We start from the raw sequence: 57,671 nt of genomic DNA, 5'->3' as shown, positions 1-57,671 counted from the left end.
ATAAAGGGATTTGATATATCTCTGATAGAGGATATACCGAGACTCATGACCATGGCGTATTCATATGCCAAGTTGTATATAGAGACGGAGAAGCTGCACATTGTTTCTAACCACAAGCTTCCATATATATGTTACATGGAGAGCGCAGACAGTCTGTGCGTGGAGATTCCGGTATGGTCCAAGAAGACCAAGACGGAGGAGATGCTGACTCTTGACAACATGAGTAAGAGAGATCTCTATGAGATAGCATACAGGGAGCCTGCCACCGGACATTACAACTGGACATGGCTCAAGGAGAAGCTTGAGCAGTGTGAATATATAGGACTGGATCAGTTTATATTTGCCAGATTCGACATAAAGGGCTTCAGGCTCATCAACAACGTTATGGGTCGTGAGGTGGCGAAGGATCTGTTCAGATATATATGTGACGCTATGACCAAGCAGGACTGGATATTGTACTCTGCAAAGTGTGAGAGTGACGATTTTGCCATGATTATAAAGTATATGCCGGAGGATGAGATAATGAACCGGCTATATACATTCTTTGAGGAGATAGGACAGCTTCCGTCGAACAGGAAGTATAAGATATTCTATAGCTGTGGTATCGTATTCTATGATGAATTCGAGAAACTCAGCATGTCAATGCGCATTGAGGACATGGCGCAGATGGCACACCTCCAGTGTATCAAGACCAATGTAAATGAGATAAAGATATACACATCGGAGATGAAGAAGGAATACATCATGGCACAGCAGTACAAGCTGGAGCTTCCGGATGCCATAGAGAATGAGGATCTCATGGTATATCTTCAGCCGAAGTACAATCCACAGAACGACACCCTGACCGGTGCTGAGGCTCTGATAAGATGGTTCTACAAGGGCGGAGATATTCTCTTGCCGAAGTATTTCGTGCCGCAGTTTGAGACTGACGGAACTATAGACATCATAGACAGATATGTGCTGAGACAGGTGTGCAAGAAGTTCAAGGAGTGGAAGGAGCTTGGCTACCCGCTCTACCCGATATCCTGTAACCTCTCGAGACACCAGATATCGAGACCGGATCTTATATATATACTGTGTGATATAGTCGATGAATACGGAGTGGATCACTCGCTTATAGACTTTGAGATAACTGAGAGTGCAGATTTCGCTGACGTGCAGTATCTGATAAAGGTGCTCAAGGATCTGAAGGCTGAGGGCTTCAAGATATCCATGGACGATTTTGGAACAGGATACTCCAGTATGGCACTTCTTAAGGATATGCCGCTGGATATAATCAAGATAGACAAGAGCTTTATTGACGGAATAGCCACCGGCGAGCCGAACAACAAGGACATGCTCATGACACAGGATATCCTTGCCATGTCAAGGCATCTGGGAATCAGAAGTCTTGCGGAGGGTGTTGAGACATTTGAGCAGAAGGAATACCTGAGAGAGTGGGGATGCCACTACATTCAGGGTTATTACTACAGCAAGCCTATACCTATCACGGGATATGAATATCTTCTCAAGAAGATAATGCTGGGACAGAGCTAGCCGGATAGTGATGCTATATAGCGACATATAGAGAATATACAGAAGAGTATAAGAGGATTGATATATGAATGTATCGATCCTCTTTTTCTATTTATATTGGACCTTAACAGGATGTAATCCCAATAATGTAATGTATATAATTTACAAGTCTTGTATATATAATCAACAACCTACTAAAAAAATAATTAAGAATCATTCCCAATAGGGGTTGACTTTGATCAAAAAATAGGTATAATAAGACATAGTTGATAAATAAACATCAACAAAGAAGACAGAATATATTTTAACAATCAATGATGGATATTGATTAGATTATTTAAAAGAGAAAAGGAGAATTAAGTTATGGCAAAGTTTGTATGTACAGTATGCGGTTATATCTATGAGGGAGAGCAGGCACCAGCAGAGTGTCCTATCTGTCACGCAGGAGCAGATAAGTTCAAGAAGGTAGAGGGAGAGCTCACACTTGCAGCAGAGCATGAGTTTGGCGTATATGCTGAGACAGTTAAGAACAATCCAGAGATCAGCGATGAGGACAAGAAGTATATCTACGAGCAGCTCAAGGCTAACTTCGAGGGAGAGTGCTCAGAGGTTGGAATGTATCTCTGCATGGCTCGTGTAGCACATCGCGAGGGCTATCCTGAGATCGGTCTCTACTGGGAGAAGGCAGCGTACGAGGAGGCTGAGCATGCAGCTAAGTTCGCAGAGATGCTTGGATCAGACCTTGAGCAGAACATGACAGCTTCAACAGAGAAGAATCTTGCATGGAGAGTTGACTGCGAGTTCGGTGCAACAGCAGGAAAGGTAGATCTTGCAAAGTGCGCTAAGAAGAACAATCTGGATGCGATCCATGATACAGTTCATGAGATGGCAAGAGACGAGGCAAGACACGGCAAGGCTCTCAAGGGACTTCTTGACAGATACTTCGGTAAGTAAGAAGAAGGTAAAGATTATTCATAAGGATAGTCAGTCTTACACATAAATCTAAAAAAGGTATATGCGGAAAGCAGTCAGGCTGCGATCCGTATATACCTTTTTTAGATTTATGTGTGCTATTTAATTGTTACTCATCTTTCTTGAGACTGAAGGAAGAGGAAGATGTAGTTGAGCTTGTTGTTGTATAAGGATTAGATGCGTGGGCATCCTGCTCTGAAGCTGCCGGCTGCTGTGAGTAGAACGGATCACTGTAAGACGTCTGCGGTGCCTGTGTCTGTTCTGCAGTGCCGTAGCTGCCACTGTTTGTAGTGCCGTACTGCTGTGTATAGCTGCCACTGTCTGTACTGCCATACTGCTGTGTATAGTTGCCGTTATTTGGGCTGCCTGTGCTGCCCGGAGTGTACACGCCGTTGAAATCGCCTGTACCGTCATAGTAACCTGTGCCTGCTGGCTGTGCAGATTCGCTGATGGTGTTCTTGCTTCTTGTTGCCTTCAGGATCATGATCACTGCTGCCAGTAGGAATACAGCTCCGAGGACAAGCTTGAATATGTAATCTGAAGAGTCAACCATCTCTATATAGTAAGGAAAAGCTTCTGCCTTTGCGGTCGCATAGTCCTCACTTGTAGGAGTGTATCCATAATATTGTGCGTATGCGTCGACATACTTGGTGATGTAGTCGTCAAGGAAGCCCTGCACCTTGTCGCTGTTCTTGCGGATGACTCCTGTTATGTAGATTGGTTCTGCATCGTCAGCAGATGAGATCGCGTCAAATTTGGCGTCATCACTCTTGGAGATCGATATTCCGATCCACTTGGATGTGTCTCTTTTTGAGCCGTCTTCATTCTTGTCGCAGATATCAACGAGATAGTAGTATCCGTCGGTCTTGGTGACCGTGTGATTGTACGTTGTAGTCTTCTCAATGTAAGCTCCGTATCCGTAGGTGAGTGTTCCCTCCACATACACTCCCGGTTTAACTTCCGATTCGTCACATGTAGTAACGTTTAGAAGCTTTCCGTGTAAACCGATAAATGTTCGTATACCCAGGAATAAAAGAACTATTCCGAATATACCGAAAACAACTGCTGATACGATGGGATTCCCCTTTTTTCTTGTTCTTGCCATAATGTTACCTCACTTTTTTTATTTGTTATGAATTATACATAACCACTTCAATACCTCACTTTTCTACAGTACAGGTAAAAAACTAATATTTCAAGTAAAAAAGGCAAAATCAAAAAAAATTAGACATTTTTTATGGTATACTCATTCATGGTGGTGATTTTATGGCAAAGAAAACAAAAAAGAATGAGAAAAAGTACATATATATAATTCCGGCAGTGCTGTGGATGATATTCATATTTTACATGTCGTCCAGAACAGGAGATGACTCGTCGGCGGTGAGCAACCCCATGACAGACTTTATAGTGGGTTTGTTCCAGAAGGTAAGAAATGATTCCGCGCCCATGGTTGACAGGATGACGGGAGTGGTGGAGATCATGGTCAGAAAGGGTGCACACATGACGGAATATGGAATCCTTCTGGCTCTGCTGGCCCTGGCGGTCAGAAAGGCCGGCGGAAGGATGACTTCGGCTGGCGTGTATATATGGTCAGTTGTGATAACATTTGTCTATGCGTGCTCCGATGAGATTCATCAGCTCTTTGTCGCTGACAGGGCAGGCAGGGGCACGGATGTGCTTATAGATATGTGCGGCGCATTGGCAGCTCTTCTTATTATATGGGGATCAAAGAGCACAAGGGGAAGGATAATAATGGGCTTTGTGATAGGGATAGTGCTGGTGGCAGCGGTTATGTTCCTTTTCCTGTGGCCTTTTTAGAGCGCATTTAGTATTGGCAGCCTTGAATTAGAGTGGGGCAGATGGTATATTAAAAAAGACTATGAGCATCACATTACCGATGCTGACTGGAGGATGCAGAATGACATTAGCAGATGTTAGAAAGAACATAGACCGGGTCGACAAGGAGATCAAGCAGCTCTTCAAGGAGAGAATGGTTCTTGCGGACAATGTTGCTCAGGTCAAGGCAGAGACCGAGGATGATATATATAAGCCAGACCGCGAGGAGGCCATCATATCCAATCTCACAGGGGATGTGGATGATAACATCAAGATGGAGTACACGGCGCTTATCAAGAGAATCATGGAGATAAGCAGAAAGTACCAGTATGGAAGGACTCTGGAGCTCAGGAACTGCCTAGATGTGGAGTATGATGTGAAGGAGCCTGACATAGATGCGGTGGCGATGATAAAGCCGGAGCTGTACATTTGTCAGGGATGCTCGAGGGACAAGGTCATTGCGGTGGACTCATACGATGAGGTGTATGAGCTCATAAAGACTGGCAAGGTAGACGCCGGAATGGGAATACTTGAGGACATAAGCTACGGAGTTTCGGATGCGCTTCACGAGGTGCTCACCAACAACAAGCTGTATATATACAGATGTAACATTGTAAATGAGAATGGACACAACAAGAAGGTTGTCACATTTGCAGACCACCTCATAGTGGAGGAGAACCACAACAGGCTGAAGGTGATGTTCGTATGTAAGAATAAGAGCGGAAGTCTCAGCAGCATACTGTCCATGATCTCTGATTACGGGGTGAACCTCACAGAGATACACTCGGCGCCAAACAGGCAGGAGCATTGGAATTACAGATTCTATGTGGAGCTGTCTGCCAATTTACTGAAGAAGGATATACAGGCTTTAGTGTTCCAGCTCATGAACGAGACGGAGGAGTTTACGATCCTCGGAAGCTATGCCTGTGACGAGGAACAGTTTTAGAGAAAAAATAATTTTTAAGGAGAAAATATCATGATAGACAAGTTAGTAAAGAATATCCAGAAGACAAATGCACCTATAGTAGTTGGACTTGATCCAATGCTCAACTATGTACCGGAGCATATCCAGAAAGCTGCATTTGCAGAGTATGGCGAGACACTTGAGGGCGCTGGTGAGGCTATATGGCAGTTCAACAAGGGAATAGTTGACGCTACATATGATCTTATACCTGCAGTTAAGCCACAGATAGCCATGTATGAGCAGTTCGGAATCGAGGGACTCAAGGCATTCAAGAAGACAGTTGACTATTGCAAGGAGAAGGGACTTGTCGTTATCGGAGATATAAAAAGAGGCGATATAGGTTCAACATCAACAGCATATGCGGTTGGTCATATCGGAAAGGTACAGGTGGGAAGCAAGACATATGCTGGATTTGATGAGGATTTCATCACAGTAAACCCGTATCTTGGAACAGACGGAATCAAGCCATTTGTGGATGTGTGCAAGGAGGAGAACAAGGGTATATTCGTTCTTGTCAAGACATCCAATCCATCATCAGGTGAGTTCCAGGACAGACTTGTGGATGGACGTCCACTCTATGAGATAGTCGGAGATATGGTTGACAAATGGGGCAGCGATGTTGTAGGTGAATCAGGATATTCAGCGGTTGGAGCTGTTGTCGGTGCCACATACCCTGAGATGGGCAAGGTGCTGAGAAAGGTTATGCCAAAGTCATTTATCCTTGTTCCGGGTTACGGAGCACAGGGGGGTAAGGCTGCAGACCTTGTACACTACTTCAATGAGGACAGACTCGGTGCGATCGTCAACTCATCAAGAGGAATCATAGCTGCTTACAAGCAGGACAAGTATGCACAGTTTGGTGCTGAGAACTATGCAGATGCCTCAAGACAGGCAGTAGTTGACATGATCGAGGATATCAACGGCGCACTTGATGCGTAATTAAGCCGGAATGTGTGCGGCGAGCCGGGCTTGTCCGCCGTACACTGATAATAGAATGATGATGGAGGAAGACTATGGGCAAACTTAAGATGACAGCAAAGGTGGTCAGCCAGGAGACTCTTGCCACTGATGTATACAGTCTGGTGCTTGAAGCTCCAGAGATAGCTTCACAGGCTATAGCAGGACAGTTCGTGTCTGTATATACTCACGATGGCAGCAAGATGCTCCCGAGACCTATCAGCCTCTGCGGAATAGACAGGGAGGCGGGAACACTCCGCCTTGTATACAGAGTGGTTGGATTTGGAACAAAGGAATTTTCACAGCTTGCGGCTGGAGATACGGTCGATATATTGGGGCCTCTCGGCAACGGCTTCATGAAGTCCGACAAGAAGGCGATCCTGATAGGCGGAGGTATAGGAATCCCACCTATGTTACAGCTTGCAAAAGAGCTTGACTGTGAGAAGTCAGTCGTGCTCGGCTACAGGGATGAGATATTCCTGAACGAGGAATTTGAGCCATACGCACAGGTGTATATGTCATCTGAGGATGGACAGCACGGTGTGAAGGGCAACGTAATAGATGCCATAAAGGAATACGGCGTGGACGGTGCTGTCATATATGCATGTGGCCCTACTCCTATGCTTCGGGGAATCAAGGCATACGCCATGGAGAATGGCATCGAGTGCCAGATATCCATGGAGGAGAAGATGGCGTGCGGCGTGGGCGCATGTCTTGCCTGCGTATGCAAGACAAAGGATATAGATGAGCACTCACAGGTGCACAACAGAAGGATCTGTAAGGATGGACCTGTATTCTACGCTGAGGAGGTGGAGCTGTAATGTCAGATAAGATCAATATGTCAGTGGATATAGCGGGTGTGACTCTCAAGAATCCAATAACAGTAGCTTCAGGAACATTTGGCTCAGGCATGGAGTACAGCGAGTTCGTGGATCTTTCACAGCTCGGTGCAGTAACCACCAAGGGCGTGGCAAATGTGCCATGGCCGGGCAATCCGACACCACGTATAGCTGAGACTTATGGCGGCATGATGAATGCCATAGGACTTCAGAATCCTGGAATCGATGTGTTCAAGAAGAGAGATATACCATTCCTCAGGGATTATGATACAAAGATCATCGTAAACGTGTGTGGAAAGTCCAAGGAGGACTATGTTGACTGCGTTGAGAAGCTTGGCGATTGTGATGTGGATCTGCTTGAGATCAACGTGTCATGTCCGAATGTAAAAGAGGGTGGGATAGCATTTGGCCAGCAGCCGGATGCGCTCTACGATATAACAAAGGCAGTCAAGGCAGCGGCAAAGCAGCCTATCATCATGAAGCTGAGTCCGAATGTCACAGACATAACAGAGATGGCCAGAGCTGCAGAGGCTGGTGGTGCTGATGCGGTATCACTCATCAATACACTGACAGGTATGAAGATAGATGTGAACAGAAGAACATTTGCAGTGGCAAATAAGACTGCAGGTGTGTCAGGCCCTGCGATCCATCCGATAGCAGTCAGAATGGTATACCAGGTGGCAAATGCGATAAAGCTTCCTATCATCGGAATGGGCGGTGTGGCTACCACGGAGGATGCCCTTGAGATGATCATGGTCGGTGCAAGTGCGGTGGCAGTTGGAACGGCGAACTTCCACAATCCTTATGCGACAGTGGAGATCATAAAGGGTATTGAGGAGTATATGAAGAAGAATTCCATCAGCGATATCCATGAGCTGATAGGCTGTGTAAAATAGAACGATATAAGTCTTCTGTAAGAGTTTTAAGGGGTGTTGGGTTATGGAAGATAACATAGATATTGAAAAATATGCACAAAAACTCCGCATGGAACTGGATGAGGCACTTGGCAGAAATGAGGAGCTCAGCGAGGAGATATCTGACCATGCAAGGATGCTGGAGAAGGCTCTCGACAATCTGGCAGGCGGCGTGGGTATATTTGAGCTTCACGGGAATAAGCCGGCTGTCAAGTACATGAGCAAAAGCTTTTACAAGCTGTTCAATGTGACCGAGGATCAGATGAGCGGATATGCCAGTGACTACGTGACGCTGGCCATTCCAGAGGATCGGTCTGTGCTTAAGAAGCAGATCCTGGAGACCATAACGAGTAACAAGACCACGGTGCGTGACATCCGCTTTACGGACGTTAATACCGGTGGATATTTCTGGATACAGGTCTGTCTTTCTGTCATGTCCATAAAAAAGGGTATCATCGCACTGTGTGCGGTGTTTATCGATGTGACAAGCAAGATGGAGGTGGAGCTGGAGAACAAGGCGCAGTCTGAGATGCTCAGGCTGATACTTCAGGGAAGCGGAGAATCCATAATCGTGTACGATGTCCCGACGGATACTCTGATAAATGAGAAGGTCGTGGATGGTGAGATGGTCACCACCATGAAATATGAGAATTTCTATAAGGGTATCGACACTAACAGAATAGTCTACGCTGACGACAGAGACGCCGTGACCGGCATGTTCAGAAAGATCCTTGATGCGGATGCGGATAGCTGTGACAGGCTGATGGGTGATCTGCGCCTTGATCTGGATGGCGGAGGCAAATGTGAGTGGTACAGAGTGCTCTTTGTTCCTCTCAGGGACTCCAAGAAAAAGGTTCGCAAGATATTCGGCAAATATTACTCCATAAACGATGAGAAGATAAGAAGTCAGGAGCTTCAGCTCAGGGCGGAGAGGGATTCTCTGACGGGACTTTACAATCATGTCACATTTCAGCACAAGATTACGGATATGCTAGAGTCTTTCCCGGGTGAACTGTGCGCTTTTTATATCATGGATATAGATGACTTTAAGCATATAAATGACGCATTTGGACATTATGCGGGAGATGATCTTCTGTGTGATGTTGCAGTGACGCTGGAGGAGGTTGCGTCGGCAGCCGGAGGATTCTCAGGACGACTGGGCGGCGATGAATTTGCACTGTTTATCCCGATAGTCGACAGAAGAGAGGACGTGTATAAGCTGGCTGAGAATATACAGACCAGACTCACCACGATCAATTGCAGTCTGCCGCATACTATGTCGATGGGAATAAGTATCCACAGGATAGAGGGTGGTATAGATTTTGACCTTCTATACAGTGAGTCGGATCAGGCGTTGTACGCAGCAAAGAGGGGCGGCAAGAACCGTTACTGTGACTATGCCGACTCAGCGGATATGCATTCATGTGATTCGCATCACAGCGGATATACATACAATGATGACGAAGGTCTTATGCTGGATGAGATATCTGATATAGCATATGTTGCTGACATGAAGACCCACGAGATGTATTTCCTCAACAAGGCGGCGAAGAGAAGTCTTGGAATTGCGGAGAACGACGATTCTTACAAGGGTAAAAAGTGCTTTGAGATAACCCAGGGCGGTGATGACCAGTGCCCATTTTGTTCTAATGAGATACTGGTTCCCGGACAGAGTTATGTATGGAATCACTACAACAGCAAGGCAAAGGGACTGTATGTGGTGAAGGATAAGATAGTTGACTGGCACGGAAGAAAGAGCCGGCTTGAGATTGCAGTTGACGTGTCTGACATAGATAAGACAACACAGGTTCTGGCGGACAGCTATGACATAGAGGATGCCCTTGTCAATTTCATGGCGAATATAACTTCAAAGCAGAGCAGTGAGGAGAAATATACCAGTCTGCTCGAGGTGATGGGAACTTTCTACAATTCCAAGAACGCCTGCCTTGTGGAGTATGGACAGGATGGCACAGGGGAGCTTTATTACTGGAAATCATCAGATGAGGAGTCGATAGAGGATGGTCTGAAGGCTCTTGTCACACAGAAAATGAGGGATGAACTGGAGAAGGAAGTCCTCAGGGACGAGGTTCTCATAGTGGACCGTTCCCATCCATTAAGGAATCCTGAAACAGAATTTGCACGGATGCTGAGTGACAGCAGGATATGGTCACTGTATGCGGTCCCGATCATAGTGGACGATGAACTGCTCGGCAGGGTATTTGTGTTCAATCCGGAGAAGCACAATGGAAACATAAGACTCATGAAGAACTTCGCTGCTTTTATCGGAAGTGAGATATATCAGAGACATCTGAAGGAGGACCAGCAGTTTGAGTTCACCCACGATAAGCAGACAAAATGCTTTAACAGGAACAGTTACATAGACTATATAAGAGGCAGAAAGAATCTGAGCAGTATTGGACTTGTGGCTGTGGATATCAATGAGATAAGGGGCATCGCGGAGATGTTCGGTCCGGATTATGCGGACGATGTGATCCTGCAGCTTGTCGGCAGGATAAGGAAGACGTTTCCGGACGAAAGGGTGTTCCGCATGGGTTATGACAGCTTTATCATCATATGCGAGAACATTGAGCAGTTGAAGTTTAACGTATATGCATCAAGACTGCGGGAAAACCTGCTCTACGGTGAGTTCACGGCATGTTGCGGGTATGTCTGGACAGATTATAACATTGACGTCCGCAGGATGGAGGATCATGCGGCAAATCTCCTGTATTCTGAGAAACAGCGTTGGTATGAACAGCAGGACTGTCATTCGGTGAAGTGGAATACGCTGAAAAAGGATATGGTGAAGAAGGAACTTGAGGAAGGACTGTTCTATGTCCTTTATCAGCCGAAGATGCTGTATCCGTCAGGAAAGATATGTGGGGCAGAGGCCCTTGTAAGATATTCCGGAAATGATGACTTAGCGGATGTTATCGACAGGCTTGAGAAGAGCAGGACTGTAAAATATGTGGATTTTTACGTGCTTGAGAATGTGTGCAGAGATCTGGCAAAATGGCATGAAGAGGGAATGCCATACATCCCGGTATCCTGTAACTTTTCCAGAATGTCGCTTATAGAGAGCAATGTGGCCAAGCAGATAGCAGCAGTGGTTGACAGGTACGGAATACCGCATGATGTGGTCGAGATAGAGATAACCGAATCGGTCAGCGAGCAGGAGCATGATACACTGGTGAACATATCAAACAATATACATGAGCTTGGATTCCGCATAGCGATGGACGATTTTGGAACAAAATACTCAAATGTCGCCATGCTTGCCCATATGGGATTTGACATTATCAAGTTCGACAAGAGCATGATAAATGACGTAACTGTCAATCCGGTGGATCGCACGGTTATGTGTCATCTCATAAACATGTGCAATGAACTGGGAATGTTCTGTATAGCTGAGGGTGTGGAGACCGAGGATCAGGCGGATGCGCTCAGCAGCATGGGACTGGCTTGTATACAGGGGTATCTGTGCAGAGCAGGCCGCTGGAGAAAGAAAAGTATGTGGAGATGTGCAGGGAAAGAGGCATATCACAGCCGTACACCAATAAATAATTGAATCTTTATATGGATTATGGTAGTATGTGTAGGAAAAAGGGCAAAAAAGCCTGAAAACAGGAGGATTCGCAGAGACATGGAACAGTACAAGAAGGAATTTATCGAATTCTTGGCTGTCCTGTTTTGAAGACTCTCCCAAACCTCGAAAAACGCCGTATTTACAAGGCTTACAGCACTTTTACAGAAATCGCAAAAGTATCGTAACTTATCGTAAAAGTGTGTAGTTTATCATAAAAAGTGTGTAGTAAAGTGTGTAGTACAAACGAATAGGAATCATTAGATGAGGATGATAAAAGTATAAGTCCATGTACTTGTAGAAATGCAGGTATGTGGGCTTTTTTTATTATCAAAAATTCAAATGGATTATGGAAGGAGAGTTAAGATTATGAGTAATGAAATTTCATTGTTTGAGAAGCTGGGAGGTACTTATACAGAGGTGGATGGTATTTTGTATCCGAATATCGGTATGGATGATACTGATACGAAATCCGATACGGCTTCGGTTGTAGCAGCCGCCGATATCGGAAAATACGGTCATCTGTGGATTTGTTATATGAAGGAAAACCACCCTGACAGGTATCGTCATCATATTAGGCTGGGTCAGCTTCTGATTAGGGCAAAGGAAGTAAATGAGGAGGCTTATGAGATGTTAGATAGGATTGTAGAGAAGTATCTGGTGAAGCATAAGCCAAAGGATGCACATTCCACTATGGAAATGTGGAAAATAAGAGAGCAGGCAAAACAGCTTGCGGAGGAGGTTATTTATGGAGAGATTGTTTACAAGTATCACTAATGCAGGAGCGACTGCAACACAAAACAAAAATATTATGCAGACCGGTTATTATGCCGGAGAAAGAGAGGATTTTATGAGAGAAAATTTATTTATGACTGAAACAACTATGGCACCTGTTAAAATTGCACTGGATCATGGCTGGAGTTCCATTAAGGGCGAGCATACTTTTATGGAGACTTCTATAGTTCCGGTGGATTATGAGCCTCTTACCAAGAACGGACTTTTGGAGTATAAAGGGAAAAAGTATATCGTAGGACAGGGCAGACTTGGAAAGCAGGCAACCAAGACAGAGAATGAGAACTATTTTCTGCTGACCCTTGCAGGGATTGCCAAGGAATTGCAGTATCAGGGTAAGACAGCGGCTTCTCATGTGGAATTATATGCAGGTGTGCCTCTGACCTTGTTTGGTGCGGAGCGTAAGGAGTTTCGTGATTATCTGTGGCATAAGGAGCGTATTTCTTTTACCTTTGAGGGAGTGCATTATTCTTTCTTCATGGATAAGGTAAAGATTTATGCCCAGTGTTATGCAGCTATTGCGAACCGTATGGGAGATATGGACAGACTCAGATGTGTGGACTTGGGCTCCTGGACCTTGGATATATTAAGCGTCCGTGACAGAATCCCTATGGATAAGGATGCCTGTACTTATGAGCTTGGACTGATTACCACCATTGAGCGTATCAAAAAGGAAGCCCTTCCCAAGTTAAAGTGTGAAATGCCGGAGGATGACATTGTTGATGTTATCCGTGGAAAGCAGTCCAATGTAAATGCTGACTTTATCCCTTTTATTGAGAAGGGCTTACAGCAGTATGCAGACGAGGTGGAAGCGAAGCTTCGGGAGATTAAGGTGGATTTAATGCATGAGAATATTGTGTATGTGGGCGGTGGCGCCTGTGTGATGAAGCGTTTTGGCAGAGCGCAGGGCAGAAACATCCAGTATGTAACGGATGTGAAAGCCAATGCCATCGGCTACCGTTATCTTGCAGAAAATCTGGGATAGGAGGCTTTTATGGGAAATGCAATATCTTTTCGGTTGAATCCGAAATGTGAAAGTGACAGAAAAATCCTTGCGTGGCTGGAGGCAAAATCCAGCCAGCCGGGATATCTGAATCAGACAGAGCTTATCAAGCAGGCATTGTTTTCTGCTATGGAAAGTGAGCAAAGGGGCATTCGGGAAAAGGAAACCACAGAATGGATGGAGCAGGCAATCAAAAGCATGGCAGAGGAATTTACCAAGGTGGTGCAGGAGTCCTCACAGAATATGGCTAACAATATGTTTGCCGGAGTTCTGGGAGCAATGGCTCAGCAGATGAATATGGGAGTTGTTCCTATGGCTACGTTGCCGATGTCTGGTGCAGTTCCTAATGGTATGACAGTTGCTGTACCGAATGTAATGCCTTCTGCTGTAGCAGCTAATGTGCCGGAGCCAACGGTTCCCGATAATGAACTTGCCGCAGATACTTCCAATGCTATGGATAGTGCCACAAAAGATATGCTTGGAAGTCTGTTTGATATGGATGATGAGTAAGAAAATGAAAAATCACAGTATGACGGACTGTCTTACAAAAAGGTGCCTTGTATGAGGAAATGACCTTATCTGTAAGACAGTTCTTTTTCTATGGGAAAAGCTGTGATACGAAATTCTTACGAAGCCAGCCAAGCCTTTGGCAAAAAATAAAGTCTGCTTGCAGGCTTTATTTTTATGTCCATAAGGCGAAAAAGCTAGGGCTTGGGGATGTCAAATCCCCAACAAGTTCCTGCCCGTGTATATACAGGGCGGAACTTGCTCTACCTTATGCGACGTATCCGGAGCCCATGCCGACTTAGGTCGGCACGCATCAGCGAAAGAAGGATTTCTTAAGGAAAATGATGCGGAGGCTATAGCAGGATTTCTTATGAGAAATGTGATTAGCAGATTTCTGTAAGACAGGTGTATGACACATTTCCATATATTCGGCGAGCGAATTATAACGAGCCGCAACAGACTGCTAAAGGAAATATCCGTGAGTGCAACGAGCGCATTGGTGAGCGACCTTAGGGGAGCGAGGCTATGCACGGGAGGGGAGATGCAGAATCTGCATCGGGGAAAATCTTCTGACGTATCCGGCAGTTTAATTATTCTATTGGAGTAGCAATTAAAAATTTATATTTTGTAGGTACGAGGGAGCAGGTATTTATTTACCTGCTTTTTTGTGTATCGGAATGGAGGAATTTATGAGAAATACAGATAAAAAGAAAGAGAATATGGTTCTGATGTCCATGCGTATTTCGGCAGAGGATAAGGAAGAGATTGAAGCGAAGGCAAGAAAGACCGGGCTTAGCACCTCGGAATATATCAGACGGTGTGCATTAGGAAGAAAGCTTCCTTGTTATGGTGATACCAGTCTGCTGAAGGAGTATTCCATGCAGCTGGGCAAGATTGGTTCCAACCTGAACCAGATAGCAAAGCACTTAAATGGTGGCGGAGATTTTTACAGCATTTATTATGAACTGAAGGAAGCCATAAGGGAGCTGTTGGATTTGAAATTTAAAATACTTCCTGCATTGGAGGATGTTGCCTGTGGAAAGAAGCGTAGGCGCAAAAGTGGAGAGGATGGTGAAGGTTAATGGCGATTTTGAAGCATATCTCAGTAAAGAACCGATTTTATTCTTCGGCGGTGGAGTATCTTACCTGCCAGTTTGATGAATATACCAACAAGCCTGTGTTGGATGAAAAAGGCAGAATACAAGAGCGTGAGAATTATCTGATTGTAGGTGTGAACTGTGATGTGGACAGCTTTGGTGCAGAATGTATCGAGGTCAATCGTCTGTATGGCAAGAATAATTCCGTAAAGGATGTAAAGGCGCATCACTATATCATCAGCTTTGAGCCAAATGATCCCATTACCATAGAGCAGGCGTTGGAATTTGGCAAGCAATGGCTTTCGGTATTCGCACCGGGGCATCAGGCAGTGGTGGCAGTTCATCCGGATGGTCACAATGGCAGTCAGAATATGCACGTTCACATGGTTATCAATTCTGTCAGAAAGTATGCCGGAAAGCAGAGCAGGTGGCATGAGAAACCCTGTGAATGGAAGCTGGGCTGTAAGCACAAAAGCACCGGGAAGATGATGTTCCATGCAAAAAAGTGGGTAATGGAGAAGTGTATCCGACTGGGTTTAGGACAGGTAGATTTGCTTGCTAAGAAGCACACGGACAACTACTGGGTGGAAAAGAATCTGATGAATCAGAATGCCAAGGACGGTGTTGGTGTCACTTCTAACAGAGAATTGATTCGGGATACCATAGACAAGCTGTTGCCTTTCGTGGATTCCTTTGAGCAAATGGTTGAATGTCTGCAATTTATGTATAACTGGAAGATTCGTGTTACGAATAAAACAGTGACATTTTCCACGTCGGGTATGAAGCAGGGTATTCGAGGAAATAAGCTGGGAGAAGGTTATGGCAAAGCTGACCTTGTAGAAAGAATTGCAAAGGTTGTGGCAGAGCGTAATGCGGAAAAAGAAGCCCGTCGCATTGCTGAGGAAGTAGCAAGGGTAAAAGCAGAGGCACTTGCCAGAGAAGAGGCTGCAAGGAAGGAGAAACAGCTACAGGAGGAGCAGAAGCAGAGAGAGCTTCTTGCGCGGAAAAGAAAACTGGCATTTGACAGAAATCGTATTTGTCAGGATTATTGTAGTGAAGAGCTTGCAAGAGAGGACTGGAATAAAGACTATGTGGATTATCTGCAATCACAGTTTATAAATGTAAATGATGCAGCCGGATTCATGGAAGGGGAGCTTACAGCACCGGTTATGACCAAAGATGAGTTTGAGCGACAGCAGGCAGTAGAACTGTATCATGAAAAAGCTGCCAGAGCAGTAGAACTTTGGGATATGGTGTTAAGCCAGCTTTCCAGTTCTACCCATAAGTGGAAGTGGGAGTATATGGATTATTTGGAAGATATCAAATACCAAGATACAGCAGATGTGACTTTGGAGATGGCAAAGGAAGATATTATGTCTTATGAGGAATTTGCGGAAGTGAAGGACGCAGAGAAAGCAATACAAGAGCAGATTTCTGAGACTGTAGAGGATTCTAAGATCGCAGCTATTCAGACTGCTTCAATAGACGAGCTACTGGCTATTGTAGTATCAGAGGAAGCAGATGTTGAAATTCCTGAGACAGAAGAAAAAGTATCAGAAGATACAGAGGTTTTTCCGGAAACGATTGATTATACTAAGCTGTCTATGGAAGAACGTGCTTCGCTTCTACCTGTGCCTACAGATGATTATACAGCAGAATATAATGCTTACTGTCAGCGTATGGGATATACGAGAGAGAAGATGAATAGTATCCGTTATAAGATGACTGTGTATGATGAATTTATGGCTGAATATCAGTATCGTAAGAAATACTATGGTGTAAGAGATGATTCGAGAAGTATCAGCGTACAGAAGAGTAGAGAAACAAGGTAGTAATTATTAAAACGTAATATTTGCTATATTGTTATGTTGTGGGCGAATTGTTGTAATTTACAGTTCGCCCTTTAATAAAAAATATAGAAAATATAAGTGGAATGAACCTCCTGAACATGGTAAAGTGTAGGTTGTACAAGTAGCGTAGTTGTATGTGTTATAAAGCTATTGATTGGTAGGTAAGATATGTTTGATAATTATGAAAGAAAATTGCATAAGTGTATTGCCAAATTTATAAAAAGAGCGAATAAAGACTATCCGGATTGGAGCGAAAGTCGCGACAATGGGGAATGGGAGATTGACTTAAATGAATTTGACGATATGTGTGATGTTATATTTGATATAATTAAGACCACGTCCTGTGATGAAGCTTCGAAGCAGATGCTTGATGATATTTTATTTGGGATTGCAAGGGATAACGAATGTAGCCGTATTGTAGCAATGTTATTAGATTATCCTGAGTGGTACGAATTATTATGCAAGAAAGTGTTGTCTACTGATTACATAAATGCAAAGTGGCAATTCGCAGAGAGTCTGAAGGATTGTAATGGTAAGGATGAAATAAGGGAGCTGATATTCGATTTTTTGCAGGTTGATAATGAGTATACACAGCGTCTTGCTTTGCAATCCTTAGCTTATATTTACCCGGACAAAGCCGAGGAGTATGCAATAGATTTTTGGTGGAGAGATAAATATAAGGATGATGCTTATGCATCAGAGTACCAAAAGATTGTGGTACTTCATGTGTTGCATATTATTCATTCGGCTGAACTTGAAAAATATTTGGATTTGGCGGATAAAAGTGAATATCGCTATTTGAAAGAAAATGCAGAGGAAATACGGAAAATAATGGAATAGGTGATGATATGGAGTTAGAGAATAACAATAATAAGCTGAACGTTGAAAATACAGATACCATAGATGGCTTGGCGTATGAACAGGAAACTTCAAGTTTGATACTTCTTCTTGCAGATGGAATGGACTGGTCAGATATGAATCGACATTTATTGTTGTTGCAGGAGAAACTCAATAATTATATTTGGTACATAGATTCCAAACAATATGAAGAAAAATATCCTGATGTAAAAAGAATAGAGTTGCGTGTAAGCTTTTTGTTTCAGGAACCGGAGGTATGTCATAAGCTTTTGGAAAGAGCAAAGCAGGTGTTTGTGGATGTGTTTGAAAATGTAGAGATGATTGTGGAGCAGGGACGGCCTTAGGGGGATTGATATGGGAAATTATATTAAGTTACAGCTGGAAAATATACTTACAGAAGGTCAAACCATTGCACCGGAGTATTGCGATAAGAAATATGTCATCTATTATAATCCCAAGGAAACCAGGCAGAAAGTACGCATAAATACAGATTATTATCAAAATGATAATGTAATGATGCTGTGTAAATCTTACGACAGGGGATTGTGTGATGCCATAGAGGAATATGAAAAGCTGAATTTAAAATACATTGAAAGTCAGGCATATGGTTCGTGGATGGATGGCGCCAGATAAGATACAGAAGGGAAAGCAAAATGTCAATATATATGATTCGAAGCAAATCCAGAGGACATCAGAGAAAATTTAAAAGACTGTTAAGATGGATGGATAAAATAGATCCATTTAAAAATGCAAATGATTTGCCCTTCAAAGATACAGAGGATTCATACGAGCATTTTCACGTACCATGCGGACCATGGCTTTCGAAACCTAAAACCTCTGGTAAGATTAAGACTGCATTTTGTAAGAAATGGCTTGAAAAGACCGAGGAAATTATCGGTAACAAGCCGAAGGATTTACCATTTTGTAAGGTAGTAGCAGCTATAACCTATCCGGATGTACGGGAATCCCAGATTATTATTTTCTATGATGAGGAGTATTATAATTCCTTTTGGGACAGGAAAGGACCTTATCAGATATGGACGAGAGTGGATGATAAGCGTTCCTTTGCGAAAGAAAGAGGAATCATGACAAAGTTGCCTGAGATTGGATATATAGAAGAACTCAATGATGAAGACTATTATACGAAATCGAATATATGGTTTTATGGAGAGTGGATATAATATGCAGATTTCAAAAACTGTTGTGAGGTGTGACAGATGAAGGACAATGAATGTAGAATCATTAAAATCGATAAGGATGCATTATATGAATTTATATATGAAAATTTTATAGCAAATCATGAAGAACTGATGGATATGGATGCTGTTGGAAATATGAACACATTTGCTATCAATTGGGAGACTGGAGAATTTATCTTCTGTGCACATAAGGACGAAAATGAACACGGGGATATTGTTCCGTTTCCGAAAGATATTGATGTGAATGAATTGCTAAAGGTGATTCCGGCAACGACAAATTCTATTCTGGAGCCGGGTGAAAATTATAGGGATTATTCCTTTGATGAGTTAAGGGAATTGCAGAAAAAGTAGGTGATTATTTGAGTATTGAAGATTTCAAATATTATTGGAGATTTAGCGATGAAAAATATGCAGTGTTATCTAAACAGGAACTATCTACAATAAGTGTTATATCCAAGGATGAAGTAGAGAAGGAATGGATTCGGATTTGTGAAAAGGAAATATTTCAAGAGAGTGCATACATAAACGATATAGTTCATCATAGCGCTCCAGTATTAATTAAAGATTGCCAGTGGGGAGAGAATGAAGATAAAACCAGAGAAGCTTTTGAAACATTTTTTAGTGAATTAAATGTGGACAAGATATTGATATATTATGACTGTGAAAATGGTTTACAATTGCCAATTAATCTTTTTTGTACAAAGTGGTCGGATTTTTGTTATCCATCTGATTTGGTTTTGATTTTGTTGCCGTCGGTGATGATTGTTTATTATGAGGATATAGTATATGGACCATACAGAATATAATTTGAATACTGTAGATTTTAACTATTTCTTGGCAGAATTGAGAAAAGGCAAAATTATGAATGAAACATCCTTCTATTTTGTTGATGAAATAAGTGAACCAGAACACTATATAGGTTGCCTTCCACAGTACGATAAACCCTACTGGGCTGGATTGTGTGATATTCCTAATGGAACGGAATTTTTAACAGCAGATGAATTAGTGAATGCAACAATTTATAGAGGAAAATCATTAAAAGAAAGATGGGATGATGTACGAATCATCTGCATGGGTGGAATTCCAGTAGATGATTACATGAAGTTGAGTGATTAATGATAGAAGCTTTAAAAGTGCTATAAATAGCCTAAAACGGAGGTAAATACAATGAAGGATACAGCGCCTACAATAGAGGAAATGAGAGAGGTTATACATACATTTGAAATGTTATCATTTAAAGAATTACAGGCACAGGGTATATTTGATGACAAAAGAAAAATGATAATTACAAAGCCTATGACCTATATCCTTATGTCTCATACAGACGACACCAATAAGGAAAAGATCTGGAAGTATTGTAAGAAGATAGCTTCTTTTAGTCATGCACCAATTAAATTAAAGGACTACCAGAGAATGTTACCTTTTTCAGAGGATGTGGAATCGTAGATGTGATTATGAAAGCATTGGAAGAAAATAGGTATCCGTTCTCTGATGGGAAGAATAAAGTGGAGCCGGTGGAAGGATATTATTACGCCATAGCGACTATATCACAATCCACATACCGAAGAGAGGAAATTCTTTCACTACTTCAAGTTATTACGGATTATTTTAAGAGTAATCAGCCGGATAAACTATCGCTGCTAAAAAGGAATATGGATGTGCTTAAGAAGGGCTATCCGGACCTTGGAGAGATTGTGTTTTAAAATTTGAACTGGAGAAAATACGTGGATAAAGGAGAAAATTGTGATGAAAGGTTTTGAAGACGCGTTTACTGATTTACAGGCGGAGTTTGTATCTCTATGTATGGAGTATACAAACGGAAATGTTGATAAAATATATATCTACATTTACCAAGATACATCACAGAAAATGTTTAATGCCATTTTCGTGAAAGGAAACGATGTTATACCCGCGGGGAATTTTGCTGATGATGAAGCTTCTGACGAGTTTTTATCAATTGGAACAAAAGATATTAATAAGCTGGTTGAATTGTGTGATAGTTATCAACAAAAATGTCCCAATGAATATAAGCTGGAATTTGATGTTGCTACGCATAAATTCGATGCATCCTATCGTTATGACAACTATACCAAGAGTGGAATATCACCTGTGTCAGAGCTGATGAGCTGGTATGGAGAAATTAAAAAAATGGTTTAATAGGATTGGTGGTTTTGAGTATGGTTGCAAAGAAAGGGAAAAGAAAAATAGAATATGAAGGAAATATATTCTATTGGTTTGTGCGTGCTGATGATAATGGAAGATTAAGAATTCACATTTTGTCAGAAGATAAGAAGATAAATCTGGAATATCCACCGTTTGATTCGGAAGTACCTGTGACACCATCCTATATTAGAAGGCTATTGGATAATTATTTCATGAAAAGTATAAGGTGAGACTCATATACGAAGGGAGAATCTTATGAATTACAATATTATTTTTCCTACAGCGTTTGACAGTATCAATCCTGATAATGATAATATGGATGTGCTTGTTCAAACTGAGAATGGGAAGCAATATACATTTGTTGTTGCTACTCCGGATAATGTGGCGTATCTTATGAAAAAAGATAATGTGCCATTCCTTAAACCCGGATCGCCGTTTATTTTTGTTGAAAAACTTACAGAGGCTAATGTCCGCATGCTGGTGGAGGCATTAATGGAGGAAGATGCACAACTTATCCGTATGTATGGAGAGGATGTTTACTTGACGGATACAGAGAGAATGTTTTAATTCTATGTTTATAACATAGATGATAGTGGGTGGACTTAACATGGCGATATGGCAGTTTCAATGCAATATTATACCGGCAAGATTAAATTTTGATAGATTAAGTCATGATGAAATGATTTCGTGGAAAGGGATACCTCAACCACCGCATAATCTTAAGTTTCTTGAACAGGAGGATAGTTGGTCAAAAGACATTATCCAGTATGGAAAATCGGATGAAACGTGTATAGAGTTCATATACATTGATAACATATTAGATGAAATAAGCTGTCGATTGGATTTGCGAAGTCTTACGAAAACCAACTTAATTTCAGTGATTGAATATGTACAAGAAATCGGTGCAATGTTTCTTGTGGGAGATAAGATTTACTCACCACGAATGGAAGAGATAATTGGGGTTATGAAAAAATCAAGAGCAAATCGGTTTTGCAAAAATCCAGTGGAGTACATTTTATCTCAAAATGAAAAATTAGAAATTTAGCAACACAATGCCGGGAGGGATCGATATGTATTTGAAACTGAATAATTATGAATATAAAATCACTGCTGCTAATGTAGGTTTTGAGATGTCAGAAGATAACAAATCATTAATCATGTTTCTGGATATAGACGGAAGCTATGAGGGTGAAGATTTGGATTATGAGCTTAGAACCATTAGATTGTATCATAATAATGGTTTTCATATCGGAGTAAAAGAACCAAATAAATTAATAGGAAAAAGCTTTGAATGGAATGAGGCTTATAATAACAAGGGCGAAGAGGCAGGAACTTTGTATGTGCTAGAGCACGAGGATGTCACATCAGGAAAAATTGATATTTTAGATGTTACGCAGGATTTGATTAAGGTAAAATGGTCCGGTCAGGCGAATGTGTTTTGGAATGAGGAATGTGGAGAAAACGTTTCTTTTGAAGCAGAAGTAGAAGCAAAAGTGCCATCTGTTCCAAAGGTAAAGGTGATAAATGGCTTTAAGAAGACAAAATTAAAAATAGATAAAAATACAGAAATCGAGCTGTTGAATTTTTCGGATATGGTAATGGAAGCAGAAAGGTGCAAGGAGTCATATCTGAAAAATGATTCGAATGCATGGTCTACTTTTGATAAAGCATTAAAGCTGAAGCTTACATATATGAAAAAGGAATATTACGGAGAGGCTGTATATCAGGGCTCGGGAACGAAATGTTATACGGTATTTGATGACCAGTGCCCTTTAAATGTGCAAATTACAAAGACTTCCATGTGGATTGAGAACGAGGAATATAAGTTTTATATTTTGGTAGAGGCTAAAATTGAGTAATATGGTTGAACAAAAAATAGTAAGGATGTAAAAAAATGATTGTAGAATTTCATGGCATGAAGTGTCGCTGCAGCACATACCGAACAAATGGAGAAGATAAGAATATTTTAACGCTTTTGAATGCAAAGGATTGGGAGAAATCATTGCAATATGATTTTACGGAGCCGCAATACGGTTTGTGGTGTCATTTCTTGACGGAAGAGGAAATGATGCTGTGAAAAACAGTTCTGTCAGACCGACTTTTGAGTATAATGGACAGTATTATAGAGTGGATGAAGTTTGTTTTTCGGATAAACCATTTATTGTGATAGAGTATGGAACATATGATGAACTTATGAATAATGCTATGGAGGATGCAGAGCCTTTTCCGTATAACTTAACTGAGGAAGAGCTATTGAATGAGGTAAAATATTCGTTGGGAATAGAAGTATGTCCGGGAGAGTATTAAGAAAAATTTATTAGTCGGAATGAAGGGATAAAATTATGAATAGAATAAAAGATGATTTTAAGTCAAAGGAATACTATCAGAAAGAATTAGAAAATCTTGAAAAAAGAATTAATCGATATAAAGATAATCTTAACCAAGAGAATGCCTCAAGACTTCATATTGCAATAGGCTTAAAGCTATTATCTGTTATTTTGATTAAATATCAATTGGGGTATGAAATTGATGAGATAAAGCATGATGTTTTGGAATATATAGAAAATGATAAACAGAAGGTTCTGTACTGTGAAGGGAACCTAACATATGACGATGTGGCTAATTTACTCTCATTAGCATATTTGTTTGATGTTGATTCTGAGCAAGTGGATTTTATTAAAACAAAAATGGTTGAAGAAAAATACATAGATATTCGTCTGGATATTATCCGTAATTTATATTTTGAAGGAAAGTGTTATTCTTCCAAAGGTTTTTATTATAGGGATAAGGGGTATTTCGGAGATTTTAGTAAAGAAAATGGAGGGATTGTAGATGTTTACAATGCTCCTGATGCAGAAAGAACTGACTTGTTTTTAAGACATTTGAACACTGTAAAGGACAAGCATCACAGAAAGCTTGTAAAGTATTATGAGTCATTAGCGGAAGACAGATATACATATACCGGTGCTACTGATATTGTGCTGACAGCAGTTGCAAAAGCGCTAGCGCTTGATATGTCTGCACTATGCGATTCGAAATATATCGCCTCCGATTTATTGTAAGGAACTACAGGTTGGGTATGTTGCAGTGTTGTGATTTATGGATTGGAGTGATTAAATGTTCGGAATAGAATTTGGTAATCTTGCCTTTAATTGCGAGGTTTCAGAACAGACTTTATGTATAGTAGTTGCAGGAAAAAATGAAACATCAAGCATTGATGAATTTATTCAAAAAGCTTTGGACTATCAGATAAAGAATGATTTTTCTTGTGATGCTGAAGAATATAAAAACTGTGTTTTTGTAGATGCTACAGACGATGTTGTAAAATGGCTACATGAAATTATTGAGGGAATGAATCGAAAAGTATCCTTTGAAATAGGAGAACCCATAAAAACCTTAACAGGTACTATAACAGATTTTGACAATGCTTGGGTTATAGAAACAAAGGAAATGTTTTATTATATATTTTGGTGTACAACGGCATAAATAGATTTGATTATTGTGGAGGAGCGACTATGGATATACATGAAATCTATCAGGAAGATAATAAATTTGAGGGTGAGGAGAGCATATATTACGTTCTTGTTGGAAAAGGTGACTCGTCCAGATGGGACAAGAGTCACAAGTATTATATTATTACACGTTCTGCTGTTGCAATCTATGATATAAACGCTGCCAGTATGGTGAAGAAGATAAAGGTTATGACATGGCCTATACCTAACGAGGAACATGATGCACAGGAGAAAAACAGCGGATATTTTAACAGATTTAAAGAGGGTGTCATTTATAAGGTGGCAGGAAGATTACAGTATAGTTACTTCGGAGAACTTGCATTTCTGTACATCAGAGAGGTTTTGGAAGAAAATGCATCCGGAACAAAGCTTGATAAAAATCAGGAAAAGTATCTGGCACCAATTGTCTTAGAGGATGAGGTGCTGGGGAAATTAGTGTTAGAAAAATCGGAAGGTCTGTTTGAAGGTAAGTATGATTTTGCAGGTAATGACATCACAATTTATATTGAGGTAGAGTGGGACAGTAAGGCAACTTGGAAAAAGCCTTTGACTGTTGCCAGAGATTTTGCAGAGCATATTGCTTCAAAGGATGAGGTGTTTAGATCGTATATTGCATCTGATGAGGATCTGTATGATGCTGCATTGGAGTGCGTGGAAGAATATGAAGATGAATGCGAAATTCATTTTTCTACACCGGAAGAATTTGCAGACGCATTAAAGGGTCGAATGAAATATATATTTGTGAATCAGAATGGCTCTTATACTGTAGGATACGATGATGGTTATGTATTTGGTGGACATGAGATAGATGTGGATGTAAATTCTAAGGGTGAAATGGTGTGTGCCGAGATGAGATAAAACATAGGAGCATGAGAAATAAGATGAGTGAAAAATCTGTTTTTATAAACCATTGGTTATATTCAAAGCCTAATCCGGAACCAAATAAAGCTGGAAATGTTGTTAGACGTGATTAATTCCGAGATTCAGAAATTTAATGAATGCGGATTGGCTGAATGGAGCGGAATCTTGGATGAAGCGATTGCTAAATTTGATTTAGGAAATCCAAGAAGTTGATTTTGTTGCAAGCGGGCTGTTTAGGCCCGCCTGAAGTATTTTTGGGTATTTATTTCTTGTCGGAATCTGCAATCTCTTCCAATGTACCAATGCTTTTGATAAAGTCCTGTTCAACTGGGGAAATGGTGTTTTCCAAGCGGTTCTTGTACTTGGTGTATTCGGCATGAGCCTTATCAAGTGCCTGCTTGTGGCTGATGTGACCGCTACTGGTAAGAATATCACGGCGGGTCATTTTCAGGTAATCGTCAATGGTTTCCAGCCAGTCCTTCATATACATTGGTTCCTGATTGAGAGCGTGTACCTCGGCGATATCGAGATAGGCTGTAACTATCTTGTTTAAAGCATCCAATTCCTGCTGGGTAAGATAGTTTTTTGCAATTTCTACATCGGGGCGACGGATGGTGTCACTAGCCCATGAGGTAAGTCCCATATTATCTTTTTCAGCATCGGCACGCTGGTAAATAACTTCTGCAGCTGTGTGCTTGTGTGCTGCCCAGTGCATCTTATTCTGCACCTGCTTAAAGAATAGGATGGAGCTTTCTGCACTAGGATCGTAATCGATGCTGGTAGCATAGATTTCCAGAACTTTTCTCCAAAATACCTTTTCAGAGGAGCGGATGTCTCTGATACGGGCAAGCAATTCGTCAAAGTAATTGCCGCCGCCAAGTCTTTTTAAGCGGTCATCATCTAATGCAAATCCTTTTTTCATGTATTCTTTTAATATTCTCATAGCCCAGATACGGAACTGTGTACCACGGTGGGATTTTACACGATAGCCTACGGAGATGATTACATCGAGATTGTAGTAATCGACATTGTAGGTTTTTCCGTCGGCGGCAGTTGTTGCAAAATTTGCAACAACTGAAATGCGCTGTAATTCTCCCTCTTCAAAAATATTTTTGATGTGACGTGATATCGTTGATTTGTCACGCTGAAACAGCTCTGCCATTTGGTCAATGGAAAGCCACACAGTATCATCCTCAAAGGTAGTTTCTATTTTCGTCAAACCGTCTTCGGTTGTGTACATAATAATATTGGAATGATTCATATACGCAGTCCTCCTATGTTGGTGTATCGTTCTTTTTGGCTCTGCTTTTATACACATTGTATTGGTTTTTACACTGTGGTGAGCAGAATTCCATATTCGGTCTGGTGGCAACAAATGCTTTGCCGCAGTGCTTACATACCTTCATGGTGGAGTTTTCATCCGTCAGCATAAAGGAAAACATCATCTGTACACATAACAATAAGGAATTGAAGTCCCAGACAATGGTAGGGCGTTCCCGCAATTCTATGCGGTAGGTAGGTGCCACACCGCCGAAAGCAGCCATTCCCTGACGGTATAGGTTACGTTCATTCTTATCCAGTCTGTCGTAGTCCAGATAATAAAGAAAGCTGGAGAAGAAGGTAAATGCCCAGTCACGGAATACTTCCACAAGCCATTCATAGGGCTCGGCATATTCATTCTGAAAACTCATCATAACAGCCTGCGGCTTATTCTTCATGGTCATAATTAAAGCAATCATCTCTACGCAGTCAGTACTCCAACTTGATTCCACACTTTTCTTGCGAAAATCAATCTTGTCAAAAGGGAAAAAGTAGGACAGATACTTCTCTGTAGAGATGCTTCCTTCCTTGATAAAATGATTCTTTGGCAGATAGACTGCCTCATATGTAATAAAATCCGGTGTGGTAGGCAGGGCAGTCATTAGTCCCAGCATACCGTATTCGGATACAAAGCTCATAATGGCTTCTTTTAATTCAACTTCACTTGCCTTGTTCATGGCAGTAGTACCGATGTTAATTGCGGTCAGCACCAGCTTCTCATAATCCTTGATAGGATTGTAGATGGATGGCTTGGCATCCGCAGAAGGTGTAATATAACACTTTCCGTTTGCGGCTGTTCGCCATTCGTATTTATCATATTTCACCCAGTTGGAACTGGATTTCTGAAAGATATTCTTCACAGTAATTCCTTTCTGTGCAAAAACTATTACTATCATAGCACGTCTGTATGCATATTTAAACTTTTTTTTTACGATCCGATCGATTATTTTTCTTGCGTTTCTTGGTTTCTTCCTTTGCCTGGTTTTCCTGTTCTCTGGCAATTCTTCTTACCACTACACCGATTTCCTTTAGTAGAGCCAGCTTTTCTTTATCCAGTTTTTCCATAGTAGCCGGGATCTCTTCTTCATGTCTTAATAGGAAGTCCAGTTCTTCCATGGTAAGATTACCATTGGTAGAAGGAAAATCCTCTCCCTGCCTGTCCACCAGTATCATAAGAACCTTTTTCTCAATCTGACCAAGAATAGTAGAGCGGACACCACGGATATTTCTGTCGCTCTGATTACGTAAAGCAGCAAGCTGACTGGTAGTGAAATCTCTAAGATATAGGAAGTATATCAACTCCTTATGGTCGTCCTTTAAGTCATAAATAATCTTGGAATAGTCCTCATCGGAAAGGGAGTTGTGCATCTCAAAAGGACAGTTAGAGATAATGTCTATATAGTCCCCTTTCATAAGCTGTCGCCAGTAAGCATGATTGATGGGAGCCGGGATAACAATGGCAAGTGGTGCCACATCCTTCTTGCTGTCTAGGTTTTCTCTGCCGATTTCGTGATATCGCTCCTTGCGTTCTCTGTTGGAATCTAATAGGTCCCATTCCCTTATCACTTCCTCAAAATCCGAAACAGTGCGGGCACCGTCCTCCAGTCGCTTTAAAGCAATGGCACGAAGCTCCTTTTTTAACATGGTCTTATTGGGGTGCTCATCCTTCGGCTGGAAATTATCATCTTTTATGGGATGTAATTCCTGTTCCAAATCCATTTCATTAAAATGCTCTAATTCAATTTGTAATTCCTGCTGGGATGCCTCAAAGGTAATATCCTCATCTATGGAAAAGGCTCCGTCTTCGCTGTCGAAGTTATGAGAATATTCCCAGAAGTCCATCAATTCCTGATGTTTTCTAATGTTCATTTATCCGTAAAACCTGCCTTGTATATACATATTTAAAATTTTTTGCAACTTTTTTTAAAAACACTTCCGCAAAACCCCTTCTAAATCTCCTATAAGTGAGAGAGTAATAGTTTTTGATAAGAAACGATTACTTTTGAAAAGAAATGGTATGCGCATAACCATTATAATATGACACAAACAAATGTTCTATATTTTTGGAGAAAAAACAGAAATTTATTTGTGTTTGGCTTAGAAATAGGATTTTGAGGAGGTAGAAGAATGAAGGATAAGGCTTTATTGACTGTAAAAGAGTTTTGCTCTTATTTGGGGATTGGTCAGACAAAGGCACGTGAGTTGTTGGCTGAAAATGCTGATGTATTCGCGGTTCGCATCGGAAACAGACTGTATGCTCACAAGGGCAAGCTGGATGAATGGCTTTTGAATCAGATTGGATGCTAGGAAATTTGATTCATAAAAAGACAATGAATTTATTAAATAACCATGAAACTAATTGAAAATTAAGTGTGTATATGCTACAATTGGGTGGACTGATGGTTCCTTTCAACGTATATACACGCTGGAAGGAGGCAGATATGGGTAAATCCATAAAAGGTAAAGAACTTGGTAAAGGCATTACACAGAGAAAGAGTGATGGACTTTATCAGGGACGATTTGTGAATCGTTTCGGCAAGACGCAGACCATATACGCAAGCAATCTGAATGAACTTCGTAAAAGGATGCGTGAGGAACAGTATGAGGATGAGAAGGCACTGAATGTTGTCACCAAGGATGTAACCCTTGATGAGTGGTATGAGATTTGGATGAATACCTGTAAGAAGAATTGCAGGAATTCCACTAGGGAATCCTATGCCACACATTATAAGCGGATACAGAAGGAGCTTGGGTGGCGTAAGCTGACATCATTGAACCTGATTATCATGCAGAATGCACTCAATGAGCTTGTTTCTGATAATGCCAGAAAGAACACGAAAAAGATTCCGGTGGATATGCTGGAAAAAGCAATCGACTCTGATTTACTTACAAAAAATGTTGCAAAGCAATTAAACACGGTGATTTCCAAGGAAGATAAGAAGGAAAGACGTGTACTGACAGTAAGTGAAGCAGAGTTGTTTTTAGGTGAGGCACAGAGTAGTTTCTACTATAATCTGTTTGTGCTTGCCATAGAAACCGGAATGCGTATTGGAGAGCTTTGTGGTGTTCAGTGGAAGGACATTGATTTTGACAAGAAGGTACTGTATGTGCGTCACACATTGTGCTATTTTCAAAAAGATGGTAAGTACATTTTTGAGATGCATGATGCAAAGACCAAGAATGGAAGACGAACGATTCCATTAACCACGAGGGCGTTGGAGGCATTGAAACGACAGCGCATTCAAAAACAGAAGATTCTCTTTAAGGGAATCGAAACAGAGGAACAGTACAGGGACTTGGTGTTTGTTACGAAAAACAACAGACCTACACAACAGTTCATAGTGCAGGAGGCAATCGGTGCCATTGTAAACCGGATTCGAAAAGAGCATCCTGACTATGAGATGTTTTCACCACATTGCTTAAGACATACTTTTGCAACCAGAGCAATTGAGAACGGAATGCAGCCAAAGACATTACAGAAGATTCTCGGACATGGCTCCTTGCAGATGACAATGGATTTGTATTGTCATGTGACAGAGGATACACTGTTTACAGAGATGATGAAGATGGAAAAGGCTGTGTAAGCTCAAAAGTGTGTAGTAAGTGTGTAGTAAGGCTATTTTGAGAATAAGGGGTTCCCCGGAACCCCTGTAAATACAGGAGGTTTTATTAAAATGGAAGCATATAAGCAGGAATTTATCGAATTTATGATTGACTGTAACGTACTCAAGTTTGGAGATTTCGTTACAAAGAGTGGAAGAAAGACACCATTTTTTGTCAATACAGGCTTTTACAGAACAGGTGCCCAGCTCAAGAGACTTGGCGAGTATTATGCTGAGGCTATAAATGCAGAGTTCGGTCTGGACTTTGATGTGTTATTTGGCCCTGCATACAAGGGAATACCTCTCACAGTTGCGACAACTATGTCCATAGCAGAGATGTACGATGAGGACATCAAGTATTGCTCAAACAGAAAAGAGGTAAAGGATCACGGCGACAAGGGAATACTCCTTGGAAGTCCTATAGAGGATGGCGATAAGGTTGTCATCATCGAGGATGTCACAACAGCCGGAACATCTATTCAGGAGACACTTCCTATCATCAAGGCACAGGGCGACGTGGATGTCATGGGTCTTGTGGTTTCAGTAGACAGAATGGAGAGAGGCCAGGGCGAGAAGAGTGCGCTGACAGAGATCGAGGAGAACTACGGAATCAAGACAACAGCTATCGTAACAATGGCAGAGGTAGTGGAGCATCTTTACAACAGAGAGTATAAGGGAAGAGTTATCATAGATGACACCCTTAAGGCCGCTATCGACGCTTACTACGATCAGTACGGTGTAAAGTAGATATAATATATCTTAAAATATTGTAAAAAGTCTTAAAATATTATATAAAATAAAGATATGGAGTTAAGGGCCATATCTTTATTTTTTTTGTTTATATGGGAGATTTCAACGTATGATAAAGTTTTTTAAGGCGATGTTTGGGGATGTAAGGGAATATTTCAGAGAATGGTCGGGGTGGATACTGTTCACTGTGTTGATCCTGTATTATGAATTGCTGTTTCACGGCATGAATTTCAGCCTGGATGATGGAAACATAGCCGCTATAATAGCATTTGCGGTGGTGGCTGGAGGCGTGTTCGGCGTGCTGACAGGATTTTTTCCGCCGGTCATCAATAAGATACTTGCAACGCTGTTCACGTTGTTTACGGGTGTGATCTTCATCGCCCAGTACGTATATCATTCGGTCTTCAACAACTATCTGTCTGTTATTGGAACCATAAAATTCGGCAATCAGGCTGTGGACAATGCGGACACGGTCATATCCAATATAAAGGCACAGATAGTGGACGTTATTCTTCTGGCTGTCCCGGTGCTCATAATGATCGTGTGCATATGGACATTTATGGCATTTGACAGGAGAAGGTGGTGGGTGAACCTCATAGGTGCCGCCGGAACAGCTCTAGTGTATGCCACAACACTGTTTGTGATGTGGGCTGTGGACTCGGATGTGTACAGTCCGTACAATTTATACAAGGAATATACATCGGTTGATCTCTCTGTTGAAAAGCTCGGCGTCATGGAGAGTTTTGTGGTGGATGTCAGAGAGGGTATCGCAGGCAAGAGCTCAGCACAGAGCAGGATAAATTTTGCCTCGGGTGGTGAGGTCGATATCGACTCACTTGCCTCCACAGAGAGCACAACGATGCAGGAGATTACCACCGAGACGGTGGATGTCGCGGAAGCGACCACAGAGGAGGTTGTGATCGACACATCCCCGAATGTCCTGGATCTGGATTTTGATGCCATAAATGACCTTGCGGGAAATGATGCGGTTTCATCGCTCAGCGAATATTTTGCAAATATACCCCCGACAAATAAGAATGAATATACAGGTATGTTCGAGGGCTATAATGTCATATGGATAACTGCGGAGGGGTTCTCAGGCTATGCGCTTGATTCCGGTCTGTTCCCTACACTGTCAAAACTTGCGGACGAGGGCTTTGTCTTTGAAAATTACTATCAGCCGCTATGGTACGGTTCAACATTAGGCGGAGAGTATGCAAACCTGATGGGAAGCCCGACTAAGAACGGTTCATACCTCAGTATGTGCAGGGCTGCCGACAATGAGAATGGCATGCTGTTTTCCATGGCGAATACGCTCAAGAGACTCGGCTATAGCTGTTACGGATTCCATGACAACGACTATACATATTATGACAGGAATATCACCCATCCGGCGCTGGGATACGAGTGGATAGCCAGCGGTAATGGGCTTGAGTACCAGACTGACGAGAACGGGCAGGACATGTGGCCTCAGTCGGATCTTGTCATGATGGAGGAGACATTTGACAAGTATACAGAGACGCAGCCGTTCCACCTGTACTACCTGACGGTCAGCGGTCATGTGCCATATGGATACGGTGCGGCAAATGCCATGGCGGAGAAGAACAAGGCTGTGGTCAGTGACCTTAACTATGTCCTGGATACGACAAAGGCATATCTGGCATCCCAGTACGAAATGGAAAAGATGCTTGAATATATGATGAAGAGACTTGAGAAGAAGGGGCTGCTGGACAATACTGTTATCGTCCTGGCGGGGGATCATGTACCGTATGACAATATGGACGTTGTGGATGAACTGGCAGGGGAGAACTTTGAAAACAGTCTTGAGGCGTACAGGAGCAGACTTGTCATATGGTCGGCGTCGATGGAGAAGCCGGTGAGAGTTGACAAGGTGTGCAGCAGTATAGATATCCTGCCGACCATGCTCAATCTCATGGGAGTGGATTATGATTCGAGGCTCATCATAGGAAGGGATATCCTGTCAGATAGTACAGGACTGGTGCTGTTCCCGGACAGAAGCTTTATAACGGATGCATTTGAATATAACGCAGTCACGGACACGCTGACATCCCACACGGGTGCGGAGGTATCGGATGACAGCTTCATTGCGATGCAGCTATATGTCGCGGATAAATTTACAGCAGCTGACAACATAACAGAGTCGGGGTATTATACATATGTTGCCAGGTATCTGGGGATAGACGAGGATAATTGACAATATTTATCATATTAAAATGTGGAATTATTCTCAAAAACGTATTATAGTATTTGTGGCTAATACCATAGGTATGTAATGAAAATATTATGCAATAAAGAAAGAGGTTAATTATGAAACTTGGTAGAAATGATATGTGCTGGTGCGGAAGTGGTAAGAAATACAAGGCCTGTCACCTGGCTCTTGACGATAAGCTTGAGGATATGAAGAACAGAGGATTCAAGATCCCTACACATGCGATGATCAAGAACGCAGAGCAGATCGAGGGAATCAGGGAGGCTTCAAAGGTCAACACATCTGTGCTCGACTACATAACTCCATTTGTCAAGATAGGAGTGTCTACCAGAGAGCTGGATGACCTTATCTATAACTATACAAAGTCCATAGACGCTATTCCTGCATGTCTTGGATATGAGGGATATCCTAAGAGTGTGTGTATATCGGTAAATGATGTGGTATGCCACGGCATTCCAAGTGATGACATTATTCTCCAGGATGGAGATATAGTTAATATCGACTGTACAACAGAGTACAAGGGATATTTCGGAGACTCATCAAGAATGTTCATGCTGGGAAATGTTGATCCCGCATGGAAGAAGCTTGTAGAGGATACAAAGAAGGCTCTTGATATAGGTGTTGAGGTGTGCAGCAAGCCATATGTGACCATAGGAGATATAGGATATGCCATCAACAAATTTGCACAGGAGCAGGGCTATTCGGTTGTCCGTGAGATAGGCGGCCATGGAGTAGGTCTTGCAATTCATGAGGAGCCTTATGTAAGTCATATAGGACAGCCTGGCAAGGATTATGTGCTTGCTCCGGGAATGGTGTTTACCATTGAGCCTATGATCAACATGGGCGGCCCTGATGTATATCAGGATGCAGATGACGGCTGGACTATCTACACGGAGGATGGCTCACCATCGGCACAGTGGGAGTACACACTGGTTATGACAGAACATGGAGTGGAGATACTTGCCCACTAGGGAGTGGAATAGAATAAAAGAGCAGCAGCCTGATATGCTATCAAAGACATATCGGGCTGCTGCTTTTTGTTGTGTTAGTTATCCATTAAGATCTGCTGCCGTAAACCGGCAGACAGATTATATTACTTTGTAAGTATTCCAAGGATCTCGTTGCTTCTTGCGATGAACTTGGTCATTGCCTCTGCTGACAGTGGACGGTTGGCAAGTACGGCCAGATCATATAACTGGCAGCAGATCGTAGCTGTGTTGTCGCTGTCAGGGTTGTCCAGAACGTATTTAACAAGCTTGTTGTTGCTGTTCAGGATGAGTGTCTCTCCCTCGCCCTGACCGAACATTGATGGATCCATACCGGCCATGCCGTACATCTTCATCATTTCCTGCATACGTCTTGTCTCCTCAGGCTGGGTGAGGATAGAAGATGTATTCTCATCCTTCAGGGATTCAACCTTTACATTCAGGTTCTTCATGTCGAGAGCCTTCTCAAATGTAGCTGTGAGCTTATCCTTGTATTCCTTTGCAGTCTCCTCGGAGAGCTCCTCGCCGACAAAGTTGTCAGAGAGCTCAGCGTCTATTCTGTAGAAGTGAACATTCTCATTCTTCTGCTCAAGCAGTGTGATGAATGGGCTGTCGATGGTCTGTGTCATGATCAGCGCGTCCATGCCCTCAGCCTTGAACATATTGATGTACTGTGACTGAGCCTGCTCATCGGTTACATAGAATACCTTGTTCTCATACTTTTCCTTTCCAGCCTCAAGATACTCAGGGAGAGTTATATATTTGCCCTCGAGATTCTTGTATATACAGAAGTCCTTCATCTTGTCGAGGAACTTGAGATCCTTCAGACAACCAAACTTGATAAATGGGTTGATGTCATCCCAGTACTTCTCGTAGTCCTCTCTGTGTGTCTTGTACATGCCGGACAGCTTGTCTGCAACCTTCTTGGTGATGTAGTCTGAGATCTTCTTGACAAATCCGTCATTCTGAAGCGCACTACGTGATACGTTCAGTGGAAGATCAGGACAGTCGATACATCCCTTTAAGAGCATGAGGAACTCAGGAATTACTTCCTTGATATTGTCGGCGACGAATACCTGGTTGTTGTACAGCTTGATCGTTCCCTCAAGGTTGTCATACTGTGTATTGATCTTAGGGAAGTACAGGATACCTTTCAGGTTGAATGGGTAGTCCATGTTCAGGTGTATCCAGAACAGAGGCTCCTTGTAGTCGTGGAATACCTTTCTGTAGAACTCCTTGTATTCCTCGTCGGTGCAGTCGTTTGGATGCTTTGCCCATAGTGGGGTAGTGGTGTTGAGTGGCTTAGGAGCTTCAGGCTTCTTCTCCTCGGCCTTTGTATCGTCTGCGTCTGGGCCCTTGCTGTCCTCAGCATTATCTGCTGTGTCGCTGACTTCCTTTGCATCCACGTCTACAGTAGCATCCTTAGGATCTTCCTGTGGCTCGTCTGCGTTGGTGTAGTAGATCTCAACAGGCATGAACGAACAATACTTGTCGATGACCTCCTTGATCCTGTATTCATTTGCAAATTCATAGCTGTCCTCGTTCAGATAAAGGGTGATGGTAGTACCTCGGTCAGCCTTAATGCACTTCTTCATGGAGTATTCAAGGCCGTCCTCGCACTCCCAGTATACAGCGTCCTCGCCGTCCTTGTATGACTTTGTCTCGATGGTGACCTTGTCGGCAACCATGAATGCGGAGTAGAAGCCCAGTCCGAAGTGGCCGATGATCTGTTCCTCTGTTGCCTTGTCCTTGTACTGCTCAAGGAATGCCTCGGCTCCTGAGAAAGCAATCTGGTTGATATATTTCTCAACCTCCGCCTCAGTCATACCGATACCGTTATCGGTAAATGTGATGGTCTTGTCGTTGGCACTTGTGGTCACATCTATACGATATGGCTCATCCGGCTCGTCAAATTCGCCCATGAGAGACAGCTTCTTAAGCTTTGTCACGGCATCACAGCCGTTTGATATAAGCTCCCTGACAAATATATCGTGGTCTGAATACAGCCACTTCTTGATGACAGGGAAAATGTTTTCACTGTTGATCGATAAATTTCCGTTCTTCATAATTGTATACATCTCCTTAAAATATAATGGTTTTCAATGAAAGATGTGTCATCCCCGATCTGTGTTCAATCTTAATAGAAATGTACACTGACACATCAGGCTAAAAGGTATGATAAATCAGCTGGGAACTAAAGTCAAGAAAAAATTAGCACTCAGACAAAATGAGTGCTAACAGGGGCGGCGCGTAAAAAATCCGGCATCAGATGAGGTGCCGGATCTTCAAAAATCATATTAAATTTCTTCAAAAAATCAGCTTTCGGTGAAATATATTCCGGCAGTCTTCAGGAAATCCTTGATCTCCGCATCCCACACATGCTCAAGGGTCTTATCCATGGTGAATATGTTCTGGGTCGCCATGGATGTGAGTTGTATGCTCATGCCGTCATAGTAGACGTTCAAGGTGAGATTTGCCACATCAGATACAGGTATGGTGAGATGGTTCTTCTCAAGCATATCCATGATGTCCGGCTGGGAGAGCACGAGCACTATCTTGAAGCTCAGTGGCAGCTTCTTTCCTCTTATAACATTATATACATGTGGTTTTATGGACTCCCATGAGGCGTAGGATGTGGAAGCCATGAGCTCCAGCTCCTCCTTGTCATAGAAATCCTTGTTTACCCTTCCGTCAAAGCTGTATGTTATCCCGCTTTTTACAAATGCCTCCATGGCGAGAAAACGGTCAAATGTATTGTCCATCAGAAGCTTCTTCACGAAGTCCCTGGTCTCGGTGATGGTGATGTCTAACATTGAAAATCTCCTGTTTTCTGGATTGTGATCCAGCCGTATCTGCGTGCGGCTGCATGCTAAAAGTATATCAGCGGAATGTGGCAAATGCAACAATATAGATACACTGATTTATTGAATTATGGATACCCGTGTGATATAATGTACAAGGATTTAATGTCTAAATGTTATGGAGGGTTTATTTGATGAAGAAGGTTGCATATATAGCATCAGAGTGTGTGCCATTTATAAAGACGGGTGGTCTTGCGGATGTAGTTGGAACACTGCCAAAGATATTTGATAAGAACGAGTATGATGTGAGAGTCATCATGCCGAATTATCTCTGTATTCCGAACAAGTACAGGGAGAAGATGCAGTATATAACGCATTTTTATATGGACATCGGTTACAAGAATGATTATGTTGGCGTTATGTATCTGGAGTATGAGGGTGTCAAGGTATATTTCATAGATAACGAGTATTACTTTAACGGATTTACACCTTATGGTGATGTAAAGTGGGATATCGAGAAGTTCTGTTATTTCTCAAAGGCAGCGCTTTCGATCCTTCCATCGATCGGTTTCCAGCCGGATATACTTCACTGTCATGACTGGCAGGCAGGACTTGTGCCTGTATATCTCAAGACTCTGTTTGCAGGAGATATGTTCTATACAAGCATGAAGTCTGTTATGACTATTCATAATCTCCAGTTCCAGGGCAAGTGGGATATAAAGACCATTCAGGAGTATTCAGGACTCCCTGATTATGTATTTACACCGGACAAGCTGGAGATCCAGAAGGATGCTTCCATGCTTAAGGGCGGACTTGTATATGCAGATAAGATAACAACGGTAAGTAACACATATGCCAAGGAGATACAGACTCCATATTATGGAGAGGGACTTGACGGGCTCTTAAGTGCCAGATGGCAGTCACTCTGGGGCATTGTCAACGGTATAGATTACGAGGTATGGAATCCTGCAACAGATCCACAGGTATATAAGAACTACAGCGTGGATAACTTCAGACAGCTCAAGAAGATCAACAAGATCGAACTGCAGAAGGAATGTGGACTTCCTCAGGATGAGAATCAGTTTGTAATAGGAATCATATCCAGACTCACAGACCAGAAGGGTCTTGATCTGGTTGACAGGATCATGAACGATATATGCTGTGACGGAGTACAGTTCATCGTCCTCGGAACCGGTGACGGCAAGTACGAGAACATGTTCAAGTATTATCAGGGAATACATCCTGCAAAGGTATCAGCGAACATCTATTATTCAGATGAGAGATCTCATAAGATGTATGCAGGCTGCGATGTGATGCTCGTGCCTTCAAGATTTGAGCCATGTGGACTCACACAGCTCATGGCACTCAGATATGGCACAGTTCCAGTAGTAAGAGAGACAGGTGGTCTTGCAGATACTGTTGAGGCTTATAATCAGTTCGAGGGTACAGGAACAGGATTCTCATTTGCTAATTATGATGCATATGAGCTCCTCAATGCCATAAACTATGCAAAGGAAGTGTACTATAACAACAAAGAGGCATGGTATGGAATCCAGGAGCGTGGCATGAGACAGGATTACTCATGGTATAACTCGGCGAATATATATAAGGATCTCTACAATTCACTGTAGGATCAGGATAGCAGTAATGTGGTAGTAGATATGGAAGAGGCAGAGAATGAATTTGCATTTTCTGCCTTTTTTCAGGGATATAGGAGAGACAGATATGGCGTTTGACGGAATAGTGATATCCAATGTGGTAAGAGACATGAAGGAGAAACTCATCGACGGAAGGATATATAAGATATATCAGCCGGAGAAGGACGAGCTCAACATAGTAATAAAGAATAACAGGGAGAATTACAGGTTGCTCATGTCTGCGGATGCAAGCCTCCCGCTTATATACTTTCAGCAGTCCGCCAAGGAGAATCCTATGACAGCGCCGAATTTCTGTATGCTCCTCAGGAAGCATATCAACAACGGAAGGATAGTTGATGTGTATCAGCCGGGCTTTGAGAGAATAGTTGTCATGGTCATCGAGCATCTGGACGAGCTTGGAGATCTAAAGAGAAAGAAACTCATCATAGAGATCATGGGTAAGCACAGCAATATCATATTTGCCACGGATGAGAATGTCATCATCGACAGCATAAAGCATATATCCCATATGGTGAGCTCAGTGAGGGAGGTTCTTCCGGGCAGGACTTATGAGTATCCTCCGGCGGGAGGAAAGGTATCCCCGCTTGAGATAGAGCGCGGGGACTTCATAGAGCGTGTGAGCTCGAGCCCTACGAATATCATAAAGGCGATATACCAGAACATAACCGGATTTTCACCGGTTGTGGCGAGTGAGATAACCTACAGGGCAGGACTTGACGGCAACATGCCTGTGGACAGCATGAGCGAGGCGGATGTCGCAAGGCTTTATGATGAATTTGCCGGGATAGTATCTGATATAAGGAACGGGAACTATACTCCTGAGATCATACTGGACGGTTACACTCCAGTGGAGTTCTCGTCGGTGCATCTGTCGATGTACAGCGACAAGACCATAGAATCAAGGGATGACATTTCAAAGGTGCTTGATGAGTATTTCTACAGAAAGAGTGCGGTCACAAGGATAAGACAGAAGTCATCGGATCTCAGAAAGATCGTCTCGAATGCCATTGAGAGAACGAGCAAGAAGTACGACCTGCAGCTCGCTCAGTTAAAGGACACTGAATCCAGGGAAAAGTACCGTGTGTACGGAGAACTGATCAACACATATGGTTACAATATAGAACAGGGAGCGGACAGTTTTGAGGCTCTCAACTACTATACTAACGAGATGATAAAGATCCCGCTTGACAAGACCATATCTGTTATGGACAACTCCAAGAGATATTTTGCGAGATACAACAAGCTCAAGAGGACTTATGAGGCACTTACACAGCTCACTGTCGAGACGAAGAGTGAGCTGGAGCATCTTCAGTCGGTGCAGACGTTCCTTGATATGGCGATAGATGAGAATTCACTGGCACAGGTCAAGGAGGAGCTCGTAGCCTGCGGATATGTAAAGGGACATTACGGACGCAAGGGCGACAGGAAAAAGGCAAAGTCAAAACCGCTGCACTACATATCCAGCGATGGATTTCATATGTATGTGGGCAAGAATAATATCCAGAACGATGAGCTCACATTTAAATTCGCAAATGGTGGGGATATGTGGTTCCATGCTAAGAAGATGCCGGGTTCCCATGTCATCGTGAGACTTGAGGGTGCGGGAGAACTTCCTGATTCTACATATGAGGAGGCGGCAAGACTTGCAGCGTATTATTCGTCTGGAAGGACGGCACCGAAGGTGGAGATAGACTATACCGAGCGCAGAAATATCAAAAAGCCTGCGGGGGCAAAGCCTGGATTTGTAATATATCATACGAATTACTCGATGATTGCAGAGCCGAGAATTGCGGGAATAGAGGAAGTACAATAAATAATTTGATTTTTAAACAGGTGTGAAGTATAATATATTATCTGTTATCAGGTAATTGAAAACAACATATAACCTGGGAATATTAGGAGACAGATATGGTAAAAAGCATGACAGGATTTGGCCGCAGCGAGAGGGTGACTGATGCATACAAGATAGTTGTAGAGATGAAGTCAGTCAATCACAGATTCTGCGACATCAATATAAAGCTCCCGAAGAAGATAAGCTTCTTTGAGACAAACATAAGAACATATCTCAAAAAATATATTGAGAGAGGAAAGGTTGACGTGTTCATCACATACGAGGATTTCTCGGATGACAATGTCAAGCTGAAGTACAACAAGGACGTTGCCGAGAAGTACATGGGATATTTCGAGGAGATGTCCAAGGATTTTGGAATTGAGAACAGCATAACACCTGCACAGCTTGGAGGCTTCCCTGACGTGTTCACGGTTGAGGAGCAGGCGGTCGACCAGGATGAGCTGTGGAAGATAATAGAGACATCCCTTGACGAGGCTGCGAAGATGTTCGTGCAGTCGAGGATAACAGAGGGAGAGAACCTTAAGAAGGACATGATCGACAAGCTTGACGGAATGAGAGCTGCCGTTGATTATATAGAGGAGATATCACCTGAACTTGTGGAGGAGTATAGACGCAAGCTCACGGACAAGATCACAGAGGTTCTTGACAATCCTGTTATAGATGAGAACAGGATCGCCACAGAGGTCGTTATATATGCGGACAAGATATGTGTGGACGAGGAGACTGTAAGGCTTAAGAGCCATATCAGCAGCACGAAGAAGATTCTGGAGGATGGCGGAAGCGTCGGCAGGAAGCTGGACTTCATCGCACAGGAGATGAACAGAGAGGCGAACACGATACTTTCAAAGGCCAATTCACTTGATGTGTCAGACAAGGCGATACAGCTCAAGACTGACATAGAGAAGGTCAGAGAGCAGATACAGAATCTGGAATAGAGTACATAATTTTTAGAGGTAATGATGATGGCAGATAAGAATACAAAGCGTGGATCGCTCATAGTCATATCCGGTTTTTCAGGAGTTGGAAAGGGCACAGTTGTCAAGAGACTTGTGTCGGATTTTGGATATAACCTTTCAGTGTCGGCGACGACAAGATCACCGAGAGAGGGTGAGGTCGATGGAAGAGAGTATTATTTCATGGATCGCAAGGATTTTGAGAATCTCATTGACTACGGCGGATTTATCGAGTGGACACAGTATGTAGAGAATTATTATGGAACTCCAAAGAAGTATGTTGAGGAGAAGCTTGCTGATGGCAAGGACGTCATACTCGAGATAGAGGTCATGGGCGCACTCAATGTCAAGAAGCAGTTCCCTGATGCGCTTCTCATATTTATATCAGCTCCAAGCATAAGCGAGCTTAAGAGCAGACTGGCAGGAAGAGGAACAGAGTCGGAGGAGACCATAATCAAGAGACTCCGAAAGGCCACAGAGGAAGCTGAGGACATGGACAAGTACGACTACATCATAGTCAACGATGATCTGGACGAGTGTATACACACCGTGGATTCAGTCATCAGAAGCTATGGCTGCAGAAGAGATAATCAGCTTGGATATATAGCCGGAATAAAAGAAGAGCTTGCAGAGATAAAGAAACTCTGATAAATTAGACTGGATAACAGTGGACAGCAGTTTAGAAGAATATTTCAATAATCATATAAGAAAGGGGATATAATATCATGTTACATCCATCATACACAGACTTAATGTCAGTAGTAAATGCAGAGGTTGAGCCAGGTGAGCAGCCTGTAGTAAACAGCAGATATTCAATCGTTCTTGCAACAGCAAAGAGAGCAAGAGAGATCATTGATGGTCAGGAGCCTATGGTGGCAGCAGACCCAAAGAAGAAGCCATTATCCATCGCTGTAGATGAAGTTTACCATGGAAAGGTAAAGATCGTCGGAGCAGACGAGGATTAACAGACCGGAATATATAGCGGTAAGTGAGAAGAATGGAGGTTGGAGCTTTTAGCACAGCCTCCTATTTTTCTGATACACAACTGTGCCGGATGTGGCATATTCTAAATAAACAGGAATATGTCGACGGGAGGTGTATCATGAGGGCGTCAGATGTTCTAAAAGGCACGGTCTATGAGATCCTGGCAGGGGACATTGACTGTCAGATTACGGATCTGGCAGATGATTCCAGAGATGTCACACAGGGAACTCTTTTTGTGTGCCGGAGAGGTGCGAGAACAGATGGACATCGCTATATAGATGATGCCGTGGCAAGGGGCGCAGCGTGTATAGTCATGACAGATGATATCGGCATACCTGCGGAGCGGTCAGCCGGACGCTGGGGGGATACCGATGGTGTACTGATCGTGAGACTGTATGACTATCGCCACGGTATAGGAATGATATGTAATAATTTCTGGAATTTTCCGTCACGAAGTATGAAGGTTATAGGTGTGACCGGGACAAAGGGAAAGACCACGGTCGCATGTATGATAAAGTCTATGCTGGACAGATGGGGGCGTAGAACCGGTCTTGTGGGAACCATAGAGATCGATGACTGTATTCGGAAGATACCATCTGTGAACACCACTCCGGGAACGATATATCTCCATCGCAAGCTTGCAGACATGGTGGCAAATGGTGCGGAATACTGCGTCATGGAGGTATCGTCACAGGGGCTTATGCACAGCCGTGTGTCGGGGGTAGAATTTGATATATGCGTATATACAAATCTTGCTCCGGATCACATTGGGCGGAATGAACACCGCACATTTGCCGAGTATGGGAGATGGAAGAGAAGCCTGTTCTCAAAGTGTAAGACTGCGGTGATAAATGCAGATGACATGTATTCTGGGTGTATTGCTGCCGAGGCTGTGAATGCAGGGGCTGAAGTGGTATATTATGGTGTGAGGAATCACACTGCAGCCGGGGATGGTAATGTGTGTATGGCGGGAGCAATACACAGGCTCATTCTCCATAGAGTTATGGGGATAGGCTATGAGTGTGAGAGAACGGACGGGGAGAGCACTTACATGACTGTTGGCATACCGGGAGAGTTCAATGTGTACAATTCTCTTGCTGCGGTAACCACTTGCGGGATCATCGGGATACCGATGGAGGTAATGCAGGATTCGCAGTCGGATATGAAGGTGAGGGGCAGACTCGAGCCGGTGGAGATTCCGGGATACGCAAGGATATTCATCGATTATGCCCACAATGCCGTGAGCCTGGAAAATGTACTGACCACCCTCAGACAGTACAGGCCGAAGAGGCTTATATGTCTGTTCGGATGCGGCGGCAACAGATCAGCCGGGCGCAGAAAAGGCATGGGATTTGTGTCGGGCAGGCTGGCGGATATGACGGTCATAACAAGTGATAACCCGAGGTTTGAATCCCCGGAGGCGATAATGACGGATATTGAGACCGGGGTTCTCGAGGGCGGAGGAGAATATGTAAAGATATGCAGCCGTCTGGATGCTATAAGATACGCTCTGGAGATTTCGGACAGGGATGATATAGTCCTTCTGGCCGGCAAAGGCCATGAGACATATCAGGATATAGAGGGACGCAGGACACAAATGGACGAGAGAGAAATGATACGGCAGATATTGGAGGAGAAAAATGCGGGGATTGTACGCAGATGTGATAATTGATATATCCCATGAGGCGATAGACAGAACATTTCAATATGCTATTCCTGACGATATTGCCGGCAGGATACAGATAGGAAGTCAGGTCAACATTCCATTTGGCAAGGGAAATAATCTGAGAAAAGGCTATGTCATAGGGATATCGGATTCCACGGAATATGATGAGAGCAGGATAAAGTCTATAGATTCTCTGTGCGAGGACGGCGTGGCAGCTCCGGGAAGGCTCCTTGCCCTTGCGGCGTGGATAAAGGAGAACTACGGCTCCACCATGATAAATGCCATCCAGACGGTGATGCCGGTGAAAAAAACGGTTAAGTCCGTGGTGGTCAGATATATTGTCCTTTCATGCGAGGATGTGGACACATGGGAATACAGATATATGAAGAAGAATGCCAGGGCAAAGCTCAGGCTCCTCCGCGAGCTTATGGTGAGACATGAGCTCACAATGACGGAGGCCACCGGGACTTTGAATGTGTCATATCAGGCGGTTAAGGCCATGGAGGACGAAGGTGTCGTTCGTATCGTTGAGGACAGCAGATACCGGGATGTGGTGTCTGACGCGGTGAGGCAGCAGGCATTTGAGGCTCCTGATATAGAGCTTAACAGTGACCAGCAGAGGATAGTCGATGATTTCGTAAGTGATGCAGATCAGGGTATACACAGGACATATCTTCTTCATGGCGTGACGGGAAGCGGCAAGACTGAGGTGTATGTGAGGTGTATCCGTGAAGTCGTCCGCGCGGGCAGACAGGCGATCGTGCTGATACCTGAGATAGCACTCACGTATCAGACACTGACATATTTCTCCAGATACTTTGGTGACCGTGTGACCATGGTCAACTCAAAGCTCAGCAGCGGGGAGAAGTATGATCAGTTTGAGCGCGCAAGGAAGGGCGATGTGGATGTGGTGATAGGCCCGAGGTCTGCGCTGTTTACCCCATTTGAGAAGCTGGGACTTATAATAATAGATGAGGAGCATGAGAGCAGCTATAAGAGTGACAGCCCGCCAAAATATCACGCAAGGGAGACTGCCATAGAACGTGCAAGGCTTGAGGGGGCGAGTGTCATACTCGGTTCCGCAACTCCTTCTGTGGAGAGCTACAAGCGTGCACTGGCGGGTGAGTACAGGCTGTGGACCATGGACAGCCGTGTTGAGGGCAGAGCCATGGCAGAGACAAGCATAGTAGATCTCAGGGATGAACTCCACCGGGGCAACAGATCCATAATAAGCGACGAGCTTGCAAATGATATAGCGGACAGGCTCAGCAAGCGGGAACAGATCATGCTGTTCATCAACAAGCGGGGATATAACAGCTTTGTATCCTGCAGGAGCTGCGGAGAGGCAGTGAAATGCCCGCACTGTGACGTGTCCATGGCACTGCACTCTGGAAATAATACACAGAAGGGCGTGCTTGTGTGCCACTACTGCGGATTCAGAATGCCGGAGCCGGACAAATGTCCGGCGTGCGGTTCAAAGCTCATAGGAGGCTATGGAGTCGGAACCGAGAAGGTCGAGCAGGAGGTACACAGGTTGTTCCCGGAGGCCAGAACCTTAAGGATGGACAGGGATACGACCTCGAAGAAGAATTCTCATGAGCAGATACTTGAGAGCTTCGGAAGAGGCGATGCGGACATACTCATAGGAACCCAGATGATAGTCAAGGGACATGACTTTTCCAGAGTGACACTTGTGGGTGTGCTGCTGGCGGATCTCACACTGTTCAGCGGAGACTACAGAGCCGGTGAGAGGACATTTGACCTGCTGACCCAGGCTGCGGGAAGAGCCGGAAGAGGTGATGTGCCCGGAAAGGTTGTGATACAGACCTACAAGCCGGACAACTACGTCATAACTGCGGCAGCGTCCCAGGATTACAGGGCATTCTACGATATCGAGGAGGCGTACAGATCACTCATGAGGTATCCGCCGGAGTGGAATATGATGGTCATAATGGGCACGGGCATGGACGAAGAACAGCTTGCCAATATAATGGATAGGATGTATTCTCTTATAAGGGGAAAATATATAAATGCAGGACATCTGTCTGTGATCGGTCCTTCGGAACCGGCCATATCAAAGATAAAGGATGTGTACAGGCGGGTGTTGTATATAAAACACCGGGATTACAGGATGCTGGTGGATGTCAAGGATTATGTCGAGGAATGGCTTAAGGAGAACGGAGAGAACGATGTGAGTGTATTCTTTGACCTGAATCCGGTAAATATGTATTAGTGAAAAGGAGATTTGTGGACATGGCGATAAGAAATATAAGATATGACGGAGATGACATACTCAGAAAGGTGTGCAGACCGGTTGAGAAGATGGATGACAGAACACTTACACTCATAGATGACATGTTTGATACCATGTATGAGGCAAATGGAGTTGGACTTGCCGCACCTCAGGTTGGAATCCTCAAGAGGATAGTTGTTATCGATGTCGGCGATGACAATCCACTCTGTCTTATAAATCCTGTGATAACAGAATCAGACGGAGAGCAGACAGGTGAGGAGGGATGCCTCAGCCTTCCTGGAAAATTTGGAACAGTTACAAGACCTATGCATGTAATATGCAAGGCATTTGACGAGAATATGGAGGAGTTTACAGTCGAGGGAGAGGGACTTCTGGCGAGAGCTATCTGCCACGAGCTTGATCATCTTGACGGAAAGCTCTACAAGGATCTTGTCGAGGATGGCCTTCACGAGGTAGAGCAGAATTAAGAGATACTTAACCTATAACAAGGAGGACATGCAGATGAGAGTTATATATATGGGAACCCCTGATTTTGCCGTGCACGCACTTGTATCCATAGTGGAAGCGGGACATGACGTTGTGGCATGCTTTACGCAGCCGGACAAGGCAAAGGGAAGGAGCAAAAAGCTTCAACCGACACCGGTGAAGGTACAGGCAATGGAATATGATATTCCGGTATATCAGCCGGTGAAGCTCCGTGAGCAGGAGAACGTGGACATCATCAGAGAGTATGCACCTGATGTGATAGTTGTGGCAGCATATGGCCAGATACTTCCTGAGAGCATACTCAATATTCCGAAGTACAGATGTGTCAATATCCATGCATCGCTGCTCCCGAAGTACCGCGGTGCGGCGCCTATCGAGTGGGCGATCATTGACGGCGAGAAGGAGACCGGAGTCACCACCATGTACATGGCAAAGGGACTTGATACCGGAGATATGATAGAACATTCGATTGTGTCTATCGGTGACGATGACACTGGAGAGACATTGACGGACAAGCTTGCGGCAAGCGGTGCGCAGCTTATACTGTCAACCCTTGAAAAGCTTGAGAATGGAACTGCGGTCCGGACACCTCAGGATGACAGCCTGAGCTGTTACGCTTCCATGTTGAACAAGGGTATGGGAGATATAGATTTCAGTGAGCCGGCAGAGAAGATAGAGAGACTTGTGAGAGGCCTTCAGCCATGGCCTTGTGCATACACAAGGATAGGCGGCAAGAATGTCAAGATATATGGGGCAAAGGTAGTGAGTCGTGAGGATGGCATTGCACCGGGTGAGATAACCATGGTGACCAAGAAGACATTTGCCATAGCGTGTGGACAGGATGCACTCCAGATAACAAGATTGCAGCCTGAGGGCAAGAAGCCTATGGATGCGGCGGCGTTCCTTGCGGGCAATAAACTCACAGCCGGAGAGCACATCTGATCAAATATATCTGATGAAGAATGGACAGAGGTAGAATGGATACAAAGACTCGAGAGGTGGTTCTGACCACATTACTGGACATAGAGAAAAATCATACATTTTCAAATATAGCACTTGGAACGGCACTCCGGGCCAACCAGTTCATGAGCAAACAGGACAGGGCGTACATCACGAGAATGGTCGAGGGAGTCACAGAGCAGAGGATAAAGCTGGACTACATAATAAACCAGTTCTCCAAAACAAAGGTGAACAAGTGCAAGCCGCTCATAAGATGCGTCCTCAGGATGGGAACTTACGAGCTGTTCTTTATGGACTCTGTTCCGGATTCGGCTGCCTGCAACCTGTCGGTGAAGCTGGCGGTGGATCATGGATTTGGAAGCCTCAGAGGCTTTGTCAACGGAGTGCTCAGAAATATCGCAAGAAGCAGGGATGGTATAAAATACCCTGATAAGAACACATCACCTTTGGAATACTATTCGGTTGAATATTCAGTTCCTGTGGAGCTTGTGGAGATACTGCTGCAGGACTATGACAGCGAAACGGTGGACAGGATACTCGGAAGCAGCTACGAAATGCGTCCGACATCCATAAGGGTGAATACAGACAGGATAAGCGTTGATGAAGTCGAGAGGAAGCTGGAGGCCGCTGGAATAGAGACAGTGCGAGGAAACCTGAATGACACATCACTTCTTATAAAGGGATATGATTATGTCAGAAGGATCCCAGGATTCATGGATGGAGAATTTGTTGTACAGGATCAGAGTTCGTGTCTGGCTGTAAGGGCAGCAGGTATACAGAATGGAGATCTGGTGGTGGATGTGTGTGCAGCACCGGGCGGCAAAACCATGTATGCCGCAAGTCTTGTGGGACAGACAGGAAGGGTGATCTCAAGGGATCTCACCGAGAACAAGACGGAGCTCATAGAGGAGAACGTGGACAGACTTGGACTGACAAATGTCACTGTCGAGGCATGGGATGCGAGAGAACTTGATGAGAACCTTGTCGGAAAGGCTGATGTGGTAATAGCAGACCTTCCGTGTTCGGGACTTGGCATAATGGGCAGGAAGAACGATATCAAGTACAATGTGACAGGTGACAGCATAGACGAGCTGGCACAGCTTCAAAGGGATATTCTTGACACTGTATCCAGATATGTGAAAACGGGTGGAACACTGGTGTATTCGACATGTACTATAGACAGCAGGGAGAATCAGAACAATGTTAAGTGGTTTGTGGAAAATCATGATTTTGAGACTGTGAGTATAGATGAGATCGTACCGGGGCACGGCGGCGATAAAGGATATGTAACTCTGTTACAGGGAGTAGATGAGTGTGATGGATTTTTCATATCGAAGTTCGTGCGTACAAAATAGATAGAACATGTATAAAAGATTGGACAGAGTATGGAAGTAAAGGATAGAGAAGATAAGGATATTAGACAGCCGGATCTGAAATCAATGAATATGGAAGAACTCAGGAACTGGGTCATCGGTGCCGGTCAGCCGGCATTCAGGGCGAAGCAGATATATCAGTGGTTTCATGTGAAGCTTGCGGACGGAACGGAGGAGATGACCAATCTGCCGAAAAGCCTCAGAGAGAAGATGGATGAATATGGAATATATGGTGTGAGCGTTGTCACCAGACTCATTTCAGAGGATGACGGCACAAATAAATTCCTGTTCAGACTCCATGATGGGAATGTCATAGAGAGCGTGCTCATGAAGTACAAGCATGGCAATTCCGTGTGCATATCATCCCAGGTGGGCTGCCGTATGGGCTGCAGGTTCTGTGCATCGACCATAGGCGGGCTGGTGAGGAATCTCACAGCGTCTGAGATGCTGTCACAGATATACAGCATCCAGAAGATAACAGGTGAGCGTGTGTCAAATGTGGTCGTGATGGGAACAGGAGAGCCGCTGGATAACTTTGACAATCTTGTCAGGTTCATAGAGATGCTGACGGACGAGAATGGACTGAACATAAGCCAGAGAAATGTCACAGTGTCGAGCTGCGGTTTAGTGCCTGAGATAAAGAGGCTTGCGGATATGGGGCTTTCCATTACATTTGCATTGTCGCTTCACGCGCCAAATGACGAGGACAGAAGGGCACTCATGCCGATAGCCAACAGATACAGCATTGCAGAGGTTCTGGACGCCTGTGATTATTACTTTGACAGGACGGGCAGGAGGATAACATTTGAGTATTCTCTTGTAAAAGGGCAGAATGACAGCCCTGAGAAGGCATGCGAGCTGGCGCGTCTCATAAGGGGAAGAAACTGCCATGTGAACCTCATTCCCGTAAATCCGATCAAGGAGAGGGATTACGAGAGGGCGGATAACAGCGCCATTGAGAATTTCAAAAATATTCTGGAAAGAAACCAGATAACAGCTACGGTGCGAAGAAGCATGGGGCGTGACATAGACGCAGCGTGCGGACAGCTCCGCCGTAAATATGAGGAGGAGAACAAGACGGATAAATAGTTCGTCTTGTTCTTTTTTATGTGTTGTGCTAAAATAGGCAAGGTGGCGTATCAGATAATATTTTAGGCTGATGGAGAGAATATATGAAATCATTTGGAATAACAGATGTTGGAAAAAAGCGTTCCATGAATCAGGACAGCATATTTTATACAGATGAGCCAATAGGGGCTATCAGCAATCTGTACATAGTTGCGGATGGCATGGGCGGTCATAAGGCCGGGGACGTTGCATCCAGAACGGCGATTGAAGCCGCAGTTGAATATATAAGTGAAAGCGAGATAAGCAATCCTGTATCGCTGCTCAAGAGGGCGATAATATATGCCAATGACAAGGTGTATAAGCTTGCGCTCAGCAATCCGGAGGATTACGCAGGTATGGGAACGACATTTGTAGCTGCAGTGATCGATGATGGAATCATGTATGTCGCGAATATAGGTGACAGCAGATTATATATAGTTAACAATGAGATAAGACAGGTCACACTTGATCACTCATTGGTTGAGGAGCTGATAAGGAATGGTCAGCTCGACAGGAATAAGGGACGGAATCATCCAGAGAAGAACATTATAACCCGAGCACTTGGAATAGGTGATGATGTGGTTCCGGATTTCTTTGAAGTAGAACTTTCAGCGGATGATAAGATCCTTCTATGTTCTGATGGTTTGTCGAACATGATAGAGGACGACGAGATTCGGGACATTGTATCAGAGTCGGATGATCTTAAGACAGTCGGTGAGAAGCTGGTGGAGAGAGCGAATTACTACGGCGGCAAGGACAATATATCTGCCGTTGTAGCTGCGATAGATTGGGAGGAATAAATTGGTATGTTAAATCCGGGAACGATGCTCAGCGGTCGTTATGAGATCATAGAATTGGTTGGATCTGGCGGTATGTCAGAGGTATATAAGGCAAAATGTCATGTGTTAAACAGATATGTTGCCATAAAGGTGCTTAAGCCTGAGTTCAGCTCAGACGTTAATTTTGTTACAAAGTTCAGGATAGAGGCCCAGTCTGCGGCGGGGCTGTCACATCCTAATATTGTGAATGTATACGATGTCGGTGAGGACAACGGAATATATTATATAGTAATGGAGCTTGTGGAGGGAACCACCCTCAAGGAATATATACAGGCCCACGGTAGAATAGAGCCTATGCAGGCGATTGATTTTGCCATACAGATAGCCCAGGGACTTCAGGCAGCCCATGAGCATCACACGATACACAGAGATATAAAGCCTCAGAACATCATCATGTCGAACAACGGCACGCTGAAGGTTACTGATTTCGGAATCGCAAGAGCCGCATCGTCAAGCACGACCACGACAAATGCGATGGGCAGTGTTCACTACATATCACCGGAGCAGGCAAGGGGCGGATTCTCAGATGAGAGAAGTGATATTTATTCACTCGGTATCACCATGTATGAGATGCTCACAGGACATGTTCCATTTGAAGGCGAGAACAATGTGGCTATAGCGCTGATGCACATTCAGGGCGAGATGGTATCACCTAGGGAGTATTACCCGGATATACCTACAAGCCTTGAGAAGATCATAAGAAAGTGTACACAGAAGAAGCCGGAGAGACGATATCTCACAGCAAATGCGCTTATAGCTGATCTCAACAGAGTAAAAGAGAATCCTAATATAGATTGTATAGTAGTGCCTAAGACCAGCGTTCCTACATCCCCTACCATTGAGATGACAAAGCAGGAGATGGAGATGATCAAGACCGGAAGACAGGTCGATAAGGCAGATACTACGGAGGTTCCACCTGTAAGTCCGAGAACGTCAGAGATCAAGGCTAACGTGCCAGTTATGCCGCCGTCACAGTTCGACGATCTGTTCCCAGATGACGACGATGAAGAGGATGATACGGACGAGTCAGTGGCAGATGATGGAGAACAGGAGCAGGAATACGATGGAGAAGAGGAGCTTGATCCAAGACTTAAGAAGATAATCATGGTATCAAGTATTGCCATCGCGGTGGTTCTTGCCATACTTGCCATACTTCTCATAGGCAAGATAGCCGGCTGGAATATTCTGGGCGGTAAGGGTAAGACGGAGGAAAGCACCGATGTCATAACCACAGAGGGATCGAACGACACAACTGCACAGGAGACAGTACCTATGGTCAATGTAGTAGGTCTGTATAAGACTGCGGCTGAGGAGCAGATGAAGAAGAATGGCTTCACCAACTATACATTTGTGGAGAAGACAGATGCCACAGTTGAGAAGGGCTATGTAATATCACAGAGTATAGATGATGGAACATCCATAACAAAGGATACACAGATAACTATTTACGTGTCATCTGGCAAGGAAAAGACCAAGGTGCCGAATGTTCTCGGATATGAGGACAGTCAGGCCACAACATTGCTCGAGGAGGCAGGACTTAAGGTAACACATGGCTATGCGTACGATGATAATGTTGAGAAGGATCATGTAATATCCTCAGATCCTGTTGCCGGAACAGAGGTTGAGGAGGGCTCAACAGTCAAGATAATCATCAGTAACGGTAAGGAGACTAAGAAGATCGCAGTTCCTAACCTCAAGGGTAGGTCTGAGGCAGATGCAGCAGCTAAGCTTCAGGAGGTCAACCTGGTAGGCAATCCAAGCTATGAGTACAGCGATGATGTGAAGGAAGGCCAGGTAATATCACAGGATCCTGAGGTCAACACTGAGGTTGACGAGGGAACTACCGTGTCATATGTTGTCAGTAAGGGACCTCAGAAGGTTACATACTCTGTATCTTTCAGCGGTTCAATATCGAATATAGAGTTTGATTTTGATACATTTGGAAGTGTGACAGTTGACATCTCATACACAATAGGCAGACAGACATTCTCTGTATACAGCGGCAAGGCTGGTGCAGGAGACTTCCCTATCAATATAGATGGAGTTGAGGGTCCTACAGGACTTGAGAGCAACCAGGGATCATTCTCTGTGACCATCACGGATTCAGAGGGAATAGATGTCACATCAAGCTTTAACACGGGCGGTTTGTCCGCTACATTTACACAGGAGAGTAATTAGTAGTGGCAGAGATCATATCAGGAAAGATAATCAAAGGAATCGGTGGATTCTATTATATAGACGCCGAGGATGGACATTTGTACGAATGTAAGGCGAAGGGCATCTTCAGAAACAAAAAGATCAAGCCCCTTGTCGGAGATAATGTGAATATAGAGATACTTGATCCTGAGAACAATCTAGGTAATATCGTTGAGATATTGCCTAGATTTAACTCTTTAATAAGACCTGCTGTGGCAAATGTGGATCAGACGATCATAATATTTGCCGTGAGCGAGCCTGAGCCGAACTTTAACCTGCTTGACAGATTCCTTGTCAGCATGGAGAAAAGCGGTGTTGAGACTATCATTTGTTTTAACAAGACGGATCTTTCGCCGGACAATATGGAGGCTTGCAGATCATACAGCAAGAGCGGGTATGAGACAATCTTTATAAGCGCCAGGGAAGGCGAGGGCATAGACAGGCTCAGGGAGATCATAAAAGACCGCACAACGGTGTTTGCGGGGCCATCGGGAGTCGGCAAGTCGTCTACTCTCAATGCGATCAAGCCAGAGGCGGAGGCCCAGACAGGCGCTATAAGTGACAAGATAAAGCGTGGCAAGCACACCACGAGACATTCTGAGCTCATGCACATTGGCGGCAGGACATATATTATGGACACACCGGGCTTTTCATCGCTCTATGTTGATTCCATAGAGGCGGAGGATCTCAAGGAGTATTTCCCGGATATTGCGGCATATACGGGAGAGTGCAGATTCAACATGTGCAATCATGTCAGTGAGCCGGATTGTCTGGTAAAGCAGGCGGTTGCGGACGGAGAGATAAGCCGTATAAGATACGAAGATTATGTAATGATATATAACGACTTAAAAGAAAAGAGGAAATGGTAATGATAATTCTTTCACCTTCATTATTGTCAGTTGATTTTGCACATATTGCGGACGGCATTGCGGAGCTTGACAGAGCGAAAGTTCCTGCGCTGCACCTTGACGTTATGGACGGTGCGTTTGTTCCGAACATATCATTTGGTGCGCCTGTCATAAAGTGTCTCAGAAAAGAGACGAACATGATATTTGACGTGCATCTCATGATAGAGGAGCCGGACAGATATCTTGAGGATTTCAAGAAGGCAGGTGCTGACTGGGTAACCGTACATGCAGAGAGCTGTAAGCATCTGCACAGAACCGTTGCCAGGATACATGAGCTTGGAATGAAGGCCGGAGTGGCACTCAATCCGGCAACTCCTGTATCAGTGCTTGACTATGTGATAGACGATCTGGATATGGTACTTGTTATGAGTGTCAATCCGGGATTCGGCGGACAGTCATTTATTCCTTCAGCACTCAGAAAGGTGGCTGAGGTCAGAAAAATGGCAGATGACAGAGGCCTTGAGCTCAATATAGAGGTGGATGGTGGAGTCAATCTGAAGAATGTGGGTGACGTCATAGAAGCTGGTGCAAATGTCATAGTTGCCGGTTCTGCGGTATTTGGCGGAGATGCTTATGAGAACAGCTGCAGCTTTCTCAAAGTATTTGAGAAATATGAGGCATAGATAATAAAGGGCAAATAGTGATATGAAGAGTTATATTATAATATCCGGAGGCAGAGTTGATCTGTATTCACTTCAGGAAATCATGGACAGACACCTTGAAAGCAGCAGAGTGATAGCTGTGGACAAGGGTATAGAGACCTGCAATAAGATAGGAATAGTACCGGATGTGATCGTGGGTGACTTCGATTCAGCCAGCAAGGTGACTGTGGGCGTGTACAGGAAGATGGCTAAAAAGATGCACTCCATACAGTTTGTTGATCTGGACACACACAAGGACTTCACGGATACTCATGTAGCCATCATGCATGCCATGGAGGAAGGTGCTACGGATATTTATATATTGGGGGCCACAGGAACAAGACTTGATCACACAATGGCAAACATAGGGCTACTCAAGGAATGTGCGGATAAAGGCGTAAATGCGTATATAGAGGATGACCATAATGTAATAACCATGATAAATTCCAGTGCCGGAATAAGCCGGCTAGAGGGATACGATTATATATCTTTTATACCGTACGGTGGATGCGTCACGGGGGTAACACTTACAGGGTTTGAATACAACGTGGAGAATCGTACATTTGAGATAGGAGACAGCCTTGGAGTGAGCAACCGGGTTGTATCGGAGGATGCAAGGATAGAGATAGAAGATGGCTATATGATCGTCAATTACAGCCGTGACTGATATGTTTTAAAAGACCAGGCATATAAACTACAATATAAATATAACGAAAAAGCTCTGCACAGTGTATTATCTGTGCAGAGCTTTTTCGCATAGCAGTTTGTTATATTCCTTTACTTTTTCTTGGAGTTCTTTTTACCCTTTTCAGGATATTTCTCGTTTATCTTTTCTTTTATCTTTTCGTGCCTGTCGGCTACTTTGTTTTTTGCTGATGACTTTTTCTTCTGGTCGGACTTCTGGTCGTTCTTTGACTCATTCTTTTGCTCCTCGCCGGAAACCTTAGCTTTGTTATCAGGTTCATCAGGTGTTGTTAATTCACGGAGTTCGCGGATGCTGGCATCAAAGCCTTCTGTTATCGGATCGGCATACATGGATGAATAATATGCATACAGAGCCTTGTATTCCTCAGATGTCTTGTATCCGGTGATGTAGATGTGTCCGTGCATCTCGTCCATATGGATACCCCTGATCTTCTTGGCAATGTGAAGGCCGATGTTCTTACAGTGGCTTCCGATCCTGTCAAGACTTGTGAGAATGTCAACCAGTGCAAATCCTCCAGGGATACCACATTCGCCCATCTGAAGTCTCACAACGTGGTGATCCTTTATAAGCTCTGTTATCTCGCTGATGGTCTGTGCAAGTGGCTCTATTCTTGATATTGCCTGAAGATCGTCCTCCTTGAAGGCGTTCAGAGTCATATCAATAATATTGTTAGTCGCCTTGAGCGCTGTCTGGATTTCATTCATTCCCTGATCTGAGAAGTTTATCTTCTGATCTATTATATTTCTCGATACAACGAGAAGATTCTCACAGTGGTCACCAATCCTTTCCATATCACTCAGACTGTTCAGAAGCTCAGACACATCAAGTCGTTCGGATCTGGACATGTTGTTCTGTGATGTTACCTTGAGGAGGAAGTTGTTGAGTGAGCTCTCACATTTGTCTATGAAATCCTCATTCTCCTCGAGTTTGGCGGCATCTTCTTCATTGAAATCACTGATGAGTCTGCATGCTATTGCAAAGTTCTCTCTTATGCAGTCAGCCATGGCAAACATGACATTTCTTGCCTGTGAAATAGCGATGGAAGGGGTAGCGATAAGTCTCGGATCCAGTGTGGCGAGCTCTTTGTCGATCTTGGACTCCTCGTCGTCCCTGATGATCTTTCCTGTAAGTTTTGCCACCTGATTGGAGAATGGCAGAAGTATCAGGCTTATGATAAAGTTGAACAGGAAGTGGACGTTTGCAATGTTACCACGGTTTACGACCTTGTCCATGAAAGGCATGTCTATGAAAAGCTGAAGTCCGTATATGACAATAACAAAGAACACAGCTCCGAATATGTTAAAGAGAAGATATGAGAGAGAAACTCTCTTTGCCTTCTTGTTCGCACCGATTCCCCCGAGGATAATGGTCATACACTTACCGATGTTCTGACCGATAATGATAGGAATGGCTGTTCCGTATGTAACGACGCCTGTGGACGAAATGGCCTGGAGTATACCTACTGATGCAGATGAACTCTGTATGATGGCTGTGAGCACAAGTCCTATTAAAATACCAAGTAATGGGTTATTAAACGATGTGAACAGATTCTGGAAGCTCTCTGATTCCTTAAGTGGCGCAAATACACCCTCCATGGTATTCATGCCGAGAAAGAGGATTCCAAGACCAACAAGAATACTTGCAATATCACGTTTCTTGTTGTTATTTGTAAATAGTATGATAAATGCACCTATACATATAAGGATAGGAGCAAATGATGACGGTTTTAAAAGTTTAAGAAGAATATTAGTCTCCGCAAGATCTCCAAGACGAAGGATCTGTGCGGTCGCGGTACTACCGATGTTGGCACCAAACACGACAGGTATGGCCTGCCCAAGCTTCATGATTCCGGCATTTACAAAGCCGATGAGCATGATGGTCGTTGCTGCCGAACTCTGAATGATGGCTGTTACGGCTGTACCGCTGTCTCTTATACACATCTCCGAGCCCACGAGACTCACTCACATCTCGTATGCG

The 57,671-nt window shown here is 43.6% G+C and carries 60 protein-coding genes (1 of these 60 cut by a window edge); 53 read left to right on the top strand and 7 right to left on the bottom strand.

Annotated elements, in window-relative coordinates; all coding sequences use genetic code 11:
* Both AB5150_RS05800 and AB5150_RS05795 read left to right on the top strand, forming a co-directional pair.
* A protein-coding gene (locus tag AB5150_RS05800) for a GGDEF domain-containing phosphodiesterase (RefSeq protein WP_055224154.1) crosses the window boundary here: on the top strand, window positions 1-1,536 show its 3' portion. It extends 294 nt beyond the left edge of the window; the window shows 1,536 of its 1,830 coding nt (coding positions 295-1,830); the start codon falls outside the window, past its left edge; its stop codon occupies window positions 1,534-1,536.
* 342 nt (window positions 1,537-1,878) lie between these two features.
* Window positions 1,879-2,469: an NADH peroxidase gene (locus AB5150_RS05795; protein WP_015534780.1), complete on the top strand. Its 591-nt coding sequence runs from the start codon at window positions 1,879-1,881 to the stop codon at window positions 2,467-2,469.
* A gap of 127 nt (window positions 2,470-2,596) precedes the next feature.
* Here the strand turns inward: AB5150_RS05795 and AB5150_RS05790 are convergent, their stop codons facing one another.
* Window positions 2,597-3,592, bottom strand: coding sequence for a DUF6709 family protein (locus AB5150_RS05790; protein ID WP_368291464.1), 996 nt, complete (start codon window positions 3,590-3,592; stop codon window positions 2,597-2,599).
* A gap of 161 nt (window positions 3,593-3,753) precedes the next feature.
* Here AB5150_RS05790 and AB5150_RS05785 point away from each other — a divergent pair, with 161 nt between their 5' ends.
* From AB5150_RS05785 to AB5150_RS05640, 30 genes are all read left to right on the top strand, one after another.
* Window positions 3,754-4,305 carry a VanZ family protein gene (locus tag AB5150_RS05785; RefSeq protein WP_349818295.1) on the top strand — a complete coding sequence of 184 codons (552 nt, stop codon included), beginning with the start codon at window positions 3,754-3,756 and terminating at the stop codon, window positions 4,303-4,305.
* A 100-nt stretch (window positions 4,306-4,405) separates the two neighbouring features.
* Window positions 4,406-5,269, top strand: coding sequence for a chorismate mutase (locus AB5150_RS05780; protein ID WP_015534778.1), 864 nt, complete (start codon window positions 4,406-4,408; stop codon window positions 5,267-5,269).
* A gap of 30 nt (window positions 5,270-5,299) precedes the next feature.
* The gene (gene pyrF, locus AB5150_RS05775; protein ID WP_015534777.1) at window positions 5,300-6,226 is read left to right on the top strand and encodes an orotidine-5'-phosphate decarboxylase; all 927 of its coding nucleotides are present in this window, start codon (window positions 5,300-5,302) and stop codon (window positions 6,224-6,226) included.
* Between the two features lie 74 nt (window positions 6,227-6,300).
* Window positions 6,301-7,065, top strand: coding sequence for a dihydroorotate dehydrogenase electron transfer subunit (locus AB5150_RS05770; protein WP_349818296.1), 765 nt, complete (start codon window positions 6,301-6,303; stop codon window positions 7,063-7,065).
* Window positions 7,065-7,979: a dihydroorotate dehydrogenase gene (locus AB5150_RS05765; RefSeq protein WP_022058307.1), complete on the top strand. Its 915-nt coding sequence runs from the start codon at window positions 7,065-7,067 to the stop codon at window positions 7,977-7,979. The genes AB5150_RS05770 and AB5150_RS05765 overlap by 1 nt, the downstream gene beginning before the upstream one ends.
* Window positions 7,980-8,022: 43 nt before the next feature.
* Entirely contained in the window at window positions 8,023-11,565 is a 3,543-nt protein-coding gene (locus AB5150_RS05760; protein ID WP_368291463.1) for an EAL domain-containing protein, read from the top strand.
* A 384-nt stretch (window positions 11,566-11,949) separates the two neighbouring features.
* Window positions 11,950-12,357, top strand: a complete 408-nt coding sequence (locus AB5150_RS05755) for a TnpV protein (RefSeq protein WP_015534773.1) — start codon at window positions 11,950-11,952, stop codon at window positions 12,355-12,357.
* Window positions 12,329-13,357 carry a ParM/StbA family protein gene (locus AB5150_RS05750; protein ID WP_015534772.1) on the top strand — a complete coding sequence of 343 codons (1,029 nt, stop codon included), beginning with the start codon at window positions 12,329-12,331 and terminating at the stop codon, window positions 13,355-13,357. Before AB5150_RS05755 ends, AB5150_RS05750 begins: the two co-directional genes overlap by 29 nt.
* A 9-nt stretch (window positions 13,358-13,366) precedes the next feature.
* Window positions 13,367-13,885: a hypothetical protein gene (locus tag AB5150_RS05745; protein WP_015534771.1), complete on the top strand. Its 519-nt coding sequence runs from the start codon at window positions 13,367-13,369 to the stop codon at window positions 13,883-13,885.
* 686 nt (window positions 13,886-14,571) lie between these two features.
* On the top strand, window positions 14,572-14,964 hold the full coding sequence (mobC, locus tag AB5150_RS05740) for a plasmid mobilization relaxosome protein MobC (RefSeq protein WP_015534770.1): 393 nt from the start codon (window positions 14,572-14,574) through the stop codon (window positions 14,962-14,964).
* Complete coding sequence (locus AB5150_RS05735) at window positions 14,964-16,811, top strand: relaxase/mobilization nuclease domain-containing protein (protein ID WP_015534769.1); 1,848 nt, start codon at window positions 14,964-14,966, stop codon at window positions 16,809-16,811. Before mobC ends, AB5150_RS05735 begins: the two co-directional genes overlap by 1 nt.
* Window positions 16,812-16,997: 186 nt before the next feature.
* Window positions 16,998-17,669, top strand: a complete 672-nt coding sequence (locus AB5150_RS05730; RefSeq protein ID WP_055144775.1) for a hypothetical protein — start codon at window positions 16,998-17,000, stop codon at window positions 17,667-17,669.
* A gap of 8 nt (window positions 17,670-17,677) precedes the next feature.
* Complete coding sequence (locus AB5150_RS05725) at window positions 17,678-18,031, top strand: DUF6572 domain-containing protein (RefSeq protein WP_117874275.1); 354 nt, start codon at window positions 17,678-17,680, stop codon at window positions 18,029-18,031.
* Between the two features lie 10 nt (window positions 18,032-18,041).
* Window positions 18,042-18,320: a hypothetical protein gene (locus tag AB5150_RS05720; protein WP_055144769.1), complete on the top strand. Its 279-nt coding sequence runs from the start codon at window positions 18,042-18,044 to the stop codon at window positions 18,318-18,320.
* Window positions 18,321-18,340: 20 nt separating this feature from the next.
* Window positions 18,341-18,868: a DUF3916 domain-containing protein gene (locus AB5150_RS05715; protein WP_055144767.1), complete on the top strand. Its 528-nt coding sequence runs from the start codon at window positions 18,341-18,343 to the stop codon at window positions 18,866-18,868.
* Window positions 18,869-18,904: 36 nt separating this feature from the next.
* Complete coding sequence (locus tag AB5150_RS05710; protein WP_238050221.1) at window positions 18,905-19,237, top strand: hypothetical protein; 333 nt, start codon at window positions 18,905-18,907, stop codon at window positions 19,235-19,237.
* Window positions 19,238-19,245: 8 nt separating this feature from the next.
* Window positions 19,246-19,692, top strand: coding sequence for a hypothetical protein (locus AB5150_RS05705; protein WP_055144761.1), 447 nt, complete (start codon window positions 19,246-19,248; stop codon window positions 19,690-19,692).
* Complete coding sequence (locus tag AB5150_RS05700; RefSeq protein ID WP_238050222.1) at window positions 19,673-20,002, top strand: hypothetical protein; 330 nt, start codon at window positions 19,673-19,675, stop codon at window positions 20,000-20,002. Before AB5150_RS05705 ends, AB5150_RS05700 begins: the two co-directional genes overlap by 20 nt.
* A gap of 51 nt (window positions 20,003-20,053) precedes the next feature.
* Entirely contained in the window at window positions 20,054-20,332 is a 279-nt protein-coding gene (locus tag AB5150_RS05695; RefSeq protein WP_055144758.1) for a hypothetical protein, read from the top strand.
* Window positions 20,333-20,340: 8 nt separating this feature from the next.
* Window positions 20,341-20,589, top strand: a complete 249-nt coding sequence (locus AB5150_RS05690; protein WP_133300871.1) for a hypothetical protein — start codon at window positions 20,341-20,343, stop codon at window positions 20,587-20,589.
* A gap of 43 nt (window positions 20,590-20,632) precedes the next feature.
* A complete protein-coding gene (locus AB5150_RS05685; protein ID WP_055144752.1) occupies window positions 20,633-21,043 on the top strand; it encodes a hypothetical protein in 411 nt (136 codons plus the stop codon).
* Between the two features lie 20 nt (window positions 21,044-21,063).
* Window positions 21,064-21,279: a hypothetical protein gene (locus tag AB5150_RS05680; protein ID WP_055144749.1), complete on the top strand. Its 216-nt coding sequence runs from the start codon at window positions 21,064-21,066 to the stop codon at window positions 21,277-21,279.
* Between the two features lie 25 nt (window positions 21,280-21,304).
* Entirely contained in the window at window positions 21,305-21,616 is a 312-nt protein-coding gene (locus AB5150_RS05675; RefSeq protein WP_055144746.1) for a hypothetical protein, read from the top strand.
* 40 nt (window positions 21,617-21,656) lie between these two features.
* Window positions 21,657-22,094 (top strand): hypothetical protein, encoded by a 438-nt coding sequence (locus AB5150_RS05670; protein ID WP_055144743.1) that lies wholly within the window; start codon window positions 21,657-21,659, stop codon window positions 22,092-22,094.
* A gap of 25 nt (window positions 22,095-22,119) precedes the next feature.
* On the top strand, window positions 22,120-22,908 hold the full coding sequence (locus tag AB5150_RS05665) for a hypothetical protein (RefSeq protein WP_055144741.1): 789 nt from the start codon (window positions 22,120-22,122) through the stop codon (window positions 22,906-22,908).
* A 35-nt stretch (window positions 22,909-22,943) separates the two neighbouring features.
* Complete coding sequence (locus tag AB5150_RS05660; protein WP_055144738.1) at window positions 22,944-23,126, top strand: hypothetical protein; 183 nt, start codon at window positions 22,944-22,946, stop codon at window positions 23,124-23,126.
* Window positions 23,123-23,356 (top strand): hypothetical protein, encoded by a 234-nt coding sequence (locus tag AB5150_RS05655; RefSeq protein ID WP_055144735.1) that lies wholly within the window; start codon window positions 23,123-23,125, stop codon window positions 23,354-23,356. Before AB5150_RS05660 ends, AB5150_RS05655 begins: the two co-directional genes overlap by 4 nt.
* 35 nt (window positions 23,357-23,391) lie before the next feature.
* Window positions 23,392-24,111: a PoNe immunity protein domain-containing protein gene (locus AB5150_RS05650; protein ID WP_055144732.1), complete on the top strand. Its 720-nt coding sequence runs from the start codon at window positions 23,392-23,394 to the stop codon at window positions 24,109-24,111.
* A 55-nt stretch (window positions 24,112-24,166) separates the two neighbouring features.
* A complete protein-coding gene (locus AB5150_RS05645) occupies window positions 24,167-24,535 on the top strand; it encodes a hypothetical protein (protein WP_055144730.1) in 369 nt (122 codons plus the stop codon).
* Window positions 24,536-24,564: 29 nt separating this feature from the next.
* Window positions 24,565-25,419 carry a DUF2262 domain-containing protein gene (locus tag AB5150_RS05640; RefSeq protein ID WP_015534800.1) on the top strand — a complete coding sequence of 285 codons (855 nt, stop codon included), beginning with the start codon at window positions 24,565-24,567 and terminating at the stop codon, window positions 25,417-25,419.
* 265 nt (window positions 25,420-25,684) lie between these two features.
* Here the strand turns inward: AB5150_RS05640 and AB5150_RS05635 are convergent, their stop codons facing one another.
* From AB5150_RS05635 to AB5150_RS05625, 3 genes are read right to left on the bottom strand one after another with little or no spacing between them, the layout of a single operon-like run.
* A complete protein-coding gene (locus AB5150_RS05635) occupies window positions 25,685-26,683 on the bottom strand; it encodes a virulence RhuM family protein (RefSeq protein ID WP_055144727.1) in 999 nt (332 codons plus the stop codon).
* Between the two features lie 13 nt (window positions 26,684-26,696).
* Window positions 26,697-27,602, bottom strand: coding sequence for a hypothetical protein (locus AB5150_RS05630; RefSeq protein ID WP_055144724.1), 906 nt, complete (start codon window positions 27,600-27,602; stop codon window positions 26,697-26,699).
* Window positions 27,603-27,657: 55 nt separating this feature from the next.
* A complete protein-coding gene (locus AB5150_RS05625) occupies window positions 27,658-28,611 on the bottom strand; it encodes a hypothetical protein (RefSeq protein ID WP_117549080.1) in 954 nt (317 codons plus the stop codon).
* 258 nt (window positions 28,612-28,869) lie between these two features.
* On the opposite strand from AB5150_RS05625, the gene AB5150_RS05620 reads away from it, so the two are divergent.
* The 5 genes from AB5150_RS05620 (at window position 28,870) to AB5150_RS05600 (ending at window position 34,295) form a co-directional block, all read left to right on the top strand.
* Window positions 28,870-29,049, top strand: coding sequence for a helix-turn-helix domain-containing protein (locus AB5150_RS05620; RefSeq protein WP_015534801.1), 180 nt, complete (start codon window positions 28,870-28,872; stop codon window positions 29,047-29,049).
* 134 nt (window positions 29,050-29,183) lie between these two features.
* Window positions 29,184-30,326 (top strand): tyrosine-type recombinase/integrase, encoded by a 1,143-nt coding sequence (locus tag AB5150_RS05615; protein WP_055144718.1) that lies wholly within the window; start codon window positions 29,184-29,186, stop codon window positions 30,324-30,326.
* Window positions 30,327-30,416: 90 nt separating this feature from the next.
* On the top strand, window positions 30,417-31,091 hold the full coding sequence (pyrE, locus tag AB5150_RS05610) for an orotate phosphoribosyltransferase (RefSeq protein WP_055144715.1): 675 nt from the start codon (window positions 30,417-30,419) through the stop codon (window positions 31,089-31,091).
* Between the two features lie 112 nt (window positions 31,092-31,203).
* Entirely contained in the window at window positions 31,204-33,309 is a 2,106-nt protein-coding gene (locus AB5150_RS05605; RefSeq protein ID WP_349818300.1) for an LTA synthase family protein, read from the top strand.
* A gap of 113 nt (window positions 33,310-33,422) precedes the next feature.
* Entirely contained in the window at window positions 33,423-34,295 is an 873-nt protein-coding gene (locus AB5150_RS05600) for a methionyl aminopeptidase (protein WP_055273503.1), read from the top strand.
* A 122-nt stretch (window positions 34,296-34,417) separates the two neighbouring features.
* Here AB5150_RS05600 and htpG read toward each other — a convergent pair whose 3' ends face one another.
* Together htpG and AB5150_RS05590 are read right to left on the bottom strand one after the other, a co-directional pair.
* A complete protein-coding gene (gene htpG / locus AB5150_RS05595) occupies window positions 34,418-36,376 on the bottom strand; it encodes a molecular chaperone HtpG (protein WP_349818302.1) in 1,959 nt (652 codons plus the stop codon).
* Window positions 36,377-36,625: 249 nt separating this feature from the next.
* A complete protein-coding gene (locus tag AB5150_RS05590; RefSeq protein ID WP_015534806.1) occupies window positions 36,626-37,123 on the bottom strand; it encodes a DUF5721 family protein in 498 nt (165 codons plus the stop codon).
* Between the two features lie 182 nt (window positions 37,124-37,305).
* Here AB5150_RS05590 and glgA point away from each other — a divergent pair, with 182 nt between their 5' ends.
* The 16 genes from glgA (at window position 37,306) to AB5150_RS05510 (ending at window position 55,655) form a co-directional block, all read left to right on the top strand.
* Window positions 37,306-38,742 (top strand): glycogen synthase GlgA, encoded by a 1,437-nt coding sequence (gene glgA, locus AB5150_RS05585; RefSeq protein ID WP_015534807.1) that lies wholly within the window; start codon window positions 37,306-37,308, stop codon window positions 38,740-38,742.
* Between the two features lie 94 nt (window positions 38,743-38,836).
* A complete protein-coding gene (locus AB5150_RS05580; RefSeq protein WP_117549458.1) occupies window positions 38,837-40,582 on the top strand; it encodes an NFACT family protein in 1,746 nt (581 codons plus the stop codon).
* A gap of 95 nt (window positions 40,583-40,677) precedes the next feature.
* Window positions 40,678-41,556: a YicC/YloC family endoribonuclease gene (locus tag AB5150_RS05575; RefSeq protein WP_022216788.1), complete on the top strand. Its 879-nt coding sequence runs from the start codon at window positions 40,678-40,680 to the stop codon at window positions 41,554-41,556.
* Between the two features lie 27 nt (window positions 41,557-41,583).
* A complete protein-coding gene (gmk, locus tag AB5150_RS05570; RefSeq protein WP_015534810.1) occupies window positions 41,584-42,222 on the top strand; it encodes a guanylate kinase in 639 nt (212 codons plus the stop codon).
* A 77-nt stretch (window positions 42,223-42,299) separates the two neighbouring features.
* Window positions 42,300-42,539, top strand: a complete 240-nt coding sequence (gene rpoZ, locus AB5150_RS05565; RefSeq protein WP_015534811.1) for a DNA-directed RNA polymerase subunit omega — start codon at window positions 42,300-42,302, stop codon at window positions 42,537-42,539.
* A gap of 137 nt (window positions 42,540-42,676) precedes the next feature.
* Complete coding sequence (locus AB5150_RS05560; protein ID WP_070097445.1) at window positions 42,677-44,230, top strand: UDP-N-acetylmuramoyl-L-alanyl-D-glutamate--2,6-diaminopimelate ligase; 1,554 nt, start codon at window positions 42,677-42,679, stop codon at window positions 44,228-44,230.
* On the top strand, window positions 44,199-46,457 hold the full coding sequence (gene priA, locus AB5150_RS05555) for a primosomal protein N' (RefSeq protein WP_349818303.1): 2,259 nt from the start codon (window positions 44,199-44,201) through the stop codon (window positions 46,455-46,457). The genes AB5150_RS05560 and priA overlap by 32 nt, the downstream gene beginning before the upstream one ends.
* Before the next feature lie 20 nt (window positions 46,458-46,477).
* On the top strand, window positions 46,478-46,945 hold the full coding sequence (gene def, locus AB5150_RS05550; protein WP_015534815.1) for a peptide deformylase: 468 nt from the start codon (window positions 46,478-46,480) through the stop codon (window positions 46,943-46,945).
* A 34-nt stretch (window positions 46,946-46,979) separates the two neighbouring features.
* Window positions 46,980-47,906, top strand: coding sequence for a methionyl-tRNA formyltransferase (gene fmt / locus AB5150_RS05545; RefSeq protein ID WP_368291462.1), 927 nt, complete (start codon window positions 46,980-46,982; stop codon window positions 47,904-47,906).
* Between the two features lie 35 nt (window positions 47,907-47,941).
* Window positions 47,942-49,279, top strand: a complete 1,338-nt coding sequence (gene rsmB / locus AB5150_RS05540; RefSeq protein ID WP_368291460.1) for a 16S rRNA (cytosine(967)-C(5))-methyltransferase RsmB — start codon at window positions 47,942-47,944, stop codon at window positions 49,277-49,279.
* 30 nt (window positions 49,280-49,309) lie between these two features.
* Complete coding sequence (gene rlmN, locus AB5150_RS05535) at window positions 49,310-50,386, top strand: 23S rRNA (adenine(2503)-C(2))-methyltransferase RlmN (protein ID WP_055144700.1); 1,077 nt, start codon at window positions 49,310-49,312, stop codon at window positions 50,384-50,386.
* A gap of 83 nt (window positions 50,387-50,469) precedes the next feature.
* A complete protein-coding gene (locus AB5150_RS05530) occupies window positions 50,470-51,204 on the top strand; it encodes a Stp1/IreP family PP2C-type Ser/Thr phosphatase (RefSeq protein ID WP_015534819.1) in 735 nt (244 codons plus the stop codon).
* A gap of 6 nt (window positions 51,205-51,210) precedes the next feature.
* Complete coding sequence (gene pknB / locus AB5150_RS05525) at window positions 51,211-53,421, top strand: Stk1 family PASTA domain-containing Ser/Thr kinase (protein ID WP_055144698.1); 2,211 nt, start codon at window positions 51,211-51,213, stop codon at window positions 53,419-53,421.
* A gap of 14 nt (window positions 53,422-53,435) precedes the next feature.
* The gene (rsgA, locus tag AB5150_RS05520) at window positions 53,436-54,308 is read left to right on the top strand and encodes a ribosome small subunit-dependent GTPase A (protein ID WP_117549456.1); all 873 of its coding nucleotides are present in this window, start codon (window positions 53,436-53,438) and stop codon (window positions 54,306-54,308) included.
* Window positions 54,308-54,970, top strand: a complete 663-nt coding sequence (gene rpe, locus AB5150_RS05515; RefSeq protein ID WP_117549067.1) for a ribulose-phosphate 3-epimerase — start codon at window positions 54,308-54,310, stop codon at window positions 54,968-54,970. Before rsgA ends, rpe begins: the two co-directional genes overlap by 1 nt.
* A gap of 22 nt (window positions 54,971-54,992) precedes the next feature.
* On the top strand, window positions 54,993-55,655 hold the full coding sequence (locus AB5150_RS05510) for a thiamine diphosphokinase (protein ID WP_349822883.1): 663 nt from the start codon (window positions 54,993-54,995) through the stop codon (window positions 55,653-55,655).
* 110 nt (window positions 55,656-55,765) lie between these two features.
* Here the strand turns inward: AB5150_RS05510 and AB5150_RS05505 are convergent, their stop codons facing one another.
* The gene (locus tag AB5150_RS05505; protein WP_368291492.1) at window positions 55,766-57,568 is read right to left on the bottom strand and encodes a Na/Pi cotransporter family protein; all 1,803 of its coding nucleotides are present in this window, start codon (window positions 57,566-57,568) and stop codon (window positions 55,766-55,768) included.
* Window positions 57,569-57,671 lie beyond the last annotated feature (103 nt).

The organism is Coprococcus sp. RTP21281st1_F1_RTP21281_210402, assembly GCF_040915325.1.
In the GTDB taxonomy this organism is placed as follows: Bacteria; Bacillota; Clostridia; order Lachnospirales; family Lachnospiraceae; genus Coprococcus; species Coprococcus aceti.
This window is presented reverse-complemented; position numbering and strand designations above follow the sequence as displayed.

What these genes read in the sequence shown, in the direction of transcription:
- AB5150_RS05600 (WP_055273503.1), top strand. Translation starts at nt 33,423, where the DNA reads ATGAAACTTGGTAGAAATGATATGTGCTGGTGCGGAAGTGGTAAGAAA.
- AB5150_RS05730 (WP_055144775.1), top strand. Translation starts at nt 16,998, where the DNA reads ATGTTTGATAATTATGAAAGAAAATTGCATAAGTGTATTGCCAAATTT.
- htpG (WP_349818302.1), bottom strand. Translation starts at nt 36,376, where the DNA reads ATGAAGAACGGAAATTTATCGATCAACAGTGAAAACATTTTCCCTGTC.
- AB5150_RS05685 (WP_055144752.1), top strand. Translation starts at nt 20,633, where the DNA reads ATGAAAGGTTTTGAAGACGCGTTTACTGATTTACAGGCGGAGTTTGTA.
- AB5150_RS05505 (WP_368291492.1), bottom strand. Translation starts at nt 57,568, where the DNA reads ATGCTCATCGGCTTTGTAAATGCCGGAATCATGAAGCTTGGGCAGGCC.
- rlmN (WP_055144700.1), top strand. Translation starts at nt 49,310, where the DNA reads ATGGAAGTAAAGGATAGAGAAGATAAGGATATTAGACAGCCGGATCTG.
- AB5150_RS05645 (WP_055144730.1), top strand. Translation starts at nt 24,167, where the DNA reads ATGTTCGGAATAGAATTTGGTAATCTTGCCTTTAATTGCGAGGTTTCA.
- AB5150_RS05760 (WP_368291463.1), top strand. Translation starts at nt 8,023, where the DNA reads ATGGAAGATAACATAGATATTGAAAAATATGCACAAAAACTCCGCATG.
- AB5150_RS05670 (WP_055144743.1), top strand. Translation starts at nt 21,657, where the DNA reads ATGGCGATATGGCAGTTTCAATGCAATATTATACCGGCAAGATTAAAT.
- AB5150_RS05635 (WP_055144727.1), bottom strand. Translation starts at nt 26,683, where the DNA reads ATGAATCATTCCAATATTATTATGTACACAACCGAAGACGGTTTGACG.
- AB5150_RS05575 (WP_022216788.1), top strand. Translation starts at nt 40,678, where the DNA reads ATGGTAAAAAGCATGACAGGATTTGGCCGCAGCGAGAGGGTGACTGAT.
- AB5150_RS05510 (WP_349822883.1), top strand. Translation starts at nt 54,993, where the DNA reads ATGAAGAGTTATATTATAATATCCGGAGGCAGAGTTGATCTGTATTCA.
- AB5150_RS05795 (WP_015534780.1), top strand. Translation starts at nt 1,879, where the DNA reads ATGGCAAAGTTTGTATGTACAGTATGCGGTTATATCTATGAGGGAGAG.
- pyrE (WP_055144715.1), top strand. Translation starts at nt 30,417, where the DNA reads ATGGAAGCATATAAGCAGGAATTTATCGAATTTATGATTGACTGTAAC.
- def (WP_015534815.1), top strand. Translation starts at nt 46,478, where the DNA reads ATGGCGATAAGAAATATAAGATATGACGGAGATGACATACTCAGAAAG.
- AB5150_RS05680 (WP_055144749.1), top strand. Translation starts at nt 21,064, where the DNA reads ATGGTTGCAAAGAAAGGGAAAAGAAAAATAGAATATGAAGGAAATATA.
- AB5150_RS05650 (WP_055144732.1), top strand. Translation starts at nt 23,392, where the DNA reads ATGAATAGAATAAAAGATGATTTTAAGTCAAAGGAATACTATCAGAAA.
- fmt (WP_368291462.1), top strand. Translation starts at nt 46,980, where the DNA reads ATGAGAGTTATATATATGGGAACCCCTGATTTTGCCGTGCACGCACTT.
- AB5150_RS05755 (WP_015534773.1), top strand. Translation starts at nt 11,950, where the DNA reads ATGAGTAATGAAATTTCATTGTTTGAGAAGCTGGGAGGTACTTATACA.
- AB5150_RS05695 (WP_055144758.1), top strand. Translation starts at nt 20,054, where the DNA reads ATGAAGGATACAGCGCCTACAATAGAGGAAATGAGAGAGGTTATACAT.
- AB5150_RS05790 (WP_368291464.1), bottom strand. Translation starts at nt 3,592, where the DNA reads ATGGCAAGAACAAGAAAAAAGGGGAATCCCATCGTATCAGCAGTTGTT.
- AB5150_RS05625 (WP_117549080.1), bottom strand. Translation starts at nt 28,611, where the DNA reads ATGAACATTAGAAAACATCAGGAATTGATGGACTTCTGGGAATATTCT.
- rpoZ (WP_015534811.1), top strand. Translation starts at nt 42,300, where the DNA reads ATGTTACATCCATCATACACAGACTTAATGTCAGTAGTAAATGCAGAG.
- AB5150_RS05770 (WP_349818296.1), top strand. Translation starts at nt 6,301, where the DNA reads ATGGGCAAACTTAAGATGACAGCAAAGGTGGTCAGCCAGGAGACTCTT.
- AB5150_RS05590 (WP_015534806.1), bottom strand. Translation starts at nt 37,123, where the DNA reads ATGTTAGACATCACCATCACCGAGACCAGGGACTTCGTGAAGAAGCTT.
- AB5150_RS05640 (WP_015534800.1), top strand. Translation starts at nt 24,565, where the DNA reads ATGGATATACATGAAATCTATCAGGAAGATAATAAATTTGAGGGTGAG.
- rpe (WP_117549067.1), top strand. Translation starts at nt 54,308, where the DNA reads ATGATAATTCTTTCACCTTCATTATTGTCAGTTGATTTTGCACATATT.
- AB5150_RS05560 (WP_070097445.1), top strand. Translation starts at nt 42,677, where the DNA reads ATGAGGGCGTCAGATGTTCTAAAAGGCACGGTCTATGAGATCCTGGCA.
- rsmB (WP_368291460.1), top strand. Translation starts at nt 47,942, where the DNA reads ATGGATACAAAGACTCGAGAGGTGGTTCTGACCACATTACTGGACATA.
- AB5150_RS05615 (WP_055144718.1), top strand. Translation starts at nt 29,184, where the DNA reads ATGGGTAAATCCATAAAAGGTAAAGAACTTGGTAAAGGCATTACACAG.
- gmk (WP_015534810.1), top strand. Translation starts at nt 41,584, where the DNA reads ATGGCAGATAAGAATACAAAGCGTGGATCGCTCATAGTCATATCCGGT.
- AB5150_RS05700 (WP_238050222.1), top strand. Translation starts at nt 19,673, where the DNA reads ATGGACCATACAGAATATAATTTGAATACTGTAGATTTTAACTATTTC.
- glgA (WP_015534807.1), top strand. Translation starts at nt 37,306, where the DNA reads ATGAAGAAGGTTGCATATATAGCATCAGAGTGTGTGCCATTTATAAAG.
- AB5150_RS05690 (WP_133300871.1), top strand. Translation starts at nt 20,341, where the DNA reads ATGAAAGCATTGGAAGAAAATAGGTATCCGTTCTCTGATGGGAAGAAT.
- pknB (WP_055144698.1), top strand. Translation starts at nt 51,211, where the DNA reads ATGTTAAATCCGGGAACGATGCTCAGCGGTCGTTATGAGATCATAGAA.
- AB5150_RS05720 (WP_055144769.1), top strand. Translation starts at nt 18,042, where the DNA reads ATGGGAAATTATATTAAGTTACAGCTGGAAAATATACTTACAGAAGGT.
- AB5150_RS05735 (WP_015534769.1), top strand. Translation starts at nt 14,964, where the DNA reads ATGGCGATTTTGAAGCATATCTCAGTAAAGAACCGATTTTATTCTTCG.
- priA (WP_349818303.1), top strand. Translation starts at nt 44,199, where the DNA reads ATGCGGGGATTGTACGCAGATGTGATAATTGATATATCCCATGAGGCG.
- AB5150_RS05750 (WP_015534772.1), top strand. Translation starts at nt 12,329, where the DNA reads ATGGAGAGATTGTTTACAAGTATCACTAATGCAGGAGCGACTGCAACA.
- AB5150_RS05780 (WP_015534778.1), top strand. Translation starts at nt 4,406, where the DNA reads ATGACATTAGCAGATGTTAGAAAGAACATAGACCGGGTCGACAAGGAG.
- AB5150_RS05745 (WP_015534771.1), top strand. Translation starts at nt 13,367, where the DNA reads ATGGGAAATGCAATATCTTTTCGGTTGAATCCGAAATGTGAAAGTGAC.
- AB5150_RS05710 (WP_238050221.1), top strand. Translation starts at nt 18,905, where the DNA reads ATGAAGGACAATGAATGTAGAATCATTAAAATCGATAAGGATGCATTA.
- AB5150_RS05665 (WP_055144741.1), top strand. Translation starts at nt 22,120, where the DNA reads ATGTATTTGAAACTGAATAATTATGAATATAAAATCACTGCTGCTAAT.
- AB5150_RS05530 (WP_015534819.1), top strand. Translation starts at nt 50,470, where the DNA reads ATGAAATCATTTGGAATAACAGATGTTGGAAAAAAGCGTTCCATGAAT.
- AB5150_RS05605 (WP_349818300.1), top strand. Translation starts at nt 31,204, where the DNA reads ATGATAAAGTTTTTTAAGGCGATGTTTGGGGATGTAAGGGAATATTTC.
- AB5150_RS05675 (WP_055144746.1), top strand. Translation starts at nt 21,305, where the DNA reads ATGAATTACAATATTATTTTTCCTACAGCGTTTGACAGTATCAATCCT.
- AB5150_RS05725 (WP_117874275.1), top strand. Translation starts at nt 17,678, where the DNA reads ATGGAGTTAGAGAATAACAATAATAAGCTGAACGTTGAAAATACAGAT.
- AB5150_RS05580 (WP_117549458.1), top strand. Translation starts at nt 38,837, where the DNA reads ATGGCGTTTGACGGAATAGTGATATCCAATGTGGTAAGAGACATGAAG.
- mobC (WP_015534770.1), top strand. Translation starts at nt 14,572, where the DNA reads ATGAGAAATACAGATAAAAAGAAAGAGAATATGGTTCTGATGTCCATG.
- AB5150_RS05660 (WP_055144738.1), top strand. Translation starts at nt 22,944, where the DNA reads ATGATTGTAGAATTTCATGGCATGAAGTGTCGCTGCAGCACATACCGA.
- pyrF (WP_015534777.1), top strand. Translation starts at nt 5,300, where the DNA reads ATGATAGACAAGTTAGTAAAGAATATCCAGAAGACAAATGCACCTATA.
- AB5150_RS05715 (WP_055144767.1), top strand. Translation starts at nt 18,341, where the DNA reads ATGTCAATATATATGATTCGAAGCAAATCCAGAGGACATCAGAGAAAA.
- AB5150_RS05620 (WP_015534801.1), top strand. Translation starts at nt 28,870, where the DNA reads ATGAAGGATAAGGCTTTATTGACTGTAAAAGAGTTTTGCTCTTATTTG.
- AB5150_RS05765 (WP_022058307.1), top strand. Translation starts at nt 7,065, where the DNA reads ATGTCAGATAAGATCAATATGTCAGTGGATATAGCGGGTGTGACTCTC.
- AB5150_RS05785 (WP_349818295.1), top strand. Translation starts at nt 3,754, where the DNA reads ATGGCAAAGAAAACAAAAAAGAATGAGAAAAAGTACATATATATAATT.